62 protein-coding genes and 1 pseudogene (1 of these 63 only partly in view) are annotated in these 56,751 nt (G+C 42.8%); 50 read left to right on the plus strand and 13 right to left on the minus strand.

Annotation, left to right across the window (positions count from 1 at the left end):
• The 6 genes from KPL72_RS21375 to KPL72_RS10810 form a co-directional block, all read left to right on the plus strand.
• A partial coding sequence (locus KPL72_RS21375) for an RHS repeat domain-containing protein (RefSeq protein ID WP_283248001.1) occupies positions 1-1,341 on the plus strand: 1,341 nt, incomplete at its 5' end.
• An 8-nt stretch (positions 1,342-1,349) separates the two neighbouring features.
• Complete coding sequence (locus KPL72_RS10790; RefSeq protein ID WP_219702729.1) at positions 1,350-2,276, plus strand: hypothetical protein; 927 nt, start codon at positions 1,350-1,352, stop codon at positions 2,274-2,276.
• Between the two features lie 71 nt (positions 2,277-2,347).
• A complete protein-coding gene (locus tag KPL72_RS10795; protein WP_219702730.1) occupies positions 2,348-2,740 on the plus strand; it encodes a hypothetical protein in 393 nt (130 codons plus the stop codon).
• Between the two features lie 309 nt (positions 2,741-3,049).
• Entirely contained in the window at positions 3,050-3,316 is a 267-nt protein-coding gene (locus KPL72_RS10800; RefSeq protein WP_212915487.1) for a hypothetical protein, read from the plus strand.
• 316 nt (positions 3,317-3,632) lie between these two features.
• Complete coding sequence (locus tag KPL72_RS10805) at positions 3,633-4,397, plus strand: DUF1499 domain-containing protein (RefSeq protein WP_212915486.1); 765 nt, start codon at positions 3,633-3,635, stop codon at positions 4,395-4,397.
• 82 nt (positions 4,398-4,479) lie between these two features.
• Positions 4,480-5,067: a TetR/AcrR family transcriptional regulator gene (locus KPL72_RS10810; protein WP_212915485.1), complete on the plus strand. Its 588-nt coding sequence runs from the start codon at positions 4,480-4,482 to the stop codon at positions 5,065-5,067.
• A 5-nt stretch (positions 5,068-5,072) separates the two neighbouring features.
• Here KPL72_RS10810 and radD read toward each other — a convergent pair whose 3' ends face one another.
• The gene (gene radD, locus KPL72_RS10815) at positions 5,073-6,833 is read right to left on the minus strand and encodes a DNA repair helicase RadD (RefSeq protein ID WP_219702731.1); all 1,761 of its coding nucleotides are present in this window, start codon (positions 6,831-6,833) and stop codon (positions 5,073-5,075) included.
• A gap of 118 nt (positions 6,834-6,951) precedes the next feature.
• Between radD and KPL72_RS10820 the strand changes: the two genes are divergently transcribed.
• The 12 genes from KPL72_RS10820 (at position 6,952) to KPL72_RS10875 (ending at position 18,640) form a co-directional block, all read left to right on the plus strand.
• The gene (locus tag KPL72_RS10820) at positions 6,952-7,644 is read left to right on the plus strand and encodes a 2OG-Fe(II) oxygenase (RefSeq protein ID WP_219702732.1); all 693 of its coding nucleotides are present in this window, start codon (positions 6,952-6,954) and stop codon (positions 7,642-7,644) included.
• 126 nt (positions 7,645-7,770) lie between these two features.
• Positions 7,771-8,760, plus strand: coding sequence for an oxygen-dependent tRNA uridine(34) hydroxylase TrhO (gene trhO, locus KPL72_RS10825; RefSeq protein WP_219702733.1), 990 nt, complete (start codon positions 7,771-7,773; stop codon positions 8,758-8,760).
• A 163-nt stretch (positions 8,761-8,923) separates the two neighbouring features.
• Complete coding sequence (locus KPL72_RS10830) at positions 8,924-10,009, plus strand: hypothetical protein (RefSeq protein WP_219702734.1); 1,086 nt, start codon at positions 8,924-8,926, stop codon at positions 10,007-10,009.
• A 191-nt stretch (positions 10,010-10,200) separates the two neighbouring features.
• Positions 10,201-12,588 carry a DNA polymerase III subunit gamma/tau gene (dnaX, locus tag KPL72_RS10835; RefSeq protein ID WP_219702735.1) on the plus strand — a complete coding sequence of 796 codons (2,388 nt, stop codon included), beginning with the start codon at positions 10,201-10,203 and terminating at the stop codon, positions 12,586-12,588.
• 17 nt (positions 12,589-12,605) lie between these two features.
• Positions 12,606-12,932 (plus strand): YbaB/EbfC family nucleoid-associated protein, encoded by a 327-nt coding sequence (locus KPL72_RS10840; RefSeq protein WP_219702736.1) that lies wholly within the window; start codon positions 12,606-12,608, stop codon positions 12,930-12,932.
• A 9-nt stretch (positions 12,933-12,941) separates the two neighbouring features.
• Positions 12,942-13,535 (plus strand): recombination mediator RecR, encoded by a 594-nt coding sequence (gene recR / locus KPL72_RS10845; RefSeq protein ID WP_212915478.1) that lies wholly within the window; start codon positions 12,942-12,944, stop codon positions 13,533-13,535.
• A gap of 1 nt (position 13,536) precedes the next feature.
• A complete protein-coding gene (gene rnd, locus KPL72_RS10850; protein WP_212915477.1) occupies positions 13,537-14,676 on the plus strand; it encodes a ribonuclease D in 1,140 nt (379 codons plus the stop codon).
• Positions 14,677-14,724: 48 nt separating this feature from the next.
• The gene (locus tag KPL72_RS10855) at positions 14,725-15,018 is read left to right on the plus strand and encodes a YcgL domain-containing protein (RefSeq protein WP_219702737.1); all 294 of its coding nucleotides are present in this window, start codon (positions 14,725-14,727) and stop codon (positions 15,016-15,018) included.
• A gap of 17 nt (positions 15,019-15,035) precedes the next feature.
• A complete protein-coding gene (locus KPL72_RS10860) occupies positions 15,036-15,515 on the plus strand; it encodes a YcgN family cysteine cluster protein (RefSeq protein WP_212915475.1) in 480 nt (159 codons plus the stop codon).
• Between the two features lie 70 nt (positions 15,516-15,585).
• A complete protein-coding gene (locus KPL72_RS10865; protein WP_219702738.1) occupies positions 15,586-17,454 on the plus strand; it encodes a VWA domain-containing protein in 1,869 nt (622 codons plus the stop codon).
• Positions 17,447-18,229, plus strand: coding sequence for a class II glutamine amidotransferase (locus tag KPL72_RS10870; protein ID WP_219702739.1), 783 nt, complete (start codon positions 17,447-17,449; stop codon positions 18,227-18,229). The genes KPL72_RS10865 and KPL72_RS10870 overlap by 8 nt, the downstream gene beginning before the upstream one ends.
• Before the next feature lie 162 nt (positions 18,230-18,391).
• Positions 18,392-18,640, plus strand: a complete 249-nt coding sequence (locus KPL72_RS10875; protein ID WP_212915469.1) for a hypothetical protein — start codon at positions 18,392-18,394, stop codon at positions 18,638-18,640.
• Between the two features lie 97 nt (positions 18,641-18,737).
• On the opposite strand, the gene cysK is transcribed toward KPL72_RS10875, so the two are convergent.
• On the minus strand, positions 18,738-19,703 hold the full coding sequence (cysK, locus tag KPL72_RS10880) for a cysteine synthase A (protein ID WP_219702858.1): 966 nt from the start codon (positions 19,701-19,703) through the stop codon (positions 18,738-18,740).
• Positions 19,704-19,967: 264 nt separating this feature from the next.
• Between cysK and hrpA the strand changes: the two genes are divergently transcribed.
• The 3 genes from hrpA (at position 19,968) to KPL72_RS10895 (ending at position 25,839) form a co-directional block, all read left to right on the plus strand.
• Positions 19,968-23,843, plus strand: coding sequence for an ATP-dependent RNA helicase HrpA (gene hrpA / locus KPL72_RS10885; protein ID WP_219702740.1), 3,876 nt, complete (start codon positions 19,968-19,970; stop codon positions 23,841-23,843).
• A 65-nt stretch (positions 23,844-23,908) separates the two neighbouring features.
• Entirely contained in the window at positions 23,909-24,799 is an 891-nt protein-coding gene (locus KPL72_RS10890; RefSeq protein ID WP_219702741.1) for an MlaA family lipoprotein, read from the plus strand.
• Between the two features lie 14 nt (positions 24,800-24,813).
• Positions 24,814-25,839, plus strand: coding sequence for a GGDEF domain-containing protein (locus KPL72_RS10895; RefSeq protein ID WP_249422205.1), 1,026 nt, complete (start codon positions 24,814-24,816; stop codon positions 25,837-25,839).
• Between the two features lie 91 nt (positions 25,840-25,930).
• Here KPL72_RS10895 and KPL72_RS10900 read toward each other — a convergent pair whose 3' ends face one another.
• From KPL72_RS10900 to dusA, 4 genes are all read right to left on the minus strand, one after another.
• On the minus strand, positions 25,931-27,055 hold the full coding sequence (locus KPL72_RS10900) for a PQQ-dependent sugar dehydrogenase (RefSeq protein ID WP_219702742.1): 1,125 nt from the start codon (positions 27,053-27,055) through the stop codon (positions 25,931-25,933).
• Positions 27,056-27,263: 208 nt separating this feature from the next.
• Entirely contained in the window at positions 27,264-27,794 is a 531-nt protein-coding gene (locus KPL72_RS10905) for a sugar O-acetyltransferase (protein ID WP_219702743.1), read from the minus strand.
• Positions 27,795-27,862: 68 nt separating this feature from the next.
• On the minus strand, positions 27,863-28,813 hold the full coding sequence (tal, locus tag KPL72_RS10910; protein ID WP_219702744.1) for a transaldolase: 951 nt from the start codon (positions 28,811-28,813) through the stop codon (positions 27,863-27,865).
• Positions 28,814-28,818: 5 nt separating this feature from the next.
• Positions 28,819-29,844, minus strand: coding sequence for a tRNA dihydrouridine(20/20a) synthase DusA (gene dusA, locus KPL72_RS10915; RefSeq protein WP_219702745.1), 1,026 nt, complete (start codon positions 29,842-29,844; stop codon positions 28,819-28,821).
• Positions 29,845-30,019: 175 nt separating this feature from the next.
• Between dusA and KPL72_RS10920 the strand changes: the two genes are divergently transcribed.
• The 15 genes from KPL72_RS10920 to KPL72_RS21240 all read left to right on the plus strand — a co-directional run bounded on the left by KPL72_RS10920 (position 30,020) and on the right by KPL72_RS21240 (position 41,512).
• Positions 30,020-31,477, plus strand: a complete 1,458-nt coding sequence (locus KPL72_RS10920) for a phage tail tape measure protein (RefSeq protein ID WP_219702746.1) — start codon at positions 30,020-30,022, stop codon at positions 31,475-31,477.
• A 9-nt stretch (positions 31,478-31,486) separates the two neighbouring features.
• A complete protein-coding gene (locus tag KPL72_RS10925; RefSeq protein ID WP_219702747.1) occupies positions 31,487-31,750 on the plus strand; it encodes a hypothetical protein in 264 nt (87 codons plus the stop codon).
• 276 nt (positions 31,751-32,026) lie between these two features.
• A complete protein-coding gene (locus KPL72_RS10930; protein ID WP_219702748.1) occupies positions 32,027-32,740 on the plus strand; it encodes an FRG domain-containing protein in 714 nt (237 codons plus the stop codon).
• 11 nt (positions 32,741-32,751) lie between these two features.
• A complete protein-coding gene (locus tag KPL72_RS10935) occupies positions 32,752-33,255 on the plus strand; it encodes a YfbU family protein (RefSeq protein WP_219702749.1) in 504 nt (167 codons plus the stop codon).
• Between the two features lie 193 nt (positions 33,256-33,448).
• Positions 33,449-33,784: a hypothetical protein gene (locus KPL72_RS10940; protein WP_219702750.1), complete on the plus strand. Its 336-nt coding sequence runs from the start codon at positions 33,449-33,451 to the stop codon at positions 33,782-33,784.
• 159 nt (positions 33,785-33,943) lie between these two features.
• The gene (locus KPL72_RS10945) at positions 33,944-34,864 is read left to right on the plus strand and encodes an abortive infection family protein (protein WP_219702751.1); all 921 of its coding nucleotides are present in this window, start codon (positions 33,944-33,946) and stop codon (positions 34,862-34,864) included.
• A 461-nt stretch (positions 34,865-35,325) separates the two neighbouring features.
• Positions 35,326-35,784, plus strand: coding sequence for a Rha family transcriptional regulator (locus KPL72_RS10950; protein WP_346729513.1), 459 nt, complete (start codon positions 35,326-35,328; stop codon positions 35,782-35,784).
• 724 nt (positions 35,785-36,508) lie between these two features.
• Positions 36,509-36,934, plus strand: coding sequence for a hypothetical protein (locus KPL72_RS10955; protein WP_219702752.1), 426 nt, complete (start codon positions 36,509-36,511; stop codon positions 36,932-36,934).
• Positions 36,935-37,397: 463 nt separating this feature from the next.
• On the plus strand, positions 37,398-38,270 hold the full coding sequence (locus tag KPL72_RS10960) for a hypothetical protein (protein ID WP_219702753.1): 873 nt from the start codon (positions 37,398-37,400) through the stop codon (positions 38,268-38,270).
• Between the two features lie 221 nt (positions 38,271-38,491).
• A complete protein-coding gene (locus KPL72_RS10965; protein ID WP_249422206.1) occupies positions 38,492-38,662 on the plus strand; it encodes a hypothetical protein in 171 nt (56 codons plus the stop codon).
• A 68-nt stretch (positions 38,663-38,730) separates the two neighbouring features.
• Positions 38,731-39,399, plus strand: coding sequence for a GNAT family N-acetyltransferase (locus tag KPL72_RS10970; RefSeq protein ID WP_249422207.1), 669 nt, complete (start codon positions 38,731-38,733; stop codon positions 39,397-39,399).
• A gap of 48 nt (positions 39,400-39,447) precedes the next feature.
• Complete coding sequence (locus KPL72_RS10975; protein WP_219702754.1) at positions 39,448-40,386, plus strand: DUF4238 domain-containing protein; 939 nt, start codon at positions 39,448-39,450, stop codon at positions 40,384-40,386.
• A gap of 164 nt (positions 40,387-40,550) precedes the next feature.
• Positions 40,551-40,931 (plus strand): phage tail protein, encoded by a 381-nt coding sequence (locus tag KPL72_RS10980; protein ID WP_283248003.1) that lies wholly within the window; start codon positions 40,551-40,553, stop codon positions 40,929-40,931.
• Positions 40,915-41,124, plus strand: coding sequence for a tail protein X (locus KPL72_RS10985; RefSeq protein ID WP_219702755.1), 210 nt, complete (start codon positions 40,915-40,917; stop codon positions 41,122-41,124). Before KPL72_RS10980 ends, KPL72_RS10985 begins: the two co-directional genes overlap by 17 nt.
• A gap of 112 nt (positions 41,125-41,236) precedes the next feature.
• Positions 41,237-41,512, plus strand: a complete 276-nt coding sequence (locus KPL72_RS21240; protein WP_249422208.1) for a hypothetical protein — start codon at positions 41,237-41,239, stop codon at positions 41,510-41,512.
• A gap of 208 nt (positions 41,513-41,720) precedes the next feature.
• On the opposite strand, the gene KPL72_RS10995 is transcribed toward KPL72_RS21240, so the two are convergent.
• Positions 41,721-42,827 carry a quinone oxidoreductase family protein gene (locus tag KPL72_RS10995; RefSeq protein ID WP_012070195.1) on the minus strand — a complete coding sequence of 369 codons (1,107 nt, stop codon included), beginning with the start codon at positions 42,825-42,827 and terminating at the stop codon, positions 41,721-41,723.
• A 78-nt stretch (positions 42,828-42,905) separates the two neighbouring features.
• On the opposite strand from KPL72_RS10995, the gene KPL72_RS11000 reads away from it, so the two are divergent.
• From KPL72_RS11000 to KPL72_RS11025, 6 genes and pseudogenes are all read left to right on the plus strand, one after another.
• On the plus strand, positions 42,906-43,832 hold the full coding sequence (locus tag KPL72_RS11000; RefSeq protein ID WP_012070194.1) for an AraC family transcriptional regulator: 927 nt from the start codon (positions 42,906-42,908) through the stop codon (positions 43,830-43,832).
• A 456-nt stretch (positions 43,833-44,288) separates the two neighbouring features.
• Positions 44,289-44,594 carry a type II toxin-antitoxin system TacA family antitoxin gene (locus KPL72_RS11005; RefSeq protein WP_012070193.1) on the plus strand — a complete coding sequence of 102 codons (306 nt, stop codon included), beginning with the start codon at positions 44,289-44,291 and terminating at the stop codon, positions 44,592-44,594.
• A complete protein-coding gene (locus tag KPL72_RS11010; RefSeq protein WP_219702756.1) occupies positions 44,563-45,066 on the plus strand; it encodes a GNAT family N-acetyltransferase in 504 nt (167 codons plus the stop codon). The genes KPL72_RS11005 and KPL72_RS11010 overlap by 32 nt, the downstream gene beginning before the upstream one ends.
• Before the next feature lie 23 nt (positions 45,067-45,089).
• Positions 45,090-45,188 (plus strand): annotated as a pseudogene (locus tag KPL72_RS11015) (type II toxin-antitoxin system RelE/ParE family toxin); the annotation flags it as partial.
• Entirely contained in the window at positions 45,188-45,481 is a 294-nt protein-coding gene (locus KPL72_RS11020; RefSeq protein ID WP_219702861.1) for a HigA family addiction module antitoxin, read from the plus strand. The pseudogene KPL72_RS11015 and the gene KPL72_RS11020, both read left to right, overlap by 1 nt.
• A 681-nt stretch (positions 45,482-46,162) precedes the next feature.
• Positions 46,163-46,798, plus strand: coding sequence for an SDR family oxidoreductase (locus KPL72_RS11025; RefSeq protein WP_219702757.1), 636 nt, complete (start codon positions 46,163-46,165; stop codon positions 46,796-46,798).
• 119 nt (positions 46,799-46,917) lie between these two features.
• Here the strand turns inward: KPL72_RS11025 and csrA are convergent, their stop codons facing one another.
• Together csrA and KPL72_RS11035 are read right to left on the minus strand one after the other, a co-directional pair.
• The gene (gene csrA / locus KPL72_RS11030; RefSeq protein ID WP_219702758.1) at positions 46,918-47,130 is read right to left on the minus strand and encodes a carbon storage regulator CsrA; all 213 of its coding nucleotides are present in this window, start codon (positions 47,128-47,130) and stop codon (positions 46,918-46,920) included.
• 136 nt (positions 47,131-47,266) lie between these two features.
• Positions 47,267-47,914: a LexA family protein gene (locus KPL72_RS11035; RefSeq protein WP_212915441.1), complete on the minus strand. Its 648-nt coding sequence runs from the start codon at positions 47,912-47,914 to the stop codon at positions 47,267-47,269.
• A gap of 83 nt (positions 47,915-47,997) precedes the next feature.
• Between KPL72_RS11035 and KPL72_RS11040 the strand changes: the two genes are divergently transcribed.
• Both KPL72_RS11040 and KPL72_RS11045 read left to right on the plus strand, forming a co-directional pair.
• Positions 47,998-48,195 carry a helix-turn-helix domain-containing protein gene (locus tag KPL72_RS11040; RefSeq protein WP_212915440.1) on the plus strand — a complete coding sequence of 66 codons (198 nt, stop codon included), beginning with the start codon at positions 47,998-48,000 and terminating at the stop codon, positions 48,193-48,195.
• 107 nt (positions 48,196-48,302) lie between these two features.
• The gene (locus KPL72_RS11045) at positions 48,303-48,755 is read left to right on the plus strand and encodes a S24 family peptidase (RefSeq protein ID WP_219702759.1); all 453 of its coding nucleotides are present in this window, start codon (positions 48,303-48,305) and stop codon (positions 48,753-48,755) included.
• A gap of 129 nt (positions 48,756-48,884) precedes the next feature.
• On the opposite strand, the gene KPL72_RS11050 is transcribed toward KPL72_RS11045, so the two are convergent.
• Complete coding sequence (locus tag KPL72_RS11050) at positions 48,885-49,100, minus strand: DUF1127 domain-containing protein (protein WP_212915438.1); 216 nt, start codon at positions 49,098-49,100, stop codon at positions 48,885-48,887.
• Between the two features lie 466 nt (positions 49,101-49,566).
• On the opposite strand from KPL72_RS11050, the gene KPL72_RS11055 reads away from it, so the two are divergent.
• Positions 49,567-50,121 carry a YaeQ family protein gene (locus KPL72_RS11055; protein ID WP_205114515.1) on the plus strand — a complete coding sequence of 185 codons (555 nt, stop codon included), beginning with the start codon at positions 49,567-49,569 and terminating at the stop codon, positions 50,119-50,121.
• 37 nt (positions 50,122-50,158) lie between these two features.
• On the opposite strand, the gene KPL72_RS11060 is transcribed toward KPL72_RS11055, so the two are convergent.
• The gene (locus tag KPL72_RS11060) at positions 50,159-50,902 is read right to left on the minus strand and encodes a dienelactone hydrolase family protein (protein WP_219702760.1); all 744 of its coding nucleotides are present in this window, start codon (positions 50,900-50,902) and stop codon (positions 50,159-50,161) included.
• Between the two features lie 140 nt (positions 50,903-51,042).
• Here KPL72_RS11060 and KPL72_RS11065 point away from each other — a divergent pair, with 140 nt between their 5' ends.
• The 5 genes from KPL72_RS11065 to KPL72_RS11085 all read left to right on the plus strand — a co-directional run bounded on the left by KPL72_RS11065 (position 51,043) and on the right by KPL72_RS11085 (position 56,016).
• A complete protein-coding gene (locus KPL72_RS11065; protein WP_219702761.1) occupies positions 51,043-52,167 on the plus strand; it encodes a tRNA-queuosine alpha-mannosyltransferase domain-containing protein in 1,125 nt (374 codons plus the stop codon).
• Between the two features lie 280 nt (positions 52,168-52,447).
• The gene (locus tag KPL72_RS11070; RefSeq protein WP_219702762.1) at positions 52,448-53,767 is read left to right on the plus strand and encodes a YjiH family protein; all 1,320 of its coding nucleotides are present in this window, start codon (positions 52,448-52,450) and stop codon (positions 53,765-53,767) included.
• Positions 53,768-53,963: 196 nt separating this feature from the next.
• Positions 53,964-54,419 (plus strand): carboxymuconolactone decarboxylase family protein, encoded by a 456-nt coding sequence (locus KPL72_RS11075; protein ID WP_114413368.1) that lies wholly within the window; start codon positions 53,964-53,966, stop codon positions 54,417-54,419.
• A 42-nt stretch (positions 54,420-54,461) separates the two neighbouring features.
• The gene (locus KPL72_RS11080; RefSeq protein WP_219702763.1) at positions 54,462-55,232 is read left to right on the plus strand and encodes a helix-turn-helix domain-containing protein; all 771 of its coding nucleotides are present in this window, start codon (positions 54,462-54,464) and stop codon (positions 55,230-55,232) included.
• A 49-nt stretch (positions 55,233-55,281) separates the two neighbouring features.
• Entirely contained in the window at positions 55,282-56,016 is a 735-nt protein-coding gene (locus KPL72_RS11085; RefSeq protein WP_219702764.1) for a hypothetical protein, read from the plus strand.
• 82 nt (positions 56,017-56,098) lie between these two features.
• On the opposite strand, the gene KPL72_RS11090 is transcribed toward KPL72_RS11085, so the two are convergent.
• Positions 56,099-56,632: a glutathione peroxidase gene (locus tag KPL72_RS11090; protein WP_249411565.1), complete on the minus strand. Its 534-nt coding sequence runs from the start codon at positions 56,630-56,632 to the stop codon at positions 56,099-56,101.
• Between the two features lie 91 nt (positions 56,633-56,723).
• A protein-coding gene (locus KPL72_RS11095; protein ID WP_219702765.1) for an alpha/beta fold hydrolase crosses the window boundary here: on the minus strand, positions 56,724-56,751 show its 3' end. 1,310 nt of this gene lie beyond the right edge of the window; only the last 28 of its 1,338 coding nucleotides appear in the window; its start codon lies off the right edge, out of view — the gene reads right to left on this strand; its stop codon occupies positions 56,724-56,726.

Genomic DNA, 56,751 nt, shown 5'->3' on the forward strand with positions numbered 1-56,751 from the left:
GGCATCAAAACCCAACGCGAATTTAACGCCTTCAACCAGCTCACAAGTTTCTCAAAAGAGGGCGTACTTACCCAATATGACTACGACCCACTCGGCCGTCGTATTGCTAAACACACAGAACAAGGTCAAATTGATTTCATTTGGGATGGAAACCAACTGTTAGGCGAATGCCTAAACGGGCAGTACACTTGGTACATCAACCGCCCAAATGAATTTCATCCGGTTGCCTTGATCAAACAAGGTGAAGTGTATTACTACCACCTAGATCAACTCAATACACCGAGATTCGTCACCAATCAAGCAGCAGAAGTGGTGTGGGAAAACACCGCGAACGCCTATGGCTACGAAGACGGTACACAACAAACAAGAGCGATAGAAAGTACAAGCTTCTATCAGCCCATACGCTTTCAAGGGCAATGCTTCGACCAAGAAAGCGGCTTTCACTACAACCGATACCGCTACTACTGCCCAAAACAACAACGCTTTATCCACCAAGACCCAATTGGTATAGTGGGTGGCATTAACCATTATCAATACGCCCCCAATCCGGTTAACTGGGTGGATCCGATGGGATTGTTGTGTAAGGAAGGGCAAGCTAAGGTTGCCGCAGCATTGGAGGCAAACTCGGTTATCCCAGCAGAACTAAAAGAAAAAATAATTGCACTTACTAAGTTAAATGATTCAGGTTATACCGCTGATGAAATGGTTAGGCATATTGACTCAGGAAAAGCGATTGAAATACTGAATCAGAATAATGACCTAGATCTTACAAAAGAATCCGTCAGAAAGGCATTATATGAAAAGCATGGTGTGGTTGTTGGCCCTTATAAAAAATTACAAGGAATAACAAAGAAGGGCTACCAGCGCGAGCACTTTATTCCCCACTCTTGTTTTATGGAAAGATCTAAGTATGCAAATGAAAAACGGTCTAATGTACCAATAGGCAAAGACTTTGGTAATTACAATGAAGCCGATGCGATAACATATTTTGTATTCGATGATCAAAGTAAAGGTACTGAGCACCGGTACCTTACAGATGTTGAAAAAGACTATGCTAAATCGCTTGATCAAAAAGGCGAGTACGCCACAGTAAATGAGTGGCTAGATCATATGGAGAGTGAGACGGCAAAGTCGCTTAGTATGGAGACAATTGAAAGGGCGCCAGGCGTATACGAGGCGAGGATTCCAGAAGAGGAAGCTGCTTTAGTGGCCAAGGCGATTCGAATAGATGCTGAAAACTACTTAGATGAGGCTGGGGTTGATAAAGATGCCAAAATGTCTAATTTAGTTGGTGGCGGTGATGTACCTGATATTGAAGATACGGTTATAGAAGAGTTCTAAGGAATATAATGACAAATAATTACGATATTTCACATGTTATTGATTTATGTTACTCCAGTATGGGAGAACATGGACTGTATACGTTTTACGATGAAGCTAACCCAATGGCAGCAGTTGGAGCAGTAACATTAAGTCAAGGTTTAAAAAATCAAACTCTATTAGGCTCAAATTTCCAGCTTAACGCTATGTGGGCATCACAAAACGGTCATTTATGGGTTGTAGATGACCAAGGTGACGTATTTACTAATGCCAACATTAGTTTTAAGCAGCCGCCTTTTGAACGATTAAAATTTAATTCAGGTAGTTTTGATATTAAGTGGAATGTTACTGAAGTATTTAAAGGTCAGCTAAATGCTATTTGGGGAACAACAGACGAAGATGTTTGGGTTACCTCCTTTGCAGGTCCTGCGTTTCATTGGGATGGGAAGTTGTGGGCCGAATATAAACTCCCGAAAGCACCCAATGCCATCGATGGCTCAGCCTCTGATGACGTATATGTTGTTGGTTATGATGGAAACATACATCATTTCAATGGGAATGAGTGGACTAAAATAACCTTGCCCTCAGGCATCCCGCAGCAAGATGCGTTTACCGATGTAAAAGTGCTTTCACGAGACAAAGTTTTTATTACTGGCCGAAGTGGCTGTTTATTAGTAGGTAATGCAAAAGATGGTTTCACGGACATAGGGTCTGCTAAATATTCATGGTATGGAATTGGGGCACTAGCGGAAAGAATTTTCTTGGCAGGCGGAGAAGCGGGTATATTTGAATTAGTCGATGATCAATTTGTCTGCTTAAAAGATAAAGGTCAGCCAGTGGGCGTGTTTGAAACACCTGACTCCATTAATTTTATCCCAGCAGAGCAACAACCTAACCCATGGTTTGTAAGATATGAACCGGGAGCTAGCAGAGAATGGACAAAGGTTAATACTTAGGTGGTTAGCAAAACTTAATTCTCATAGAAATCTAATTTATAAGATCTATTTCACAAAGTTGGCTAGTATTTATGAAAATAAAAAGAGTGTTTAACAGAGAAGGTGGCTCACCTAACACCACGTTATCGTGGGTTTATGAAGACAGACTTATAGAAAAAAACTTCACATTTGATGCTAGCGCAGTATTTTCAGAGGTATTGAGTTTAGTTTTTGTAGAAGCATACAGGGATAGCGAAGTTCATCTTTTTAGATTAAATGGTGATTTTTTAAGAAAGTATAAAATAGCTACTTTAGAAAACTATGATTTTCGAGGGCTTAATAAAAACATACATTCAAAAACAGGTGTTTCTTTGTTGTATCATCCAAAGAGTAATGATGTTGGTAATGAATGGGGAGATACAGAGCAATATGAGTTTAGAATGGAAGAAGATACTCTTGGGGAGTTCCTTGATATATACCGTTAATCTAATTGATCTTTGTTTTCTATAGTGGAAGTTAGCTTCTCCAATTAAATTGTCAAATTAACTATGCCACTACACCTTGCTACGGCATTAAGTTTTTGGTCTGATTTTAGAAAAGATTATAATGAAGGTTAGTCTCATACTCTTTCACTAAATGAATTGCTTTATTATGATTTTTCTATTGGTGGGCACGCTAAAGATAATGGAAACCCTTTGGCCTTCTATAAGTGGTCTTTTGAGCAGATTAAACTTGCTGATGAGGCTGAAAACTCATAGGGTATGTGGTTTAGATAATCTTAAGGATAGCAAATTATGGAAGAGGTTAACTTTTCAGCTCTGATTGATTTGGTGCATGATGTGTATGAAGACCCATCTCTGATTGAAGAAAAGCAAGAGTCACTGGCTCCTATGCTGGATCGTTTGATCGCATCAGCGCCAGAGGGTTTTGAAGGTATGGCGGCGATGATCAATACGCATATTTCTAATGCACTCAAGTTTAAAAGTCCTAACGTTCAAAAGTTTGAGCTTGAGTCTGGCTTAATAAAACTCAATACCTATTGTCGTAAGCTTGGTGTTTGACTTTTGTTTGATGAGCCTTGTTCACTTGATGTTTATGTGAGAATGGTCATCTTTGTAGATGGCCATTTTTATATGTGTCGCATTTGAGTTTTTAGTGTTGGGAGGCAACGAGTAGAGTAGGCTGCTTCTTAATAATGTAGGCTATCTAGGTGGTAGGTTACTTGTGTTAATCTCTTGCTTTGTACTGTTTCTGTAGTTAACTTTACACAAAATATGCAAATACAGAGGAATACGTTGAATCAGGCTTGTTGCTTCTGTTCGTTGTCATCAAGTCGCGATATGGTGTGAGATATTATTTTTTCGTTATGAGTTGTCTATGAGTCGTTATATCTCTCCGGTTTTATACATTCTTCTCATGTTGGTTGGCTGTATTGCATTCATATCTATTGCTGGTGTTCGAGTTGGGGTTTTTGAGCCAATAACAGGTTTTTCTATGCTTCGTAAGAGCGTATTTGCCGCGTTGGTTTTGTCTTTGCTTGCTGCAGTTTCGCTAGGTGTTTGCCGGAAAGAAAAAAATATAGCGTGTCAGCGTTTCTTCTTTTTAGTGTTAATCGTTTCATTTGTTTATAGCGTTATGTGGATAGGGTTTTATTTACAGCGTTCTGGTTTGCCTGACATTAATGATATTACTACCGATACCGATGCTCCCCCTGCTTTTTTAAATGTTAACTTTATTCGTAAGTCTCAAGAAAATGACTTACGTTATAATAGTGAATGGGCACCTATTCAGCATGAGTTCTATCCTGATGTTCAGCCTCTATTTTCATCAAAAAATAAAACAGCTGTTTATTCTGCGGTAGTAAGGCTTGTTGAGGAACGTGGCTGGGATGTAGTTGCTACGTATTCTGGTGCAGGAATCGTTGAGGCGACTGCACGCACGCCAATTTTTGGTTTTAGAGATGATGTGATCATTCGTATTACTCAGATAGAGTCAGGTAAAGTTCGGGTGGATATGCGTTCCTGTTCAAGGGTTGGTTCTGGTGATTTTGGTGTCAATGCAGAACGCATCGTATCATTTATGTCCGATCTTTCAGAGTTGCTAGCTCGATCTGCGATGCCTAGTTTAAGTTCTTTGCGTTAATCTTCCATGTATTAAATTACTCTCGTCTTTGAAAATTAGACACGCTAGACTCTCCTAATATCTTACTTAGGGGAATGTTAAGGTGAGTCTTCGTCAGCAACAAAAAGCCAATACTCGATCTAAAATTAAAACCATCGCCAAGCAAGCCTTTTTAACACAAGGGATCGAAGCCACCAGTACTCGCTATTTAAGTGATAAAGCTGGTATTGCTGTGGGAACTTTGTTTGTTCACTTTCCCGATAAATTAGCGCTCGTAAAAGACATTTTCTTTGACGAAATGGATGTAGCACTTCGTGCTGCTGTCGCGTCTCAAAAAGCCAGCTCCTCTCCAATTGATTACCTTTTGCAAATGGCACAAGTGCTGTTTGAATTTTATGATGCGTACGCAGAGTTTACTCGCCAAGTGTTATTGGATAGCTTGGCAAAAGGTGGTTTTCACACTAACCAAATGGCCGTAATTTCAGAAGGTATTATCAAGCGCTTTAAGCAAGTCGGCGTAGACGATAAAACGGCCGGTATTTTTGCGGAAAATATGATTTCTAACTATTGGTTCGTTTTGCTAACGGGAGTGCCAAAAGGTGTTCTTGGGCAAGTTGCGATTGATCATTTGAAGCGTATGAATCTTCCGTTTGAGGTTTCTTATCGTAATGCGCTAAAAAATAAAGGTTGATGAGATTAACCAAGTTCGTTGGCTTTTCTATACGGACCTTGGTAATCGAACAAACGTTCTGTGACTTGCCAGTGTTGTTTTTGCTTTTTAGCGATGACGAAATCTGGTGTCGGAAGATAGGGTAAAAAGCGCTCGACTTCTTCGATTTTATCAAACTGAATTGATTGGCTGCCATTGGCTATTCTGCGAGCGAATAAGTCGTTAAAGGCTTGCCGTGATTTCTTGAAGTTAAAGCGGAATGTTTCTGCTAGCGTCAGCCCATCTTCATCGTGATACGTAATCTTGATGCTTTTCTCTTTGATGTTTAGCTCAGGTGTAATATCCGAGCAGCGCAATACCTTGTTGTTTTTTAGATTGAGTGCGCTTCTGAGTAAGTCGTCTGGATCGATAAGCTTTTCTGCGCAATGCTGGCATTGTCGCGCGGCGATATCATTTTCTTCATTGCAATAAGGGCAGCGTTTGAAGCGAAAGCGATAGCTGCATTGTTGTTCTTCACCTTGTTCGTTTTCGACTAGGCCGTGACAACGGCGCCCAAAATGCTCAAGAATATTGCCTTCAGCGTCTTTTCTTCCCCAAAAAGTATTAGCAAAATCGCAAGTTGGACAGTGAATCTGTACAGCGACAGAATCCTGTGTTGGGCGTTTTTCGCCAATTTCTGGCTGAAAGATATTGTAGCCGTTGTTGGTGTAATCCAAGACTAAGCAGTCTTTTTTGCCGGGGCTTAAACGCAAGCCACGACCGACGATTTGTTGAAATAAACTGATCGATTGAGTTGGGCGTAATATAGCGATCACATCCACGTGTGGGGCGTCAAACCCTGTGGTTAATACGGAGACATTAACGAGGTATTTAATCTCTTTGGATTTAAATGCTGCGATCAATGAATCTCGTTGTTTGAGTTTGGTTTTTCCAGTTATTAAGGCGGTTTTATCAACCGGCAGGTAGCTGGCAATTTCTTTTGCGTGATCGATGGTTGCTGCAAAGATCATCACGCCTTGGCGATCTTGGCTAAGTTGCAATATTTGCTCGGTAACGGCTTTAGTTACCCGAGGGTGTTTATGGATTAGTTCGTTTAGTGCGATGTCGTCTGTATTTTGCTCGCCATCTAAACTTTCGGTTAGTAAGCTGAAATCATAGTGAGCAATGGCTGCATCGTAATGAATTGGCGGCGTTAAATAGCCTTTTTTGACCATGTGTTGTAGAGGTAGCTCAAAAATACATTTCTTGAATAACGAATTTGTACATGACCGCGTGTAGCCATGATAATGGTTTTGATAGATCCAACCGCTGCCTAAGCGATAGGGCGTGGCGGTTAAGCCGAGAATTTTGACTTTTGGATTTAGGGCTCGAAAATGCTCGATGGTTTTGTTGTACTGGCCGCTTTCTTCCATGCCAACGCGATGGCATTCATCGATGATGATTAAGCTTGCGGGTTCGTTAAAATCAGCAAGGCTTGCGGAAAGCGATTGAATGCTGGCAAAGGTGGTTTTCTCTGTACTGTTTTTTTGGCTTAAGCCAGCAGAAAAAATCCCTGCAGAGGATCCTGTGGCTAGAAATTTAGCATGGTTTTGCTCGACCAATTCTTTCACGTGCGCCAGACAAACAACTCTACCTTTGGCAAGTCGACTGAGCTCTGCAATCACCAAGCTCTTTCCTGCTCCAGTGGGAAGTACTATGACAGCAGGGTCATCGCTATTACGAAAGTGTCCCAAAGACGCCTCAACGGCTTGAATTTGATAGTCTCGTAATTGAAAGGTTTGGGTCATCTTATTAAATCTATCTGGTGAAATCTTGATGTGTTGTCTGTTGGGCTACAGTATCATAGCTGCTGTAGTTATTTTGCCTTTTTACAAGTGATCTTTTTTATAAGTGACGAACCTATCTATGTCTACTGAAGTCCAGCCAGCTAAACGCCTGTATGTTGAAAATTCTATGCCTGCTTTCAGCCGAGAAGAACCGTTCTCTAATCTGTTAACGGATCTACAGACAAAAGGCTGGAGTGTTCAGGATAACTTTTTTTCAACAGATTTCACTCAAGCCTTGATGGATGAAGCAGAAAGCATACAAAACGCTTTTATGTTGCAGGCTGGTATCGGTCGAAAACAAGATCATCAAATCGTGCTAGACGCTCGTCGTGATTACATTCAGTGGATAGATCCGGATAAGCCAATTCGCATAGATTTCTTAAAAATGATGGCTGATTTACGCGTTGCTTTGAATCGTCGTTTGTTCCTTGGATTATTTGATTATGAGGCGCACTTTGCTCGTTACGAAGAAGGCGCGTTTTATGAAAAGCACATTGATGCTTTTAAAGGTGAGAGCAATCGTATTTTGTCCACTGTCTTGTATTTGAACGAAGACTGGCAAGATGGTGATGGTGGCGAACTGGTTATTTACGATGAAAATGATCCTTCTGTTGAAGTCGGACGTTTTTTTCCGAAAAAAGGGCGGTTGGCCGTGTTTTTGAGTGAATGTTTTTATCATGAAGTTATGGTGGCAAAACGTACGCGGCACAGTATTGCTGGCTGGTTCCGTGTAAATAACACCACAGGCTCTACACTTGATCCAGACCAATAAACTTACTCCCTTTTGTTTGTGTGGTTTTTTTAGGGTTTGGCCTCGAAAAATGGAATATAAATCTTTATAATACGCGCCTTATTTAATTGCTCTGGTTTTACGTTCCAGATCGCATAGGAGAATGTTATGTCTAAAGTCGTCGTGTGTGCCCTTTATAAATTTGTCGAACTGCCTCATTTTGAATCCCTTCGTGAACCGCTTCAGAAAACACTAGAAGATAACGGTATTCGTGGCACTTTGTTGCTTGCCAGTGAAGGTATTAACGGCACCGTTGCCGGTACTCGTGAAGGTATTGATGCCATGTTGGCTTGGTTAGATCAGCAACCAGGTTTGGATAAGATTGTATCCAAAGAGTCTTATGACGAAGACATGCCTTTCTATCGCACTAAAGTGAAGCTTAAAAAAGAAATTGTAACCATGGGTGTTGAAGGTATCGATCCTAAGCGTGTGGTTGGCACTTATGTTAAACCAAGCGAATGGAATGCGCTGATCTCTGATCCTGATGTGGTTTTGGTTGATACCCGTAACGATTACGAAGTGCAAATTGGTACGTTCAAAAACGCAGTAAACCCAAAAACGGATACCTTCCGTGAGTTTCCTGCTTATGTAAAAGAAAACATGGATCCTGCGAAACACAAAAAAGTTGCCATGTTCTGTACGGGCGGAATTCGCTGTGAAAAATCTACAGCTTACATGCTAGAACAAGGTTTCGAAGAGGTTTATCACCTTGAAGGTGGCATCTTGAAATACTTGGAAGAAGTACCAAAAGAAGAAACCCTGTGGGAAGGTGAGTGTTTTGTTTTTGATAATCGTGTTTCTGTAAATCACGATCTACAAAAAGGTGAATACGACCAATGCCATGCGTGTCGTATGCCAATTACCGAAGAAGAGAAACAAAGCGAGCATTACATTCAAGGCGTGAGTTGCGTGCATTGCGTTGATAAATTCACTGATGAGCAGCGTCAACGTTTTATTGAGCGTGAGCGCCAAGTTCAGCTGGCTCGCTCTCGTGGTGAAGAGCACATAGGTGCAGAAGTGTTAGATGCGGTTGAAAAGCATCGTTTGGAAAAAGCGCTAGAAAAAGAGCGTCAGCGCAAGGTGCGTGAACAAGCCTGATAATGTTGTTTTGATTGAGTATTTTATAAGGCCAGCATTGATGTTGGCCTTTTTTGTTGGTGTTGAAATTAGAAGGTGATAGATCTAGTATTCTTACTCGTTCAGGCTAAATGCAGTATTTCGGGTCTGTGGTTTATTGGATTATTAATAGAAGGATTTTTTCGTGAAATACTCGAAACCTTTATTTGCCCTTTCGGGCGTTGCGCTATTTTTAAGTGGTTGTGCTAGTCAAGTTGTTGATAATACTCCTATTGTTGATACAAGTGTTTTGCAATATAACACACGCATTGGTGGTTATATGATGCCAGATGCGAATGTGAAGGAGGTTCGTTACACCGTTGCAGATAAAAGTACAACGGAAGTGCAAACTGAATATGACTCTTGGGTAGTCGATGCCATTGCCATTGAAAAACATGTCGCTGATATTGCTCGTTTTGACAAGAATTTACTCTGGAGCGTTAATTATGAAACGGAAGAGTTTGCGGAATGTGGCTTGTCTGGCTGCACTGGCTCATTGAGTCCTTTGGAGAAACTTCGAGAGGAGCAGAAGGAAGGTAAAACGCAAGACGATGGAGGGGAAGAAGGTTACAACCCAAATGGAACCGAGAGCTGTGAGGTTAAGGTTAAAAAATACGATTTTCATGTAACGCCTGAGGCTCGTCAGCGAGAAATTAATGGCTTTGTTGCCGATCAATATGTAGCTAAATGGGAATTGGTGTCAGAAGATGATCAAGGCAATCTGGACCAGCATGTTGTGACGATGGATTTTTGGATGGCGAATGTGTCCTCAAATCAAGCTTTACAAGTGGCTCATAATTTTGATCGCAAATATTATAATGAAGTGATTGCTTCCGCTCCTTTGGATGCTTTCCTCGATCACAATGCAGCGACCGCGATGGAATTTCTGAGCGCTGGTAAGCCTGAAGAGATGAAAAAACTGACGTCAGTGGATGGCGAGCCAATTTCTGTGAAGATAGAATGGTATGTTGACGCAAATACTTGCCCAACGCCGAAGTCAGAAGAAGAAAGTACTAAATTTGATGTGAAAGATCCTGTGAATTCTTTGAAAAGCATGGCGGGAGATTTTTTATCCAATACAGCAGAAAAAGGTGCAAAAACTTGGATGGGAATGGAAGATGGCAAGCCTGCCCTTACTATTATCCGAGAAGTAAAAGCAGCCAAAATGTCTGGTGAGCACACGAGTCGTTTTGAAGTGCCGAAAGGTTTCAAATTAATAGATCGTAAATAAATTCGATATCCCGTTGAGTGGATTTGCTCAGCGGGATCTTCGTGCCTTATAGAATTCCCGCCAGCTCATTTCTTTTTAAGCTGAAAAAGCTTAAAATTCAGCAAATTATATAACCATATGCATTGATTGTAGTATGGTCACAAAATCAAACGCTGTGCTACGCAGCCTTAATAATCATTAGATTGGATTGCATGAGCTACCAAGTACTCGCACGAAAATGGCGCCCACAGACTTTCCTTGAAATGGCTGGGCAAGACCATGTACTTCAAGCGTTGGTGAATGCTTTACGCCAACAGCGTTTACATCACGCCTATTTATTTACCGGAACACGCGGTGTCGGTAAAACCACGATCGCGCGTATTTTTGCTAAATGCTTGAACTGTGAAACCAATGGCATTTCGCCTGAGCCTTGTGGAACTTGTGATAGTTGCCGAGAAATCGCTGAAGGTCGTTTTGTTGACTTGATCGAAGTGGATGCGGCATCTCGTACCAAAGTAGAAGATACCCGCGAATTACTAGAAAACGTGCAATATGCGCCAACTCGTGGACGTTTTAAAGTCTACCTCATAGACGAAGTACACATGCTGTCGACTCATTCCTTCAATGCGTTATTAAAAACCCTTGAAGAGCCGCCAGCGCACGTCAAATTTTTGTTAGCAACGACAGATCCACAGAAACTTCCTGTGACCATTTTGTCTCGTTGTTTGCAGTTCAATCTCAAAAATATGTCGCCACAGCGCGTGGTGGACTATTTGCAAACCGTGCTTACCACCGAAGAAGTCAACTTTGATCAGCCAGCTCTGTGGCAAATAGGCCAAGCGGCTAATGGCAGTATGCGTGATGCATTGAGTTTGACGGATCAGGCTATTGCCTTTGGTAACGGTACAATTTCGGAGTCCGGCGTGACCGCGATGCTGGGCTTAGTGAACCAAGCACAAGTATTGGATTTATTAGAAAGCGTTGCGTCTAAGAACGCAGCGCAAGTCTTGACTCGAATAGAGCAACTTGCTGATTATCAGCCAGATTTTTCCGCGATTTGTGGCAGCTTGTTGGATGTGTTGCACCGTGTGGCGATAGAGCAGCAAGTGCCGGGCGCATTAATGGATCAGCTGGGTGATTTGGCTCGGATTCAGGGTATTGCCACTAGTGTTAGCTCTGAAGAAATACAAATGATGTATCAGAGCTTATTAATTGGTCGCCGTGATTTGCATTTAGCACATTCTGCTCGTGCGGGTTTTGAAATGTTGATGTTAAGGTTGATTGCCTTCCGTCCAGCACCGCCAATGATGGTTAGTCATAATGCGCCGCCTGTGATGAATGCTCAAACAGAAACAGCGTCAGTAGCATTATCTGAAACACCACCTGAAGCAATGAATCAAACGGCAGAGTCTGACTATCCGTCGTCGCCGATGACAGAAAAAAAAACACCAGTCGTTGAACCAGAAGAGCCAGTAGTCATTAAGTCAGCTGAGCAAATAGTTGACTCAGAGCCTGATCAAGAGTCGGTTCAGTCAATGGTAACTGCCGAACATCCGCCTTGGGAAGATGCGCCGGAATCAGCTGCTATAGCAGATGTTCTTGTTCAAAATGATATTGTTGAAGATGTCGCTGTTGAAAGCAAAAGTGTTCAGAGTGAGGCTGTTCAGGATCATATTGAAGAAGATGTTGAGTCCATCACGTTAGATGATGTTGAGATCGTAACAGTAGAAAGTAGTGAACCAGTAGAATCTGTTGATGTAGTGCAGCAAGCAAACCGCACTGAGTTAGAGCCTGCAGCTCAGCAAGGGTCAGACATACAGCAAGAGTCAGACATACAGCAAGAGTCAGACATGCAGCAAGAGTCAGACATGCAGCAAGAGTCAGACATACAGCAAAAGGCAGGGACTGCTAGCAAGCCGGAGCATGAGTCTAAACCTTTTGTTGTTGCGGAAGATAGATTCACAGAAGTCTCGTTAGATGAAAGTGACGATGATGAAGACGAAGAAGAAGCGGAAGAGCGTGCTATTGCTGATATCGTCGATCCATTTAATCCTGCTGCAGATTTAGTTGATGCCTTAGCAGCGGAACCTATTGAATCGCCAATCGTCGAAGAAGAAAGCAAAGAGCCAGACACGCGTCTGTCCAAAGTGCCGAATACTATTGCTCAACCCGCATTAGGTATGCCATTGCCAGAGATGAGTCATTATAATGAGCTGACTATGAAGCTTTGGTGGCTGGTGGCGCCGCGTTTGCCTTTGACAGGCTTGGTGCAAAATATTTTAATGAATTCCAGCTTGGTGGATGCAAGTGATCAAGGTATTCGCCTCGAAGTGCCTTTAGAATACGGGCACATGCTAAACCAAGTACGTTACGAACAAATACAAGGTGCACTGAGCGATTTTTTTGCGATGGCGGTGCCTTTGATTATAGATACAGTGGAAGACACTACAGGTGTGACCGCAGAGGAATTTGCCGCAAGTAAGCGAGCAGAAGCCTTGCAAGTGGCAATCACACATTTGAATTCACACCCAGTTGTGCAAGCCTTGTCGGCAACGATGGGTGCGCAGCTGGTTTACGATACGGTTAAAGTTAAAGCCTAAATTGGAGAGCAAAAGTTATGTTTAAAGGTGGTATGGGTAACATGATGCGCCAAGCGCAGCAGATGCAAGAAAACATGCAGAAAGCGCAAGAAGAAATCGCCAACATGGAAGTCGAAGGTCAAGCGGGTGCAGGTCTTGTTAAAATCCTAATGACAGGTCGTCATGATGTGAAACGTGTTTCTATCGATGATTCTTTGTTTGGTGATGATAAAGAGATGCTAGAAGACCTGATTGCGGCTGCCGTGAATGATGCAGTGCGTAATATCGAAGTGACTCAAAAAGAAAAAATGGCCTCTGCAACAGCGGGTATGTCTTTGCCACCTGGCTTCAAGATGCCTTTCTAGGAGCGAGCTTTGTTTAGTCCCTTAATTAAAGAACTGATTGAATCATTACGTTGTTTGCCGGGTGTTGGGCCAAGATCGGCTCAAAAAATGGCCTTGTATTTATTGGAACGTGATCATCAAGGGGCAGATAGACTGGCAAATGCATTGCGCGAGGCGCTCGACAAAGTCGGGCGTTGTTCAAGTTGCCGTACTTTGACTGAAGAGTCAGAGTGCGGAATTTGTACAGACCCTGAGCGGGATGCAAAGCATTTGTGTATTGTAGAAACACCAGCGGATGTTATAGCAATCGAATCTGCAGGTAGTTTTTCTGGGCGTTATTTTGTTTTGCTGGGACATTTGTCACCGATTGATGGCATTGGTCCTGAAGAATTGGGCTTGGATCGTTTAGAAGCTTTGGTTCAGCATAATGAAGTGGAAGAAGCGATTATTGCCACTAACTCAACAGTAGAAGGCGAGGCGACTTGTCACTATATTGCTGAAAAATTAAAAACATTGAACATCAATGTCAGTCGTATTGCCCATGGAGTGCCTATGGGTGGTGAACTGGAATACGTTGATGGAAACACTCTGGCTTTAGCGCTAGAGGGACGGAAGAAGCTCTAGTATGAATGATCAAGATGATGCTCTAAATATTGTGTGGGTTGCGGACAATGAATCTCTGGCAAGTTGGTGTGATTACTGGGCAGATTTACCGGTAATCGCGGTCGACACAGAATTCATTCGTCGCACAACTTATTTTCCAATTACGGGGCTCATTCAAATTAGTGAAGGCGAGAAAGCCGTACTGATTGATCCGTTGAGCATCGATGAATGGGAGCCTCTGCGTAACCTGATGGTAAACCCTTCAGTAATGAAAGTGTTCCATGCATGTTCTGAAGATTTGGATGTCTTTGATCGTTTGTTAGGTGTTTTACCTGCGCCTTTTTACGATACTCAAATTGGTGAAGCCTATGCTAGTGCGCAATGGTCACTTAGCTATGTGAAGTTGATTCATGAGTATTTGCAAATTGAAGTAGCGAAAGACGAAACTCGTTCAGACTGGGTTCAGCGTCCTTTAACGGATGCTCAAAAGCGTTATGCAGCACTTGATGTGGTGTATTTGGCAAAAGTCTATCCAATGCAAATTGCCCGTTTAGAAGCGAAAAATATGCTTGAATGGGTGATGGAGGATTGTGATTCCTTGAAATGGCAATACCAGATGAACTCTGATCCAGAGCAAAACTGGGATGGCATTAAAACTGCGTGGCGTTTGACGCCAGCGGGTTTAACACTATTGCGTTTGCTATTCATTTGGCGCGATGAACAAGCTCGTAAAGAAGACGTTCCAAAAGGGCAGATTCTAAAAGATCGTACTCTTTGGTCGTTGGCGAAAACCTTGCCGACACATCATAAAGCGGTTTCTGAGGCGGAAGAGTTAACCGGTCGTCAGCATCGTTTGTATGGTGAAGTTATTTTGCAAAACGTCGCCATGGTGAATGAATTGTCACCGGATGAATATCAGTTGCCATTGGAAATACCTTTACCATCTCAGGCGGGTGATTTAACGAAAGCAATCAAAGCGTTTATTCGTGAAAAAGCCGAGGCGTTAAACATTGCACCAGAAGCTATGATGAAGCGTAAGCTGCTAGATCCACTAGTGCGTCATTTGTTCGATGGTACTGAGATCGATTTGCAGAACCCTGCAATGACAGGTTGGCGTCGTGATGTGATTGTTGATCCCATATTGAATACGTTTAAAAAATAGAAAAATTTAAAAAAGTCTTAATACGGTGCAGCGCGCCAAGAGAAAATTATGAAACAGCATTTAATCGTAGAAGTATTTCGTTCCAGCAAGCATGATGGAATGTACTTGTATGTAGAAAAAAGCAAAGGGCTGAAGGAAATTCCTGAAGAGCTTATGGTTCGTTTTGGCAAAGGCATCAGTGCGATGACTATGCTACTGACTAATGAAAGTAAGCTAGCTCGAGCGACACCAGAAAACGTCACTAAAGGCATTCGTGAAAAAGGCTTTTATTTGCAATTACCGCCAGTGAAGGAAGAGTATTTGTTGGATTTATACAAAACGCCGACGCAAGCGGTTTATTAATTACTTGGATTCATAGAATGATTGCAAAGCGTTACGAGCCTTTTTGGAAAACCACGCCACTGGAAAAAATGTCTCCAGTCGAATGGGAATCTATTTGTGATGGATGTGGCAAATGTTGCCTGCAAAAACTACAAGATGATGAAACCGAAGAAGTTTTTTATACCAATTTATCTTGTCATCAGCTCAATGTTGCTTCGTGCCAATGTAAAGTGTACGAAACTCGACAAGATAAAGTATCTACTTGCATTACGCTAACACCGGATCAGATTGATGAGTTTCACTGGTTGCCTGATACCTGTAGTTATCGTGTATTGTACGAAACCAAAGATTTGCCGAATTGGCATCCTTTGGTAGTTGGAAGCGATAAAGAAATGCTTCGTCAAGGACTTACCGTTCGCCATTACGCGGTGAACGAGAATACGGTAGACGAAGACGAATGGGAAACCCATGTCATAAAATGGGTACATGGTATGCCGGAACCGTATGATGTAACTTGAGACCTCTGTTTGATTACGACAAATGGTCGCTAAATTCAGCAAAGTAAAGCAGTTCAAGGAGTTCGCAAACGTGAAGTGGTTGAAAATAAATACTGTGTTGTTAGTGGCTGTTTTATCCTTTTGGATGCCGTTGAGTAAAGCGGATACTCAGTTTCGAGTCATTGTTGATGCCTCTGGTAGTATGTTGATCAGTGATCCTGATAAGCTAACATCTGAGGCGTTGCGTCTGATTTCTAATCTCGCGCCTGAAGAGAAAGCCACACTAGGGATTTGGTTATTTGGCGAAGAGCCTAGAGTGCTCCTACCAGAAGCCATCGTTAACAAAGCCAACAAAACGAAACTTGCCAGCTATGTCGATAGCTATGTGACACAAGATGTCAAAACCGATTTAGAAGCTATTATAAAGCTGTTGCTAGAAACACCCGATTCGGGAAACCTAAAGTCGGGATTTAATCGTCACTGGATTTTAGTCACTGATGGCATGGTGGATATCAGTTTAGATGAGGCGGTAAACAAAGCTTCCCGTGATCGTATTCTCAATGAATTAACCGCTAAATTAGAAGAACGTGGTATTCATCTTCACACTATTTCTATGACGGGTTATACCGACAAAGCCTTACTTGAATCCTTGTCATTGCGCACTGACGCAACACACACCGAAGTTGCTATTCCTGAAGATTTACTTGATACCTTTGACCGTATTTTTACCCAAGCTTCGCCTTCGGACGAGTTACCATTTGATGGCAATCGTTTTTCTGTAGACGACGCCATTAAAGAGCTTACATTGGTTGTGTTCCATGAAACGGGTATGCAGCCTCATATCGTCAAGCCTGATGGTAAGTCGCTCTCGCTAGTGAGTAGCGCCGAGGTGTCTGTTTCTAGTTCGGATCATTACACCCTAATAACAGTTCGCGATCCTGCATCTGGTACATGGCAGGTCAATAATGTGGATCTTGAACGAAGCAGCATTCGCGTCATCACAGATTTAAGTGCGCAAGCAACGCCTGTCGCGCCAGTGATATTTCAGAATGAGCCTATCTACTCAACCGTTGGCTTGTTTCAAAAAAATGAGCTAATTAAAGACGATAAAGTATTAGATTTATTGGACGTCAAACAAACATTAGTGCGTTTAAGTGGCGAACAAAAAGAGACGGTTTTTTCTCAGGATACGCTGAGAACGAATGAGCAATTTAAGCAACGTCTAGAAGGTATTACTGAACCAGGGAATTATGAACTTATCAGTTTAGTAGATGGTAAAACCTTCTCTCGTCAGATTAGCCAGTTTTTTGCTGTTCATCCTGCTATCGATTTTGAAGGAACGAGTCCTGGTGGTAATTTAGTCCAGTTCTCGGCTAAGCCGGTGAATTTGAGACTGAACATGTTGCGCTCTAATGTGAAGCTTGAATTTACCTACAATAGCGGTACAACTGAAACGGAAGATATGCCGCTGGCTGGGCAAGGTTATTGGGAAAAACTCATTCCAGTGTCTCCGGGCGATAATGTAAACGTCCGAGCTAAGTTGATTGGCATGACTCAAACTGGACAGCGTTTCGATTATTGGACACCAATGTGGCACTTTGATCGACAAGGAAATAGTGCGCCAACCGTTACCTTGCTGGATGGCGATGTGAATAATTCGTCTAATATGTCAGAAGCTTCATCTAACAATGATGTGGCTCCTGTATTTGTTCCACCATCTGTGTCTGTTGTCGATGATGTTGCCGAAACTTCTGATCCGGTGCCAGAAGAGAATACCAAAACGGATGAATCGGTAACCGATCAGATGTTAGATAAAGCGAACAATCTATCAACATCAGAATGGATTTTATATGTCGCGTTGAACCTAGGCGGTATTATCGTAATCGCTGGCGGTGTATTTTTGTATCGTCGTATAAAGAAAAATCAATCCCTTAGAAGAGAAGATCTAGACGATGTGTGAGTTATTGGGTATGAGCGCTAATGTGCCAACCGATATATGTTTTAGTTTTTCTGGTTTACGTGCTCGTGGCGGGCGCACAGGTCCTCATAAAGATGGTTGGGGAATGGCTATGTATCGTGATGGCTATGTTTGGGCGATCCATGATCCAAGACCAAGTGCAGATTCGGACATGGCAGAAGTCATCAGCAATACATCTTTAAAGTGTGACATTGTCATCAGTCATATCCGCCAAGCCAATGTTGGCGCGGTAAGTCTATTAAACACCCATCCGTTTAACCGTCTACTTTGGGGGAAGACTTGGACTTACGCTCATAATGGTCAGTTGGAGTCATCTGAATCCTTACCAATAAAATATTACCACCCATTAGGCAGTACCGATTCTGAACGTGCTTTTTGTTGGATCGTTGAGCAACTACAAACACGTTTTGGTGATCAAGAGCCAGCCTTGGCAGAAGTATCTGCAGCGCTATCAGCATTAGCTTTGCAGCTAAAAATGCGTGGCGTCTTCAATATGATGCTGTCCGATGGTGTGCGTTTATATTGCTTTTGCACTACTAAATTACACTGGATCACCCGCCGAGCGCCATTTAAAAAAGCTACCTTGTCGGACGAAGATGTCATTGTCGATTTCAAGGAAGTCACCACAGACAAAGACGTTGTTACCGTCATCGCCACACAACCATTAACCCACGATGAAACGTGGCAACAAATGGAAGAAGGCGAGTTATGCGTGTTTGAAGGCGGCGAAGTGGTTTGTCAAATCAAAGCGAACTAAAGTCTATTACCCTTGAAGAAAGGGGAATGCGCAAGATGGGTGTGTTTTCTAATCCGCAAAAGCCAAAGCAATTTCATTTGTTTAGAGTGAATATTCCCCATTTTTCTCTCGCTGCGATAACTGTTATTCTAGCGCCATTATTGGTGTAACAGAGTAGAACGAATGATTAATGATAATGATGTAATTGAAACCTTGGATGAGCTTGAGACGTTTTTGCGATTAGTTGAGGTGGGTGGTTTAGGCCTAAACAATGTATCTGGCGTGGCGTTGGCGACGAACAATTCCAATGGTCGTCCATTTGTGGCAGTGCTGGATGATAATCAGCAGTTGGTGTTAGGGCGTTATGTGACCACCGAAGTATTTGAAAATGGTAAAGACATGGTTCGCTACGGTACGAAAAAAACGCATTAATTAGATATTCTTTCTGAGACTATTTAATACGAAAAAAATCCCCGCTTGGATCAAAATCTAAGCGGGGATTTTGTTTTTTAGTAGGAGTGTTTAGTTCTTATTGAACCAATTCGTTGTCGGTAAATTCACCTTCAAACAAAGCGGTAGACAAGTAACGCTCGCCCGAATCTGGTAATACGACAACGATTTTCTTGTCTTTAAATTCATCTAGTTTGCTTAAGCGTTCTGTGGCAACAACAGCAGCGCCGCAAGAAATACCGCACAGAATGCCTTCTTCACGCATTAGGCGTTTTGCCATGGCAATGGCGTCTTCGTTAGACACTTGTTCAACGCGATCGACAATAGAAAGGTCTAGGTTTTTCGGAATGAAACCCGCACCAATGCCTTGAATTTTATGTGGTGATGGCGTTGGCTCTTCGCCATTGATTGTTTGAGTGATAACTGGCGAGCTGGTTGGCTCAACCGCGACACTGATAATGGCTTTGCCTTGCGTGTTTTTAATGTAGCGACTCACACCTGTGATGGTGCCGCCAGTACCAACGCCTGCAACGAAAACATCGATTTCACCATTGGTATCTTGCCAGATTTCAGGGCCAGTAGTTTTTTCGTGAATTTCTGGGTTAGCTGGGTTTTCGAATTGTTGAAGCAAAACGAAATTTTCGTCTTGGGCAATTTCTTCGGCTTTGGCAATGGCGCCTTTCATGCCCTTTGCAGGTTCAGTTAGAACGATGGTCGCCCCAAGGGCTTTCATGACTTGGCGACGTTCCACACTCATGCTGGATGGCATAGTGATGGTAATCGGGTAACCACGAGACGCAGCAACGAAACACAAGGCGATACCTGTGTTACCGCTGGAAGCTTCAACAATGGATTTACCTTTACTCAGAATACCTTTCTTTTCTGCATCCCACACCATGTTGGCGCCGATGCGGCATTTTACTGAGAAAGCAGGATTACGAGATTCAAGCTTTGCCCAAATATTTCCATTTCCTATGCGGTTTAAGCGTACAAGTGGCGTGTTGCCAATGGTAAGAGAGTTATCTTCAAATACTTGATGAGACATACCATTTCCTTTTTGTTGTTGATCTTTAGTTAGTTGGTCTTTAAAGAGTAATGGCAACATCGTATTAGATGTGCCGCGAATGTTGTTCACTATAACCCTTAGGTTGGGATTGATGTTAGAATTTACAACTATATAGATAGAGGTTTTCGTACAGCAACTTAGCTTCACTTGAAGCACTGTGCCAAGGCTTCTAATACAAACGGCGCGTTATTTATTGCCACTATTTTTCCAGCGCCAAGTAAAAAGGATACAAGTTTACCTATCATGCCGACAAATGCCGTAATGACGCGCGATCGTCATCTAATTGATCAAAAACAAGCGCAACTTAGTAAACGTCAAAAGGATGGTTTGCCTTTTGATCGTATGCAATCTGAAGTGAATGCGCTTATCGAAAAGTCAGAGACTCTGTACCAAGCTCGTTTGTCACGTATGCCAAAGATTACCTACGATGAAAGCTTGCCGGTTGCAGCCCGTGCCGATGAAATCATCAAGGCGATCCAAGAAAACCAAGTGGTGATTATTGCGGGTGAAACAGGCTCTGGTAAAACCACGCAATTGCCTAAAATGTGCTTGCAAGCAGGTCGCGGAATCGCGGGTCTGATTGGTCATACACAACCAAGACGAATTGCCGCGCGCAGCGTGGCAGAGCGTATTAGTGATGAGTTGCAAGTTAACCTTGGCGAACAAGTGGGTTTTCAGGTTCGTTTCAGTGACGAAAGCAACGAAGAAACCCTCATTAAGTTAATGACCGACGGTATTTTATTGGCCGAAATTCAGCAAGATAAGCGCCTGTATAAATACGACACCATTATCATTGACGAAGCCCATGAGCGCAGTTTGAATATCGATTTCTTGCTTGGGTATTTAAAGCAAGTCTTGGCGGTTCGACCGGATCTAAAAGTCATTGTCACCTCGGCGACCATCGACGTTGAACGTTTTTCTGAGCATTTTGAAAACGCGCCTATCATCGAAGTATCAGGTCGAACTTATCCTGTTGAAGTGCGTTATCAGCCATTGCTCAGTAAGTCTGACTCAGAAGAGCTAGACGAAGACCAAAGTATGGAGCAAGGCGTTTTAGACGCAGTAGAACTGCTGATCGCCGAAGAGCGACAATCCGGCTATCGCGGTGCGGGTGACATTCTAGTATTTTTGCCGGGTGAACGAGAAATTCGTGAAACCGCTGAGATTCTTCGTCGTGCCGAATTACGCAGCACGGAAGTCCTGCCCTTATATGCTCGATTGAGCGCTAGCGAGCAACAACGTATTTTTAAATCCCATTCTGGTCGTCGTATTGTGTTGTCGACCAACGTTGCTGAAACCTCGTTGACGGTACCGGGTATTCGTTACGTGATTGATCCGGGTTTGGCGCGAATTAGTCGCTACAGCGTGCGTTCCAAAGTCCAACAGTTGCCGATTGAAAAAATCAGCCAAGCCAGCGCCAACCAAAGGGCGGGGCGATGTGGTCGTGTAGCGGATGGTATTTGTATTCGCTTGTATGACGAGGAAGATTTTAACAATCGTGCAGAGTTTACCGATCCAGAAATTTTCCGTACCAACTTGGCATCGGTTATTTTGCAGATGGCCAATTTAAAACTTGGTGCGGTTGAGAAATTTCCTTTCGTTGAAATGCCAGAAAAACGCATGATCAACGATGGCTACCGAGCGTTAACCGAGCTTGGTGCCTTGGACAAAGAGCGACTGACGCCGATTGGACGTCAGCTTGCTAAGTTGCCAATCGATCCTAAATTAGGGCGAATTCTAATCGCAGCCGAGCAGCACAGTGTGCTCAAAGAAGTGGCGATTATTGTCAGTGCCTTGTCTATCCCTGATCCTCGTGAACGCCCTCAAGACAAAAAAGCTCAGTCCGACCAAGCTCATGCAGTCGATAAAGACGAAGACTCAGATTTCGCTGTGTTCTTGAATTTGTGGGAACGTTTTGAAGAGCAACGCCAAGCCTTATCACAAAATCAATTGCGCCAATATTGCCGTAAGCAATTTTTGAATTTCATGCGCATGCGTGAATGGCGAGATATTCATCGACAAATCATGATTGCTTGTAAGCAGCTTGGCTTTAAAGAAGTCCAGCATGAAGAACGTCATTACGAAGCGATTCACCGTTCTTTGTTGGCCGGTATGTTTACGCAAGTTGCTAATAAAATGGAAGACAGCAAAGAAATGCTTGGCTGTCGCTCGCGTAAATTGGCGATATTCCCTGGGTCCATGTTATTCAAAAAACCGCCACAATGGATTATGGCGGCTGAGTTAATTGAGACCAGTAAATTGTATGCGCGAGTCACGGCGCGAATTGATCCTGTTTGGATCGAAGAGTACGCGGCGCCGTTTGTGAAGCGTCAATACTTTGACCCACACTTTGAGCGTAACCAAGGTCGCATCATGGCCCATGAGCAAGTGTCGCTTTATGGTTTGGTGATTGTGGCGAAACGCAGTATTGATTATGGTCATGTGAATCCTGAAGAAGCACGCGAGATTTTTATTCGCTCTGGGCTAGTGGAAGGTGAACTTCGTACTAAACAGGCGTTTTATCGTAAGAACAAAGCGCTGATGGAATCGTTAGAGGCCCAAGAAGCTAAACTGCGCAAACGTGACATTCTGGTTGACGATGAAACGGTGTTTGCCTTCTACAATTCTCGATTACCTGATCATGTTCGCAATCTAAAAAGCTTAGAGCATTTCGTTAAAACTTCGCCTGATGCTTTGTTAATGACTCGTGAGGACTTGATTAATCAAGATGTCAGTGTCGACGATCTTGCCTTTCCTGATTCCTTTGGTTTGAACGGTGTCGCTTTACCGATTGATTATAAATTCGATCCGGGTCAAGCAGCCGATGGCGCGACCTTAAAAGTCCCAGTTGGTTTGTTACGTCAGCTGAGTTTAGAGGATTTAGGTTGGGCTGTGCCCGGCTTTATCAAAGAGCGCTGTGAAGCGTTATTGCGGGCTTTGCCTAAGGCTTTGCGTCGTCGCTTTGTGCCGATTCCGCAGTTTGTTGATCGTGTTTATCCCAACTTGTCGAAAGACAAAGGTGATTTGCTTGAACAGCTTAGTTTGCAGATTAAGCGCGAAACGCTGATTGATATTCCGCTTAATGAATGGAATGCCGATAAGCTAGATTCTCACTTAACGCTTAACTTAGAAGTAGTGGACGAGCGCGGTAAGGTGCTTGGTGTAGGTAAAAATCTTGCTCAGCTTCAAACTCAGTTTAGTGACCTAGTTGAAGAAAGTTTTGCAAAATTTGGTACCAAACAACATGAGCAAGAAGGTTTAACTTCTTGGCCTGAGCAGGGCATTCCTGAGCGTCAGGAGATTAAACAAGCTGGAATTAAGGTCACGGCGTTCCCCGCTTTGGTGGCACAAGGCGATCATGTGTCACTTAAAATGTTTGATGATCAGAACACCGCGTTGGAAACCCATCGAAAAGGGGTGGTCACTTTGCTTAAACTTACATTGAGCAAAGAAATGCGTTATCTGCAAAAGAACCTACCGCATCTTAAAGAATCTATGCTAATTTTTTCGCCATTAGGTCAAAAAGAAACCTTATTGGATGATTTGCTTAATGCGGTTTTAGACAAGGTTTTCTTGGATGGGCGTGCTTTGCCCCGCACAAAAGCAGAATTTGAAAGTTGCCTAGTGAAAAATAAACCGCAATTGGTGAGCGTGGCGAACGATATGGCGGGACAGCTTTATCGTGTGTTGTCATCTTATCAAGGTGTGGCAAAGAGGATGAAAGGCAGTATTCCTCTGCCTTGGACACGAATTTACGGTGATATTAAAGTCCAACTAGAGCAGCTTATTTACCCCGGTTTCATTGGTAATACACCCTTGTTTTGGTTAGGGCAATTGCCGCGTTATTTTAAAGGTATTGAAGTGCGTTTGGAGCGCTTTCAAAATCATCTGAACAAAGAAAACCAATATGTGTCTGAATTAGAAAGCTTTTGGCAAACTTATTCCAGACAGAAAAAAGCCCATGACGAAAAAGCTTTATATGATCCAGAGTTGATCAAATATCGTTGGATGTTAGAGGAATATCGTATTTCTTTGTTTGCTCAGTCGGTTGGCACGTTAGAGCCCATTTCAGAGAAGCGCTTAGATAAGCAATGGCAAGAAGTTAAAAAATTGGTTTGATTTTATAAATAAGGTTTTTTAGTCAGACTCTGTGCGTGAAGTCTTACAAGTTAAGGATAGTGAAAATGTTTAAAGCAATCGGCACTTTACTTTTTGGCTCTTTGTTGTTGCTTGTGCAATCCTGTGCACAGGTGCCAGTAGAAACCAAAGAAGATCCATGGGAAGGTTTCAACCGCTCTATGTTTACTTTCAATGATGCAATTGATGGTGCTGTTTTAAAGCCTGTTGCTGAGGGATATAAGGCTATTACGCCTAATCCCGTACAGAGAGGTGTGAGCAATTTTTTCTCTAACCTTGGAGAAATCGGCAATATAACCAACAATCTATTGCAAGGGAAATGGGATGCAACAGCGTCGTCAACATTCCGCTTTTTGATCAATAGTACCGCTGGCTGGTTGGGTCTTTTTGATGTGGCTAGCGAAATGGGGCTAAAAAAATACGATGAAGACTTTGGCCAAACGCTTGGGTATTGGGGCGTGTCATCTGGCCCTTATTTGGTATTGCCATTCTTTGGTCCTTCTACTGTGCGTGATGGTTCAGGTTTGGCCATTAAATATACGTACCTTGATGAAACAAGCATTCTCGACTTAAATGATGATGAGGAGCTTGGTTTATTAGCCTTAGACGTTGTTGAAACAAGAGCACGTTACCTCAATGCGGAAGGCATGATTGTTGGGGACAGGTACAGCTTTATCCGAGATGTGTATTTACAAAATAGAGCATATGAAGTTTACGATGGAAATCCACCAAAGAAACAAGCTATCAAAAATACTGATTCAGCAGACGATAGTTGGGGTGATGAAACTGAAAACGATAGCTGGGGTGATGATTCTGCGAGTGATAGCTGGGGGGATGAAGCTGAAGTCGATAGTTGGGGCGATGACTCTGCCGCAACGACGGATGGCAATATTTCGTCAGAGAGTGATGTCACCGCGGACAGTAGTTGGTCCGAATAACAGAATCTATTTTAATGAATAAGCGGCTGTCGACATCCCATTGGTTTAATGAAAGCCTTTTTAATGAAGCGCTAGTAAAAGGTTTTTTGCTCGTGATAGGCAGTTCTTGCCTTGTACTGATAGTGCTTAATGTAATGGCGGCAAAGTATCAAGTCGCATTGGCAGAAGCTATTCTGCTAATGCTGACCATTTGTGTATGGTTTTGCCCTATACAGTGGCGTCATTACAAGTGGTTTGTTTCGCTTTATGTAGCGTTTATCTTTGCCTGTATTTTAATCGGAATCAGCTTTTCTCCTCTGTATTCTGGTCGACAGGTTTGGGTGCTTATTTTCCCTATGACCTCCTATCTTATGTTGGGTAAACGCACAGGTTTTTGGTTGAGCGCTGTTTGCCTTTGTTTGGTTAGTACTATTCTATTTCTGCGCTTTTATGATGATTTTAAAGACGGTCTAATTAGTATTGTCGTGAACTTGTTTCTAGCCTATGTCTTCTTATGGGGGCTAACTCACGGTGCCGAGCGAGTTCACAAGAAAATGTTATATGCTTTAAAGAAAATAGCATCTACCGACCCTCTTACAGGTCTTGCCAATCGCCGTAATGTTAGTCAAAACTCGCTATATCAGCTTCAACAAGTTACTGGGATGGGCGATGAATTAGCACTTGTTTTGATAGATCTAGATAATTTCAAAAAAATAAATGATATACATGGGCATGAAGTTGGTGACGCGGTGCTGGTGGACTTTGCTGAGCGATTAAGGGCGCATGTTGATGATAACGAGCAGCTATTTCGCTTAGGTGGAGAAGAGTTTTGTGTTTTTATGCCAGCTGCGCAAAGCAAGGACTGGTCAGTCGCATTTTGCCAGTATGTAGATGACTCTCTATTTTATTTTGATGAGCTGGAAATTCATTATACTGTGAGTATTGGCGTGTCTTGTAGTCAGAAAGGGCGTGGTGATTTTAAGCATTTATATAGAATTGCCGACCAGCGGTTATACAAAGCAAAAAGCCTTGGTCGGAATTGTGTTGTTTTAATGGATTAAGAGTTTAGGTGTTTTTGATGAGTTCATTTAATGAATCATTAGACGCTAGTAATAGATTGAGCCCAAAATGAAGGAGCATTGTTAATGCTCCTTAGCTTGCTTTCTTGAGACCACTATCTATTGCAAGTGTAATCTTTAATACCTTTCCAGAGTCTGTACCAATGTACAGCACACCAGCTGAATCCTGAGCAATTGAACGAAGACGTTCATCCAAATGTTCTAGGTAACGAGTTTCTGTTGTCTTGCCATTCTTATCAATTTTGATCTTGTTTAAATGTCTCAAAGCGAGCGCGGTAGATAGAAAATCACCGTTCCAGTTCGAAAACAACATACCTTTATAACGTATCAAACTGCTTGGTGCGATAGAAGGAATAAACACCTTAGCAGGGTTGTCTATGCCATCTTTTGTGTTCCCTTCACCGACGCTGATTGGTCCCCAGTATTCTTTGCCATAAGACACAATTGGCCAGCCGTAATTCGCACCTGGGCGTATTAGATTTATTTCATCTCCGCCTCTTGGACCATGTTCATTTGACCATAGCGTATGGGTATCTGTGTCGTAAAAAAGGCCTTGAGGATTGCGATGTCCGTAACTCCATATCTCATTACGAATGTTGGCATGAGTCACAAAAGGGTTGTCCCTTGGTACACTTCCATCTAAATTTAAACGAATAACGCTGCCCGCATGGTTTGTTAAATCCTGAGCATTCTCACGAACACCACGATCACCAACCGAGAAAAAGACATGCTGTTGGCCATCAAAGGCAATACGTCCACCATAGTGCTTAGTTTCGCTTGCCGCTGAGTCTGTGACCAATAAATCATGCCATTCAGTTAGTTTGTTGCCTGCTAATTTAGCTCTGGCTAACGTAGTTTTTGAGCCATCATCGGTTGGTTTTGAATAGGTGAAATATAACCAACCTTGTTCTTTAAACTGCGGGGATTTTGCCACGTCTAGCAGGCCGCCTTGGCCTCGGTTATCCACTTCTGGAAGTCCTGTAAGGGCCTGCTTTTTACCCGTAGTTAAATCGACTTTATATGCGGAACCTTTTTTGATTGTGACAATAGCTTCTTGATCATTGATTATGGCAATACCCCAAGGTATGCCATCAAATTGAGTGATCTGATCAATGTTTAGTGAATCGTCAACGATAGCATCCGAGGCGCTAACATTTAGCGCCATCAGGCCTGCTAAAAATAGAATCCAAGTTTTCATAAAGGCGACCTCTTACCGCGAATTTCAGTGAAGTATATAGAAAATAGTCGCAAGATGAGGGTTTTGGAAGGCATTTCCTTAACAATTGCCGATTGCTTGCCTAGTTGGATAAAGTATTCAGCGAAGCGTTAATTAAGGTCTTAAAGCATGTTTTTTGATGGGATCATGCAAATAGTAGCTACTTAAACTCGCTTTCTAAATTGAAAATTTAAAGTGATGGCCCGAAGTAGCGTTCGTTTTCAGCAACATGTCGAGTCACCACTGCATTAGCGGCAATAATGGCGTTATTGCCAATTTCAATACCGGGTAGGATTTTGGCACCGCCGCCAATCCAGACTTTATTGCCAATAGTAATAGGACGAGCAAAGCATTCGCCAGAGGCCCGTAAGTCAGCATCCCTAGGATGATCAACCGTATAAAAGTGAACGCCGGGACCGATTAATACATCGTCACCGATATGAATTTTAGCGCTGTCTAAAAAAATACATTGGAAATTAATGAATACTCGTTCACCAAGATGAATTTGCGAACCATAATCACATTGAAAGCCCGATTCAATCACCACACTACCAAATTCTGCAAACAAACGCGTAACATGACGAAGATTGCCCTTACTTGGGTGCGCATTGAATTTAGCACAGGCAAGACGAGCCGTTTCTCTGCGTAGTCGAAGATCTAGGTCGATAGCATTAAACGCTTCGCTATTAACCATTTTTTCAAATTCTGTTGTTTCGGTCATCTTTCGTTCTTCTTGTGAAAAATAAAAAACGCGACCTAGGCCGCGTTTTTAACTTACTTGTTTCTATTTTATAGCATAGACGCTAGAGTAATTTCTAATTTACGTTGATCTGCAGCGAAGTTACGAATGCCTTCAGACAATTTCTCAGTCGCCATCGCATCTTCGTTCATAGCCCAACGGAATGCTGCTTCTGTGATAGAGGCTGGAGCAGGTTTCACGTCAGTGGTTGGAACCAATTTACGCTCAAGTTTGCCCTCGTCTTTTTTCAACTCTTCAAGCAGGTTAGGGCTGATAGTCAAACGGTCACAACCAGCAAGTTGCTCGATTTCACCGATGTTACGGAAGCTCGCACCCATTACTACAGTTTGGTAGCCGTGCTGCTTGTAGTAGTTGTAGATTTCAGTCACAGATACAACACCTGGATCAGTCTCAGCTGTGTACTCTTGGCCAGTCGATTTTTTGTACCAATCAAGGATACGACCAACGAATGGAGAAATCAGGTAAACGCCAGCTTCAGCACAGGCTTGCGCTTGAGCAAAAGAGAAAAGCAAAGTCAGGTTACAGTTGATGCCTTCTTTTTCTAGCTCTTCTGCGGCTTTGATGCCTTCCCAAGTAGACGCTGCTTTAATCAGAACGCGGTCACGAGACACGCCAGCTTCTTCATAAAGCGCAATCAATTTGCGTGCTTTCGCTAGTGTCGCTTCTTTGTCAAAAGACAAACGTGCATCTACTTCTGTAGAAATACGGCCAGGAACGTATTTTAGAATTTCAGTACCAACAATAACCGCAAGTTTGTCACCTGCGTCTAGAACTTGTTGATCTTTATCGTTGCTTTGTGTTTTTGCCCAAGCAACCGCTTGATCTAGGAAAGGGGCATACTCTGGAATTTGTGCAGCTTTAAGCATCAAAGACGGATTTGTTGTCGCATCTTGTGGTAAAAAATCTTTGATTGCCGTGATATCACCGGTGTCGGCCACAATGGTCGTGAACTCTTTTAACTGAGATAACTTATTGCTCATTGCTCTTATCCTTTGCGTTGATGATTTTTGACCAATTCAATGGCCTCTAATAATACATTTACCTGTGCGTCAGCTTTATGACCATTTTCAGATAAGTAGCGACGGAACTGTTTGCCGCCGGCTTCACCCTGAAAAATACCCAAAATGTGTCGGGTTAGGTGCATCAAGCGTTCGCCTTCTTGCAGCTTGCGTTCAACATAAGGAACGAAAGCCTCTAGTGCCTTGTAGCGATCATTAACCAAAGCTTGACCGCCAAATAATACTTCGTCGACCTGACTTAAAATCCATGGATTATGGTATGCCTCACGGCCAACCATAACGCCATCTACGTGCGCTAACTGTTCTTTGCATTCATCTAATGTTTTTATGCCACCGTTTATAATGATTTCAAGGTCAGGGAAATCTTTCTTTAACTGATGCACATAATGATATTTGAGCGGCGGTACTTCGCGGTTTTCTTTTGGGCTCAAGCCTTCCAGAATCGCATTACGGGCATGGACAATAAAGGTCGTCACGCCAGTCGTTGCCACATCACCGACAAAATCTCGTACTACGCTGTAATCTTCTTGGTCATCTAAACCAATGCGGTGTTTGATCGTCACCGGAATATCGCAGTTATCCTGCATCGCACGCATGGCATCTTTCACCTTATCAGGGTAAGCCATTAAACACGCACCGATTAAACTGTTTTGTACTCTGTCACTTGGGCAACCGACATTAAGATTAACCTCATCAAAGCCAGCTTGCTGCGCCATTTTTGCGCATTTACCCAACGCAACAGCGTCAGATCCACCTAACTGCAACGCAATAGGGTGCTCACACTCATCATAACGTAAGAATCTTTCAGGATGATTGCCTTGAAGCAGCGCGCCAGTGGTCACCATCTCGGTATAAAGCAGCGTATTCTTTGTCAATTTTCTAGCGAATACTCGGTAATCGCTGGTCGTCCAATCCATCATCGGGGCAATTGAAAATCGACGATCAAGCTTAGCGCTTGAATTTACTGGGGCAGCCCCATTATCTAGTGACATTTTTCTACTATCGAATAAGTTCAAAAAAGCGTCGCGACATAAGGAAATGACTCCCTGCGACATAGTACAGACATTATGTCATAAAATTACAAGATATCTAAGAGACAAGGCCATCTAGTTTTGAGCTTATAGAAAAAGAACAGAAAAAATTTCGTAATGCGAAATTACCGCCGTCATGGTGCGCCAAGGTTCCACCGCCATCGGCGCAGGGCTTAGCTACAACCAAACCGCCGCACTGTCTGCGAGCCTAATAGCAGGCGGTGCCACGGAAGAGGTGGCTTCTACCGCGCTGAAAAACATCACAGGCCGACTCACCGCAGGCTTTGCCGCCACAAAAAGCCAACAAAGCGCCATGGGGCGACTAGGCTTCGATGCAGAAGAACTCGCGGCCATGATGCAGCAAGACGCCCAAGGCACCCTTGTGGAAGTCATGCGCGGCCTACAAAACGTCAACGCCACAGACCGAGGCGCGGTGATTTCCCAACTCTTTGGGGAAGAAGTAAAAGGCGCCGTCGCCAAACTCGTCACCACACTGGACGACGACAAAAACGGTCTTGTTTCTGCCTTTGGCAAAGTCGCCAACCAAGCCGACCGAGCCAACAGCGTCAACAACGAATACGCCAACCGCGCCGCCACCCGTGGACACATGCTTGGTCAACTCGGGGCCAAATTCGACCGCATGACCATCATCCTTGGTGATAGGCTCTTGCCCGTGCTCGATGCCGTCTTGCCGCCGCTCATGTCCGTGGTCGATGGTGTGGCCGACTTTGCCGAAGCCAACCCAGAACTGGCCACAGGCTTAATGGGCGTCGCCGCGGCCATTGCTGCCGTAAAAGCCGGAGCCATCGACTTCAAACTCGCCAAGCTCACCCTTGGCAACGGACGCGACCGCTTCAACCTTGGCAAAACCAAACTCACCAACTCCACTGACCAAACCACCCAAAGCGCCAACCGAGCATCCCGCTCCCTAGACCGACTCAACCGCAAGCTAAACAACCTAGGCGTAGGCGGTGGCTATGGAAGAGACAGAAGTGGAAGAGGGGGAAGAACAAGGGGAAGAACAAGGGGAAGCAGTAGAGGCCGTAACCGATTAGCAGGACTAAGAGACTACGAAGACAATCTATCAAGCCGAGCTAGACCCACAAGACCATCCCGACTAAGCGGGCGCTTTCGTCTTGGTAAATACGGTCGCCTTGCTGGCTTACTTGGCAGTGGCGCCGCCTTGGGCATGTTCTCAGGCGCAGCCAATGCGGGTGTTTCCAATATTGGAGAGTTGGCCATGACAGGGGCAGACCTAGCGGGAGCCGCTGGCGGATTATCTTCTATGTTGCCAATGGGTGGCATGGCTGGCGGCGTACTAAAAGGCGCGGGCAAACTGTTCAGACCATTAGACATCGCCCTACAAGGCGCAGGCCTTGCCTCCGCCATATCCCAAGGCAACAGCACCCAAATAGGCGCGACCGCAGGCGACATGGCAGGGGGCTTGGGAGGCGCGGCGGCAGGCGGCTTAGCTGGCGCGGCCATAGGTTCCGTCGTGCCCATTATCGGCACTGCCATTGGGGGCATCGTCGGTTCCATCGCAGGCGGCATGGGCGGTGGCTCTTTGGGTGAATGGATAGGCGGCGCTCTCTAGCTTGAATGAATGGGCGGTTGGTTTGAAGATGACAAAACCGACCAACCCGCACCAGACGCCATCGCCAAGCAAAGCCAACAGCTACAAAACAACAAAAGCATGACCTTTGCCCCAACCATCCACCTAACACCGACAGGCAACCCAAGTTACGACCAACAAGTCAGCGACCAAGTGATAGAAAGACTCAAAGCCGAATTTGCACAGGGAATGATGGGCAACATGGACGTGGCCGCAAGGGCGGATGGGAGCTTGACGGATAAGAGGGGGAGTTAGGCATAAAAATGTCAGGGATTTGTAAGGTTTTTCTGGTGCATAAAGAAAAAGGCGACTAGGATCAATCAGTAAGAATTCATGGCATCGAAAACGCGTATGCTTGTTTTTTCAGTTTTTTGATTTGTTAATATCTTTATTTAAGTTTTTAAAGTCAACAACTTACGGGAATATTAAGACGGTTTTAAAATTGTTTAAACGCACATGCGCACTTTTAAGTCGTTAGCTTGAAGTTTTCCGTCCCCGATAGTTAGGAATAAAAGTAAGGGCTAAATATAAATGAGTGCATGGAACGATTTTTTAGAGGAAGTTCGGCAAGCAGAGAACGACCTAGGGCATCCCAGAGAAGTTTGGTACCGAGGTCATTCGGATGAATCTTGGAGCCTCACGCCTAGCTTGCTGAGATATGATGATTGGGGTAACAAGGAGAAAAACCTTTTCCTTGAATTCACAAAAACTGCATCAGTACTGTTTGACAAAAGGGGAACTGATTGGGAGACCTTGTTTGATATGCAACACTACTGGGTTCCAACAAGATTGCTTGATTGGACATCCGTGATGGGAGTTGCAATTGCATTTATCCTCCACAATGACTATAGCGACTCCGAAAACAGTGCACTATTCGTGCTCGATCCAACTGCACTAAATAGACTAAGTGGTAGAGAAGAAGTAATAAACATACCGGAAGATAAGACCTTTGATTATAAAACAATCTACTGGGATAACAGACCAATTAAATTAGAAAAACCAATAGCCATACGTCCTCCTCATCAAAGTGATCGCTTGCGAGCACAGAAAGGTGTTTTCACGGTTCATGGTGCAATTGAAGGAAGCTTTGAGGAGCTGGCGCAAGATTGCTTTCGCAAGATAATACTTTCTTCAGATGCAAAGGAAGAAGCTAAAGATTTTCTAAAATGGGCTAATTTGGATGAATATACTATTTATCCAGATATTGTCGGAATGGCGCAGCACATCAAAAGAAAGATTTTATAAGGAGTTATATTGTGGAAATTAGTAAAAAAGACAGAGTTATGCTTATCAATCAATATCGAATTCTTGCTTTATTAGATGAGAATGAAGCGAGTCATTATAACGAGCTTATACAAATATTGGAGAATGGATATTCAAAATTCTATTCATTAATTGATCAATGGGTAAGTGATGACATGCCAGAGGAGGAAGGTGAGCTTGTTTTAAATATTCTCACTTTATATCGAGCTATTGATAGTGTGAAGAGCAAATTTAAAAGCGAAGAGGTCACACAAAATCCTTACTCAATATTCCCTGGTTTTGATGGAAATAATGAAACTGAATATATGTCCTTTGCAAGGTTTCTGGTTAAAGAACAAGGGAAGTTTCGAGAGCAAGAAAGATACTTAAAAGATAATGATGACATGAATAGTCATAGTCCAATGGTTAATAAGTATAAAAGAATGATTGAAAAGTCTAAAAATATAGATATATGGGAAATGGGTGTTAAAGAGGCCTTATCAATATTGAATGCATAAGCTAACAATGGACAGTAACAGACAAAAAATAGGCCCCGTTCCGCCGTTCGAGAATTTGGGGTTATGAGAGTTTAGAGCCAGATAAAACATATATGAGTTTTGAAGATTCGGGGGCGAAAATTCGGGGTCAGATGAAAAATAGATTACGGACGTGTACTATTAAATTGTTAAGTTTATATGGAAACTAATTTCTATGGGTGAGATTGAAGTTAAAACAAAAGACAAGGAACTGGCTAAGGAATTACAGTCATTGAAGATAGATGATCTTAAAATTGGACGCAGGATTAAGAATTTTGATTGTGCCGACCCAACAGTTATGGCAACAGCTAATCAAGTTGCAACCTTTATAGTTACTGCAGGTAGCTCTGTTGCACTAAGCTTATTTTCTAATTGGTTATATGATCGACTGAAGAGCAAAAAGAAGGACGAAGGTACCAAAATTAACGGTATAGATATATCGGGCGACAGCAATAACTTAAAAGTAGAAATTCATAACCATATCCATTTGTCAGATTCAAAGAGTAAATGAACTTAGCAATCAGCGACAGGCATCCATTTTTCACACCTTCACCCATCCAACAGTATGTTTAAAGTTTGGTGGCGGACAGAAATCTGATTGGTTTTCTATATGACCCAAAATGTCGCATCAGATGGTGACAGTTAGCTGTTATAGAGTACAGAGGTAAATATGGCAATATTTGAATTGTTTTCAAAAAGACAGAAAAAGCTGAGGGGGGAAGTCCCTGATGTATATCAATATGAAAATATTGACCAAAATTTCCGTGTACGGGTTATTCATATTATACGAGATACTATAGGTTGTGAGGGGCTTTACTCCAACAAAGTCTACGAAGAAATTCATAAGATACTTTGTAAAGAGTACGGAGTCTTTACTTTGAAAGAATATGCAGAATCCGATTTCTCAGCAGTATTTGACTACTTCTTAAACGAGAAAAATTATGAGATATGCCTAGACATCATTGAACTTGCCTTCAGCGTGATTGATGGCCATGTAAGGGAGAATGAGTGGGATTTTGATAATGCAACCGGTACTATTCAAAAACCAGATGACGCGATTTCTGAGTTAAATTTAAGGTTTAAAGAATCAGGAATTGGCTACCAGTTTGAATCAGGAGAACTAATCAGAGTTGACTCTCAATATGTTCATTCAGAAGTTGTTAAACCTGTTCTTCATCTTCTTGGTAAAAACAAGGAATATGCTGGTGCCAATGACGAGTTCTTATCAGCCCATGAGCACTATCGTCATAAACGTTATAAAGAATGCCTAAATGATTGTCTCAAATCCTTTGAAAGTCTGATGAAAGCAATCCATGAAAAACACGCATGGGCTTATAATCAAAATGACACAGCAAAAAAATTGATTAATAGCTGTCTTACTAACGGGTTAGTACCAGAATACCTACAGAATCAATTTTCATCTGTTCGAATTTTGCTTGAAAGTGGTATTCCTACAGTAAGAAATAAAGAAGGTGGCCATGGGCAAGGTACAGAAATCACAGTAGTTCCAGAGCACTTGGCAAGTTACACCTTGCATCTTACAGCAACTAATCTTCTGTTTTTGGTTAACTGTGAAGAAAAATATAGCTAACAAGACGCTGCTGTAAGATGAAAACCTGTAATGTTTCATCTGATTCTTTGATACTGAATTTGATTTGTGAACATTGACCCCACCCGAATCTTGATCTAACTCTTCTTGCACTGGCAAAATCCAGTGCTGGGAATCTCACCCTGCTTTACCAAAATGGCCTAAAAACACGCTCCGCGTGTTTTTTTGTGGCCGGAGTCCACCTGTTATGGTGAGTCTTTGTTGGGCTATCTTCGGCTAGGCCGTTCCTGTGGCGGTTGTACTAACCTGATTTTGATCCACTACCTTATCGAGATTCGAACCTTATTTGGTGGTTAATGACAGAATCAAAGGAATCCAGAAATTGCTATGGACATTATCTCAAGCATTGACGCACCCGTTGTACAAATCACTAACGATCAAATCACCACCACTTCAGCAAATTCTTTGGTAAACATCACAGAAACGTTTTACGCAAAATAGAAATCCTTGAATGCAGTGCTGAATTTAGAGCGCTCAATTTTGAGCTGGCTGAATACAAAGATGAACAAGACAAGACTCGCCCTATGTATCGCATCACCCGCGACGGCTTCGTCTTCTTGGGCATGGGCTTCACTGGCACCAAAGCCGCCCAGTTCAAAGAAGCCTACATCAGCGCCTTCAACCAAATGGAAAAACAGCTCCACGAGCAAAAACAGCTTCCCGCCACCACAGACAACCTAGCCATAGCGGAAACCGACAAGTACCAACTGCTCAACAACATCGTCAAATCCATGCAGATACAAAGCGACCCCGTTGTCCTACCATCTAAAGAAGTCGTCGAAATGGTACAAGCCATCCGCATGTACCAACAGCAAATCGCCCAACTGCAAACGCCAGACTGGGTAAACGACAACATCACCCGCGTCAAAGACTACGCCCAACGCAACTTTGTAGACTTTTAAGTGGCAAGCAACTAAAGCCTGCGAAAGTGGGCTTTAGTTGTTGTTTTTATTGGAGTAAAGGGATAGTTTTAACAATAAGTTAGATGGAGTTAGTGATTTTATGGGCATTTTTAGGGAGTAAAATGTGTCTCGTATATTTACCTTTATGCCAGCTTTGATCATTTATGCTTTCTTTGCTCACAAGATTTTTTCTGATGGATTTTATTTCGAATTTTGGATGTTGTTGCTCATCCCATTTTTTTACATTCTAAATATTTTTTTGATCATGACTTTTTTAAGAATGATATTAATAGCTCGTATTGTGTATGGAGAAGTAAGAAGTCGAAGGTATTTTTCTCTCTTCTGTTATCTTATATGTATTTGGGGGCCAATTTTTTATTTGTTTTTTTTATTAGGGATAAATACACCTTAATCTTCATCGCCTCGTCGTTGTTCCATCAAAAGAACTCATCTACCTAATCCAAGCCGTGCCATGTACCATACCAAATCGTAGAACTAGTTTTTTAATTCAGGTAAGCAGACTGGGTAAACGACAACATCACCCGCGTCAAAGACTACACACAACGCAACTTTGTAGACTTCTAAGCGACAAGCAACTAAAGCCTGCGAAAGTGGGCTTTAGTTGCTGTTTAGGCTGGTAGGAAACGAGAAAGTCTTTTAGTATCAATAAATGTCAAAACGCGCATGCCTATTATTAAGCTGTAAGAAACCTACCGGAAGCCTCATGGAAAAGTTTGATAAATTGGCTATTGCCGATGAATTATTAGAAAGCGCAATTCAATCATATTTAGATGATGAAAAATATTTTTCAGCATTGCATTTAGCTGGAGCCGCACAAGAAATATATGGAAAATGGTTAAGAATAAAAGGGGGGCAAGACTTATCCACTATGATACTAGATAAAGCAGCTAAAGTTTTCCATGAGCCAATTGATAAAAAAGCTATTAAAAAAGAAGATAAGCGTCCAAAAAATTCAATTAAACACATGGATAGTGAAGCTGACCGTTATACTTATTTAAGAATAAAATTTGATACTTTTTGTGTTATCTGCGAGGCTGTCGCTGAACACAAGCTGCTTAAACGAAATGAAACAGCCAATATTGTCAGATTTAAAAAATATTTAATAAGCACACGTACAAACGGTTTATAACAAGTCGTTTAAAAGGGCAAAATACATTATTCTTAATAGGATAATCACCTTACAACACCAACCATGCCAAGGGCTTTGGTGGCTTCTCTGCTATTTCCCGTCGTAGTTCCATCAAAAGAACTCATCGACCTAATCCAAGCCGTCCGCACTTTCCTAACAAAGAAAGCAACAGCAAATAGCACGACTAGCTTTTTAATTCAAGCAAGCAGACTGGGTAAACGACAACATCACCCGCGTCAAAGATTTCGCCCAACGCAACTTTGTAGACTTCTAAGCGACAGACAACTAAAGCCTGCAAAAGTGGGCTTTAGTTGTTGTTTAGGCTGGTAGGAAACGAGAAAGTCTTTTAGTATCAATAAATAGAAATTTTCAGTTTAGAAATAACGCGCAGTGGATTGGATAAACTCGTATGAGGATTAATAAAATGTTAGACAGCAAATCAAAATTTTAACAAGATGTATTAATGATTATGTCAAAAAACTCTGGTGGACAGTTAGCGCGAAACTTTAGGAGTGGTCAAATAGCTGAAAGTTTAGCAGTTATTTTGTGTAGACCATTTATGTCTATGGCTCAAATTGAACAGGAAGAAGACTTTGGTATCGATTTAATAGGAACGCTTTTAAAAGAATCAAAGCTTACTTACAGTGCAGAAGAGTCATGTATGATTCAGGTGAAAATTTCCTCTTCAGCCAGATTTAAAATAGAAGGACTTGGTGTTACATGGCTAAAGCAGCTTTTTTTACCATACTTCCCTTTAGTAATTGATAGAACTAAATCTATGGCTTTTCTTTATACGTTAAATGATTGGCATGAAGTTATTCATTTAAGTGTAGTGGATGAGTATATTTTTGTACTAGATGATGATCTAGAGAATGATCCCTGTGATAGTTTTTTTTCTCTGGGTGATCCGATTATGTCATGGGATATTAATGATTCTAGTGATCCCAGTTTTTGTAAATGGGCTTACTCAATTATGAAGCCAGTAATGGAAATCGAAACTCGTAATCAACGATACGCACCAATGGGAAGATTTGAAAAAATTGAGTGCAGGAATTTTAAGTTTTCAGATAGGGGTGAAGATAATTTGGCAATAAATCCTCCGGAAACTGGAATAGTAAAATATCAGTATTCGGGAAAACATAAACTTATCAAATCTAATGTAAAACACATTTTGATCCCATTATTGCAAACTGTCTATAATACATTAAATAGTGAAGATATATCCTATAAAGATTTTGATAATCTTATTAAGATAATGGATAAATTTGGTATAGAAAGTGACAAGCCAGAACAAGTAAAATATATTCTCGATGAGATACGTGATGGAAATGTCTAACAAGAAAAATTAATTGACAAAATATATGTCACGAATTTTTCTTCGCAAAATGTAGTGCCAAATATTTTGTAGGTTTGGGGTCAGATGAAAAAGAGCACCTAGTTTTCATCTGATCCCAAACAGCTCCACGAGCAAAACCAACCACAGACAACCTAGTGCTAGCGGAAAAAGACAGCTATTCCCTCCAAGGAAGGCAACAGCTCAACAACATCGTTAAATCCATGCTGATACAAAGCGACCCCGTCGTCGTTCCATCAAAAGAACTCATCGACCTAATCCAAGCCGTCCGCATGTACCAACAGCAAATAGCACGACTACAAACACCCGACTGGGTAAACGACAACATCACCCGCGTCAAAGACTTCGCCCAACGCAACTTTGTAGACTTCTAAGTAGCAAGCAACTAAAGCCTACTTAAGTGGGCTTTGGTTGTTGTTTTTATTGGGGGAAGCGTTTTAGTATGAATGAACAGAGTTTTAAGTCAGATGAAAAACAGATTGGTTTTTTATCTGATCCGAATTTCAATATTTCCTCAAGAACGGAGTCCCGCATGGAATACGGCACTGATTATTTTCTAAATGAAATATATGCTCTTGAGTCTGAGGGGATGCTCTCAGACTTAGCTGTAAGTCCAAGTCTTATTACACATTTTATTTTTTTTGGTGAGGATTACCGTGAAAATGCATTGGCCTATATAGCTTCGGTGTTGGATGAATGCTACAAAGCTGGCCATTTGAGAATTGCAATTTCACACAATGATCAAGAGTTATGTGGGTATGCTATGCTCTTCGTGCATCCAGATCCTAAATTCCCAAAGTATCTCCATAAAATATACGTAAAAGAAGAGTTCCGTGGGCATGGTTTAGGTGGGCAAATACTAACATCTCTTGCAGAAAATGAACCCATGATCTGTTTGCTCTGTCCTTCGGACAAAGTATCCTTCTATGAGAAGTACGGTTTTCACTTCACGCACCCCTTTGAGGTTCCAGAAGGTGATAATTTTATCTTGTCTAAAGGGCTATATTCTGAGTTGTGCGTCATGAAAAACTACAATGAATCAAATGAACCACTTGGCGCTCCGATATTTTTTCTCAATGATAGAGATATTAAAAATATTATTGGTATATAAAAGATTGGTTTTTCATCTGACCCAATTGTCCTTACTTCGGGAGTTTGAATGAGCACATCACGACACCATCATTATTTGTCTCAATGTTATTTGAAAGGATTTACTCAGGGAAATGCGAAAAAGTCTAAACTGACGGTAGTAGATCTAAAAGAATCAAAAGCGTTTGAAACGATTCCTAGAAATGTTGGCGGAATGCGGGATTTCAATCGAGTAGAAATTGAGGGGGTAGACCCTGAAGTAATTGAAAAGATACAGTCTGAATTCGAGGCTAAAGTAGCTAAAGCATTACAAGGTCTACCCGAAACCTTAGACTTCTCAGGTGAAACTAAAGATTTAATTCTTGAATTTATTGGTATGCTTGCTATTAAGTCACCTGAAATGCGTGAACATTTATCTAAACCATTTATTCAAATTGCTAAAATGACGATGGCAATGACCATGGATACTAAAGAAAGGTGGGAATCACAAATCGCAAAAATTAAAGCAGAAACAGGTGAGGATATCTCCAATGGTAAAACTTATGAAGAACTAAAGGAGTTTATTGAACGTCAAGAGTACGAAATAACTGTTACGAAAGAACACCAAATTCATATGGAGTTTGTCGGAATTCAAAAGATCACCGAATTGCTTCATATGAGAAACTGGACACTAGTTAAAGCTGGGGGGGACTCTGGAGAGTTTATTACTACTGATAACCCAGTAAGCTTAACTTGGCATAACCCTGACCAAGTTCCAACTTTTATGTCTCCTGGCTTTGGTTTAAGAGATACTATGGTATATTTTCCTATCTCAAAAAAATTAGCGCTCGTTGGTGAATTTGATCGCGAGGATGCTGTTACGGAGGCCAATAAATTCTTAGTAGCCTTTTTAAATAGTAAAATTATTGCTAACTGCTACCAAAGAGTATTTGCTGCAAAGATTAATTTCAATTATGTAGCAAAAAATGGAAAATTTAATAAAGGAAATGCTCTGCTAAAGAAAGCCTAATACTTCGATTTAGCAGAGCAAAAACATTTGAACTTGAGCTCAGTTAAAAAACACCCTTTAATTTCTTAAAAAATAAAACCAAACACTCCCAAGCCCATCCCTCTGATGGGCTTTTTCGTTTCTGTTCTTCCGTTTTTATCTAAGGAGTAATCATGCGTCAGATGATGTCGCTCGGTGGTTTTGTGTTTTCGCTTAGCGAAGGCACGCCATACGAGGGTTTGCAGCGCACTAGCGACGGCGGTTGGGTCGCGGTGGCGCGTTACGGTCAAAAGCCCATGAGCCAAAACACGGGCCAACAGTTGGAAAACATCACGGTCACAGGCACGTGGTTTCAAGGCGATGGCATGGCGAATCTCAACGCCTTACGCGCCTTACAAAACCAGCGAGCGCCCTTGGTGCTGGCCGATGGCTACGGCAACAACTTAGGCCAATGGACCATCAAACGCTTGCAAGAGAAGCAAGACAAGATCATCGATGACGGCACCGCTTTCGTCCTCGCCTTCACCCTAGAGCTAGAAGAGTACGCCAATGACAACCATCCGTAGCCGCGACGGCGACACTATATCCAACATTCTGTGGATCGCCCTAAAACGCAACGACGACCAAGCGGAAGAAGCCTTGTTCGAACTCAACCCCGGCTTAGAAGCCTACGGGCCAGTGCTTCCCGCTGGCGTCATGATCGAGATCCCCACCTTGCCAGACAAAGCAGCCGAGACGGTAACCAACATATGGGACTAAACAACCAATCCAACTACTTGCCAAGCGTGCGCGTGAGCGGAGCAGGGGAAAACACCATCAACGCGCGTCTCACCGCATCGACGCCGCAGGCACCCAAAGCGACCAACTCACCTTGCACATCGACACCACAGGGCAAACAGGCTTGCCGGAAGAGGGCGCGGTGCTCACGTGGCAAGAAGGCTACGGCGACAACTTAATCGACAAAGGCCAGTTCAAAATCACTCGCATCGTGCCGAAACTGTTTCCGCCCAGCGTCACCATCGTCGGCACCGCACCGTACAAAAAACTCCGCCAAAGCTACGACACCCCAACCACCGCCCAACAAGACGACCTCATCAAAAGCCAACGCCAAGGCACCAGCGTCACCCTCGACGCTCTTGTTGACTAGATACGGGCAACCCAATTCGTCGCAGAAGGCATCCTCCCCCTAAACGACACCTTCCCACCCGAAATGAAAGGCAACTGGTCCATTGAAGTGGTTTGAGTTTAATTTAACTCTGACCCTAATTATTCCAGTGTTGTTACTTTTAAAAAGCGAAAATGCTGACGCGCACAGGTCTGCATTTTCACTTTGTGTAACTCTGGAGGATTGGTGCTCAGGGAATCAGCAACAGTTTGCCTGTGGTGGCGCGACTTTCCATGTCAGAATGGGCTTTGGAGGCATCCGCTAAGCTATATTCATTGCCAATAGTTATTGTTAGCTTTCCCTTTCTGAACCACTCGAACAGTCGGGCAGAGCGAGCGCGTAACAATTCTGGCGTATGAATGTGGTCAAAGAAAACAGCGTAGCCTAGCTTAATGCTTTTCGGTAAACTCATAATGTCTAGTTGCCCTGGTCCACCGAGCACTGGACCATACCAGCAGAATGTTCCCGAGCGGCGCAGTACGTCTAACGACCCTTGAAATGTACTTGGGCCGGATCCATCGAACACCACATGCACACCTTCACCGCCACTCAAACGTAATGCTTCTTCGGCGAATTTACCTTCGGTATCGACGATCACATGATCAGCACCGGCAGCTTTAGCGGTTGCCACCTTACTTGCCGAAGACACGCGTCCTATCACTTTTCCTCCATGTAGCTTGATTATCTGTGTTAATAATAAGCCGACACCGCCGGATGCTGCATGAACAAAGGCGATATCACCAGTTTGGATAGGGTAGAAATCTGTGGCAAAATGGCTGGCGGTCAACCCCTGCATCATCAATGACGCAGCAGTTTTATCATCTATATCGTCGGGGATATGTACTAGGGAAGAGGCAGGAATTGAGATTTTTTCTGCATAGCTGCCCGGTGCGTACACCCAAGCTACACGTTGGCCAATATCGAAGTTTTTAACTTCGTCTCCTACTGCTAGTACGCGCCCCGCACCTTCTACACCTAGAATTTTTGGGTCAGATATTTCGTTCCAGGCTGTCCCCTGGCGCACGCCGATGTCCATGAAATTGACGCCCGCTACGGTGACTTCTACCAATACTTGCCCGGCAGTAGTCTCAGGCTCCTGTCGCTCAACATACGCTAGCACGTTGCTATTACCTGCTTGATTCATTACAACCGCTTTCATAATTAGCTTCTCATATAGGTTTTTATTCCAAGAATGTTGTAAGGCAGTACCATATCTGTTTTTAGCCATGACCAGTCCATCTAGTTCAGGTTTTGTGGTAGGGCTTGTCACAGATGCCTTTACAACATTAGACGTCATCTATAATATCCATTGAGTAAGGATGAATAATTCCTAAATGTCCATTTTTATTGCTCATTCGTCCAAATATGGAGGGTTATGGATCCACTAACTGACATTATTACTGGTCTGCATATTCGCGAAGCCAATTTCACCCGAATGGATGCCAGTGCGCCATGGGGTGTTAAATCGAACGGTGAACACGGTATTAATTTTGTGTTACTGGTTCGCGGTTCTGCAATCTTGACTACGCCTAGCAGTTCGGAAGCAATCGCACTCAGTAGCGGTGATGTGTTTCTCTTGATGGGCGATGCGCCTTACCAGCTTTTTGACCATGAGAAGTCGACTCTTATTGACTGTGTAGAGGTGGAGAGGTTACGAAGAGGTAACTCGATAGAGATCGGTGGTGGTGGTTCAGTCACGAGTTTTATCAGTGCCTCATTTGACCTGCATGCCATAGAAGCTCAGCCATTGTTACATGTGTTGCCAGAACTCTTGCACTTAAAACTCGACCAGCGCCGAAGTTTGGCCTTCCAATCCGTAATTGAAATGCTGGCGCTCGAAACCGAGTCGCCAGGCTTGGGTTCAGAGGCTTTAGTGAGTCGCTTGTTCGAATTGCTATTTGTGCACGCGATTCGCGCTTATTCGATGCAACCCGGCGGTCCAACACAGGGTTGGCTAAGTGCCTTCGCCAATCGCAATTTGAGGCAGGCACTGGAAGCTATGCATCGTGCCCCGGAGCAGGTCTGGACTGTAGAATCGCTGGCGCACACAGCTGGTATGTCACGCTCCAGTTTTGCGGCGTGCTTCAAAGCTGTGGTTGGCCAGTCGCCATTAGATTATTTGACTCGGTGGCGTATCTACTGTGCAACCCGTTTGTTGCAGCATGGTAATCTTACCTTGTCTGAAATATCTAGTCAGGTTGGCTACGAATCTGTATCTGCGTTCAGTCGTGTGTTTGTGCGCATAACAGCGAAGACCCCCGGCGCCTTTCGCAAATCAATTGTAGAAGCTAAACAGAATTAAAAAATAGGGGAGTCCTTTATAAAAGAGATTATCTCTTTTGGGAAATGGCGAAGCTCTAGTCACAATTAGGGGCAGATTGCGGTACCCTAATAACTAATCAGCGCTTGAGTACAAAAGCCAACGCCAAGGCACCAGCGTCACCCTCGACGCTCTTGTTGACTAGATACGGGCAACCCAATTCGTCGCAGAAGGTATCCTCACCCTCATCGACACCTTCCCACCCGAAATGAAAGGCAACTGGTCCATCGACAAAGTCACCGCACGCGGCGACAGCAAAGCAGGGTATCGGTGTACCGTTGTCGCGAGTGAGATTGTTTAAGTGTTTATGGTGCCATTATGGCAACACATTGACATTGAACTATGGGTGACATCATAATGGCACCAAGCAGCATTTTTCTGCTTTATAGGGAAAATACAAAAATTTGACTGAATTATATGTTGGTCAAGGAGAAAGCGATGACTATATCTCATGTACAAGAAAATGTGCGGCTCGTTGCCAGAGCGCCAAAAGAGGTTCAAGAGATCATTACTAATGCGGCGGAGCTATCCGGTGCTTCAATGTCTCAGTTTATGATTGACGCCGCCTTAGATAAGGCGAGACAAGTGGTAGAGCGCAATAGACTATTAAAATTGTCGATGGAAGGAGCGGATCGATTTTTTGATGCATTAGACAATCCGCCAGAGATTCAACATCTTGATGATGCTTACAAAGCGCTAAAGGATTATGAAAATGGCTCTGTCACCTTTGAAAGAAAGCCATAATCGAAAACGCTTTGATTGTGGCAATGAGCGAATTAACAAATTTCTAAAAGAGTCTGCGAACAGTGCGGCAAAACGAAACCTATCTAGGACGTTTGTTCTGGAGGGGAGCGATGAAACAGACATAGCGGGCTTCTACTCGCTCAGTAATATTGAGGTCAAAGTTCCTGTTCCTCATAAACTGTACAAGAAATACCCTAACCCATTGCCAGGCGTGACGTTAGCCAGGATGGGCGTGGATGAAGGTTACCAAGGGCAGGGCATCGCCAAAATCATGGTAATCGATGCAATGCGGCGAACCTTGCTGATAAACGAGAACATGGGGGTTGTTGGATTATTTGTAGACGCCAAAGATGATGATCTCGTTACATTTTATCAGAATCGCGGCTTCATCTTCCTTCAGAAGGAAGAACACACCTCCAAACTTTGGATGCCGATCGACTCCATTGTGACATTCTTCAAAGATCGAGAATAACCTAATTTGGGGAAGGCAATCGAGATGGGATTTGGTCTATTATTGTGAACGGGAATTGGTGTATTACTTTCGAGTTTGTTGATGGTAATACTTACATTCTCAACTATGAAGATTATCACTAATTAATATGCACAACCCTCCACACTCAGGCGAATTTATTTACGATGTTTATCTTGAACCAGCGGGTTTGAGCTGCCGCTTTTTGGCTAAGCAATTGGATGTCGCCTCGTCCACATTAAGTCGTGTACTGAAAGGGCAGAGCGCTGTCTCGCCTGAAATGGCATTGCGTTTATCTAAAGCGCTTGGCAGAACACCAGAGTGCTGGTTGGCCATGCAAGATGCCTACGATCTTTGGCAAGCCAAACAACATTTAAATTTAGCGAATGTTCATTCCGTTAATTTTGCATCGGCCTAGACCAAGCCGTCCGCATGTACCAAACAGCCTAACCTAGCTTCACAGATTTCTAAACAATATACATAAAAAAACCCACCACCTGGTGGGTTTTAGTTCGTTTACCTAGGTTAGTTTTACGCTGGAAGAATTCCTGACGAGTACAGTACCCATAGTCCTATTAGTGCGATTATTGCAATTACATTTTCAGGTAATGCCATTGTTTTGCTCTCAAATTGATACTGCCGTTATTGGCAGTATCAATTTTATCGAATACGCAAAAATACTTTTTCACGTTTGATATGAAAAAAACGCTGTTAAGTGTAGTTAACGGTGTTTTTTTCTAAAACGGCTTTAAGCGCTTCTAAACGCTCTGCTAAGACGTGCTGGCTTGCTGAGATATCAGCAAGGGAGATACATTCTAGATCGGTGATAGTTTCCTGTAAGGGCTTCGTGGTAGCCTCGGAATACATTATCTTGATGGCAAGATCATTTTTAAAAATAAGTTCACATTTGTGTCGGTATATCTTTCCTCCTGCTCTATTTTTCCCCAAGAATAAACATCTAATATCCAGTAAATATGCAAGCCGTTCGTTTGGGGTTTTATCCCAGAGTTACGTCCTTATAGTGATTAGTAACACGTTATGAGGTGATCGCTGTTTAGCATTGTGGTCATTTTCCTTAAGGCTTAAAAGGAGACAAGTTATGAGTAAGACGCTAATTATTGGTGCCAGTGGTCAAATTGGCCAATTGATAACCAAGACACTTGTTGAGACGGAAGAAGATGCCCGTGCTCTGGTGCGATATAAATCTAAGTTGGATGATTTAAAAGACAGTGATTTAGAAATTGTCGAAGCGGATTTAGAGGGCGATTTTAGCCTGGCTTTTGATGGCATTGATAATGTTGTTTTTGTAGCTGGTTCTGGCGGTTCAACGGGTGTAGATAAAACCTTGTTGATCGATCTATGGGCGGCTAAAAAAGCTGTAGATTATGCAAAAGAAGCTAATGTTAAGCAGTTTATTATGGTGAGCAGTATTGGTGCTGATGATCCTGAGGCAATAGAGTCTGACATCAAGCCTTATTTGGTTGCTAAGCATATGGCAGATCAATATTTGATGGCGTCAGGTGTGCCTTTTACTATTGTCCGTCCTGGCCCATTAACGAATGATAAAGGCCAAGGGAAAATCACCATTAAACGGCCGAATAGTCGAGAAGAGATGGCGATTCCGCGAGCGGATGTTGCTAAATCGGTTTTATTTATCCTAAGCAAGGATAATTTGAATGGTAAAATATTCGAGTTGTTTGGTGGTACGTATGATGTCGATAATGTTCTCGTTTAAATAATTGTTAGCGTGTCAGTAATGAAAGGAGCCCTAATGTTTTCTCAAGCATTAGGGTTCTTTTACATCTGCCGCTTTTATCTATTAAATCGCTATTCAAATTTCGCCGTCAAGAAGGGCTACGCAGGTGCCGCTTCTTTGGTCTGCTCGCTTTGAGTTTCCTGTAATTTTTCAGCTTGAATACGTTTGTAAATTTCTTCTCGATGAACGCTTATTTTTTGCGGGGCTTTAATGCCGATGCGAACTTGAGTGCCTTGCACTCCTAATACCGTGACTTCCGTATCATCGCCGATATTAATTGTTTCACCGGGGTGTCGAGTAATGACTAGCATAATTCCTATCCTTTGGTTGTTGTCGACATTTTTAAAATACAACTTATATTGTTAGTCTGTCAACAGCTTAGGGTGTTTTTTATTGTCTAATAGGTCAAGTGTTACGGTAGTATGAAGAAGAGAAGTTGTAAATAGTTCAAAATAAAATTCGGGCTTGAGTGACAACGCCTATAATTGCTAAATCGCTGGGAACTTCAATGGGTCTATAGTTTGGGTTGAGTGGAGTTAGGTAAGTTCGCCCAGCGTCGATGACCAATTTTTTAAATGTTACATCTTTACTGTCTACTACTTTTGCGATGATCAAATCACCGCTCTTGGCCGTTAAGCTAGGTTCAACAAGAATTAGGTAACCTTCGGGAACGCTTAAGCCAGAAGGCGACATCATGCTATCTCCCACGACATTTAGCCAAAATGCTGATTTCGACGTAGATGCTGGTGTTTCTATCCAGTCAAATTTTTCTTTGTCTAATTCAGTATTCGGCCATTGAGCAGCTTGTGGTGTTGTAATGACAGGTCTTAGATGGGTTTCTAAGGGTTGTGAAGTGCTGCTGCTATTGGTGTAGCTGGAAGTATTTTCTCTAACTTCGCTTGCCGCTCCTAAAAGTAACCATTCTGCATCGCATTGCAACGCTTTGGCTAAATTGAGTAGCTTGCGCGGATTTTGTGTCCGGCCGTCTTCAATCTTTTGCAACGATTGTTGGGAGATGCCAATACGTTTGGCTAACTCTGCTTGAGTCAGTCTTAGGTCGGTTCTTTTTTGTTTAACGCGTTCTGCAATAGTCATAAGTGAATAATTACAACTTTATCTGTATTTGACAAACAATAAAAACTGTAATCAAATACAGCAAAGGTTGTTAAGGAGGTTATATGTCAGCCATTGCAAAAGCAGTCGAAATTGTAGGAAGCCAAACTGCACTCGCGCAAATATTAGGGGTTAAGCAAGCTCACGTTTGGAACTGGTTACATATCCATAAACGTTCGCCAGCAAAATACATACGGCGTATCTCTTTGGCGACGGAGGGGGAGGTCAGTGAAAGCGATTTGCTTAAAGATCATGAGCTCTAGCTTTATGTTTGGCAGAGGTGGTTAATCTCTCGTCTTTACAAAAATTCGCTAGTTTATTTGCGTGCTTTAAAACATACTGTACGAATATACAGTTTGGATGTTTATTTATGCGCGTTTCTTATCTTGGTACCTCTGAGTCTGCGGCTTTTATTGCAGCAAACAGTGTTCGAATTCCACTTTATTCTGAGTCAGTACAGCTTTCTGATCTTAGTAAGCAGCCTAAAGACAATTCTTTGGATCTGAATGCCTTGTGCATTCCTAATCCTGCGGCGACTTTTTTTGTTCGTGCTCAAGGTGAGCCGATGGAAAGAGAAGATATTCACTCGGGCGATGTGCTGGTAGTTGATCGATCGTTAACGGCGCGTCATGGGGACATTGTTATTGCATTTGAGCATGGAAAGATGGCGGTAATGACATTGGAATTAAAGCCTGATGTTTTGCTTCGTCCCAAGAATAAAGCCTATGCAGCGACAGTAACGCCTGTTATTAAAAAAGATGCATCTAGTTTAGAAGTATTTGGTGTGGTTACCAGCGTAGTTCGTCAGTTAGAGCGTGGCTAATCGTCTCCATTTTACTTTTTTATCTGAGCCAATAAAAAACGCCTTCCATTACCTAATAATGAAAGGCGTCGTGGCCATCCGGCCTAGTGTTTTACCGTCACCTCAGAGTCTTCTGAGGTGACAATCTGGTCATCCGTCGCTCGGTTGTTCTCCTGGTGGTATTTGAGCTTTTCCTTTCAGATCACTTTCTAAATCGTTGTTGCCAGCCAAAGGACGAATTTGTCCATTGTCGCGGTAGAAGCCAATATCTTTTAAGTAATGGTCATCAAGCTGACGAAAAGCTTGATTGGTGCGACGAGCTTCGAAGTATTCTTTAGCGGCGTTGAATAGGGCAATGATACTCATAAGTTTTCTCCAAAATATAACATTTAATAGTGTGTTTTGGCGGAACTTACGGGGTGATTTCTTACAGAGGTGACCGCGTAAATTCCGCGGTCAATGGTGTATTACACAGGCATTGAACGCGTAGACAAAGTTTTGCGTACTCGATTATTGCAGCGAGTAGCCATGGAGGAAGTAGAATGATTTAGCGTATAGGTAGTCATTTTGCTTCTCCTTAACTTTGGGTTTTATTGATTGCGTAATGCATAGTGTAAAAATTGCTCGTTTGAGCTTCTTAATTGGGCCTTATTTCGTGACTTATGTCAATCACTTATATTGAAATTACTTTTCTTTTTTTAAGTTGCATAAATACTTTCTTAATGTCAAAAAAACAGTCTGCATGTAGCGATATTGTGGGTGTGTTTTGCTGTACAATTCGTCGCGATTTTCCTGTCCTCTTTTATAGTTAACAAATGTAGTAAGTGACCTCATGGCGACGAAAGCAACAATTTATAAAGCATCGGTTCAAGTATCTGATATGGATCGAAACCATTACCAAAGTTATGAATTGACCTTGGCATTACACCCTTCTGAAACCGAAGAGCGCATGATGGTGCGTTTAGCTGCGTTTGCTTTATTGGCTGATGAGAAAGAAGGCGGCGAGCAATTAAGTTTCAGCAAAGGCATTAGTACTGAAGACGAGCCCGATCTTTGGCAGAAGAATTACTCAGACGAAATTTTGCTTTGGGTAGAGCTAGGACAGCCAGACGAGAAACGGTTACGCAAAGCCTGCGGTCGCGCTCAAAACGTCGTTGTAGTGAATTACAACGATAAGTCCGATATTTGGTGGGAACAAAACAAAGGCAAGAACAGCCGTTTTGATAACATGCGAGTGTTGCGTTTCCCAGAGGCTCAAGTTGAAGCGTTAGCGAAGATCTGTACTCGCTCTATGCAATTGAATGTAACCATTCAAGACAGCGAAATGTGGATCTCTGGTGAGCTAGGCGAATGCCAGATGACACCTATGTGGCGAGGCGAGCAATAAGCTCACCTTCATCCACAAAGCGCGTATTGATGTGGTGTTATGCTTTATGCAAAGTGCGTTGGAACAGCGCAACGGCTTTGTTGTAACACTCTAAGGCGAGGGCTGGATCGTAACGATCGCCTTCGTCGCGCATAAATGCATGCTGGCCGTTGAATTCATGCCAAGTGAATAAGCGGTTAGTATCGATCAATTGCTGGTAAATTTTCTGGCGTCCTTCCGTAGAAACATGCGGGTCTTGTTTGCCCCACACCATAGTGACTTCGCCTTGGATTTCTTTTGTGCGAGTGAAAGAGTCATTACCTTCATCGCAAGGAATGGTATTCGAATGAATGTCTGTTGCGTACAAGCAAAAAGCCGCTTGGATGCGAGGGTTTAACGCCGCACGATACGCCAAATGCCCACCCAAACAAACGCCCATGGTGCCAAATTGCCCCGTGCAATAATCTTGCTGTTCGAAATATTCCAGCATAGCCACGGTGTCGCTGTCGTGCGCTTCTAGGGTTTTGGTGAATTTGTCAGCGTTGCCTTTGTCTTTGCCTTCATCGTCATAGCCCAAGACTGTGCCGATTGGGTTAAGTTCATGAAACACTTCTGGCACAATCACCACAAAACCATGGCCAGCCATAATCGCAGCAGAGCGGGCAATTGGTGCGGTTTGTTGGAAAATCTCAGAGTAGAAAAAGATACAAGGAAAGCGACCTTCTGCTTGAGGGCGATAAACCGTGCAGCGCATGGTGCCGGTTGGCGTGTTAATATCTTGATCGTGACGTTGAATGATCATGGTAATCCTTAAAGCGATTTGTCATTTTCCTACATGATATTCGACCCAACTGGGATGAGCCAGTCGCAAAGCTTCCAAACAGACATAAAAGTGCTCAAATCGAGACAAAAGCCAATTTAACCAATGAGTAGAAAGAACCCGTGCGAATTTTATTGATCAGCGCCTACGAAGCCAGCAGCCATAAGGCCTGGGCAAATACCTTGATGAGTGGCTTGGGTCAGCATGAATGGAGTTACTTGTCTCTGCCTGCTCGGCATTTTGCGTGGCGGATTCGCGGTAACGCCATGAGTTTTGCGTTTGATCCACAATTTAAACCTCAGATAGAGCAAGAGTACGATTTGGTCATTGCGACGTCGATGACAGACTGTGTTGGTTTAAAAGCCTTTTGCCCAAACTTACAGAGCATTCCTTGGCTGCTGTATTTTCATGAAAATCAATTTGCTTACCCTGCCAGTGATAAACAGCAAGGCTTGGTGGAAATGCAGATGGTCACCTTGTACAGCGCCTTGGCTGCTGACCTGTGCGTGTTTAATAGCGCATTCAATAAAGACTCTTTCTTTGGTGGGGCGCGGGCTTTACTAAAGAAACTGCCTGATTATGTCTCGCCAGATTGGTTAAATGACACAGAAGCCAAAGCTCAAGTGCTTGCTGTGCCTTTGGATATGCCTACTTCAATCGAGTCTTTAGTAGAGACGAGTTTAGCGTCAGAAATAGAGGAGAGTGGAAAACTCCCTGAGCCAATCAAATTGGTTTGGTCGGCGCGTTGGGAATTTGACAAAGGGCCAGATCGATTACTGGCTATGTTAGAAGAACTAGAGCGCCGCAAGCTAGACTATGAAATAGCTATTCTTGGCGAACAGTTTCGTTCTATTCCAAAAGAATTTGATCAGATCCAAGCCAATTTTTCACATCGAATCACACAGTTTGGTTTTGCACCAAGTCGGGCGGATTATCTAGGTTTTCTTGCGTCATCAGACATTGTGCTTTCTACCGCATTGCATGAATTCCAAGGTCTTGCTGTGCTGGAAGCGGTCGCGCTGGGTTGTGTGCCAGTGCTGCCAGACAGACAGGTTTATCCGGAGCTATTTGGTAATCAGTTCCTTTATCCAAGCGATTTGAAGGATATTCAAAGCGAAGCCGAGCGAGCAGTGGACTTGATTCTGCGTGTTGTTAGGGAGGATGTGAAAGCGCCAGATGTTAGCCATTACCAAGTTCAGGTGTTGCTTGGCCACTATGAAAAGCTAATAGATACATACCAACACTAGTTTCTATTATGTATAGACAAGCTGTTCTCTTTCTATTCGGTTAACGACTTGAAATGACCTCAAATCTACAAATGTCGTTTGAATCAAAATAGCGCACAACTCTTTAAGTTGCGCCTATTTTGTGCGATATTCCTATCGTTGTTGCCTTAAAAAATAAAAACAAATTCATTTAATCGTAAGAAATAAGAGCCAATTTACGTCATTTTGATATGTATATACATGTTGGTGCGTATGTTGCTTTTTAGCTTATGATTAATAACCTTCTATAGGAAGTCTTCATATGAACGCTACAGATCCAAAGTCAGGAGCAGTGTCTCCACTGTCTCTTCTTAAACTCATTGCCTATAGCTGCATCGGTCTTTTTGTCTTTTTCATTCCGATCAATATCGGTGGGAAAGAGACCATCCCGCTCGATCATATTGTGTCTTGGCTCCGTAATGATTACGGTCAAATGGCTGAGATTTACGCCATTTTAGTGGTGTTGGCCGGTGGTGCTTATCCTTTTATCTCGGGTAACTGGAAAGCCAGTAAAACGCAAACTGTCTTGTCTATTTTCAAAGTCTTGGGCGTAGTGACGGCAGTAATGGCGTTTTTTTCCGTTGGGCCTGCTTTCTTGTTTGAAAAAGACATGTTGCCTTTCTTGTTTAGTAAATTGGTGGTGCCGGTTGGTTTGATTGTACCTATTGGTGCAGTGTTTCTGGCATTTCTGATTGGCTACGGTTTGCTTGAATTTGCTGGTGTGCTTTTACAACCGATTATGAAGCCTCTGTTTAAGACGCCGGGGAAATCAGCGATTGATGCGGTTGCGTCCTTTGTAGGCAGTTATTCTATTGGCCTGTTGATCACCAATCGTGTTTATAAGTCTGGCCAGTATTCCGCGAAAGAAGCGGCAATTATTGCCACCGGCTTTTCTACTGTATCGGCTACTTTTATGGTGATCGTGGCGAAAACATTGGGTTTGATGGATGTTTGGAATGTTTTTTTCTGGGCAACTTTGTTGATTACCTTTGTGGTGACGGCCATCACCGTACGACTTTTTCCGCTGAGTAAAATGGACGATACAGCAGAAAGCCGTGAAGTGGAAAAATTCGAGCATTCGCGTTTTAAACAAGCGGCATTGGAAGGATTGGATGTGGCGAAAAATGCCGCGCCCATCGGTCGTAATATCCTGCAAAACATCAAAGAAGGCATGCTGATGGCGATGAGTATTTTGCCTTCTATTATGTCTGTGGGGTTGTGTGGTTTGCTATTGGCGAAATACACGCCTGTGTTTGAGTGGATTGGTTACTTGTTTTACCCATTCGCGTGGATCGCCCAATTGCCAGATCCAATGATGGTTGCTACCGCGTCGGCGACAGGCTTGGCGGAGATGTTTTTGCCTGCTTTGGTTGCAGCGAAAAGCGTGTTTGTTGTGAAGTTTGTCGTTGGCGTGGTGTCTATCTCATCCATACTTTTCTTCTCTGCATCGATTCCTTGTATCTTATCGACCGAGATCCCATTGAATATTAAACAAATGTTGATGGTTTGGTATCAGCGTGTGGCCTTGACGATCTTAATCGCCTCGCCTGTGGCATTTTGGGCTGAGCAGTTTGTTCAGTAGTCAGTAAACTGTCGCTCTACTATTGTTAAATTATTGGTAATAGAGAGCTATAGAAAAATAAAGCAAAACACACCGAATTGACGTTTTTACATTAATTTGGTGTGTTTTATATTTCCCAAATGTCGAATTTCTTCAATTAATGCTGATCAGCTATCGCTAGGATTGAGCTTCAAACTTATTCTTTGGAGAACTCACTATGTTAAAACGCATCAATTATTTTGCCGCAGCACCACAAGCGTTAGAGCTTTTGTTCAAGCAAGAAGAAATTATAGGTAAACAATTCGCAGAGATACCAAACTTAAGTAAAACTATTTGGGAGCTAGTGAAGCTTCGTGTCTCACAAGTAAACCAATGTGCTTTTTGTTTGGATATGCACAGTACGCAAGCATTTGAAATGGGTGAGACGTACGAACGAATGATTGCATTGAATGCTTGGAAAGACTCACCTTTATTTTCTGAGCAAGAGCGTCTAGCTTTGGGTTTTGCGGAACATCTTGTCTCTGGATATTCTGTTGATGATGCTTATTATGAAGAAATGTTGGCTAATTTCGGTGAATCTGGACTAACTTATTTAACCATTGCAATAAATGCTATTTCGAGTTGGAATCGAATTGTAAAAGTCTTTAAGCCTGAGGTTGGTAGTTTACGCTGAATAAAGCACTTTCGCTCACCAGTAAGTAAGAGGGTTAATCTGTTGTCGTCCTTGTTGTTTGATATTCACTTTCCGCAAGGGCCACTTTCTCTGTGGGTACAGGCTATTTGGTCGGCGCAAATCCCAATGGATCAAAAGGGCGTTACCCGTCGATTGGTTGCTGATGCAGGTAGTGGCATATTGTTCAATCTTGGAGAGCCGATACTGGTTGATCAAGAAGTTTGGAATGAACCAGTGATATTTCAATCAACCAATCGGCAGGCGCATATTATTCATTTGCCTACTGGTGCCAATTTAGTTGGTGTACGTTTTCAGCCCGGAATGGGGGGCTTGTTGCAGACGGAGTTAGCTGCGCTGGAAGGCAATATTGGCTCATGGCAATCGTCTGAATTTATCCAATGTTTATTGGTTCAGTTAAAAAGTATTTTAAGTGTAGAAGAACGTATTAATTTATTGGATAAGGCTTTCGATCACGTTACTTCAGGATCGGCATATGATCATGACCCAGTAGTGAAAGCCGTAGAATTATTACAACAATCTTCCCGAGTTGATTTGTTAGACGTGCTTCCTCTTAGTCAGCGGCAAATAGAGCGTCAGTTTCAAGCTCGTTTGAGTATGTCTCCAAAATACTTCCAGCGCTTGAGAAGAGTTCGAGCGGTTTTGTTGGCTCTAAAAATGGAAGAAAATCATGTCAAACTGGCTGAAATCGCTGTTGAATACGGTTTTTCTGATCAAGCCCACATGACACGTGAATGTCAGTTAATCGCCGGTATTACGCCAAAGCGTTTTATGAAAAGCAGGTTATTACGCTAACTGGTTTATTTTTGATGGTGCCCATTATCAAGTTTGCTATGATTCCAGCATGAAATCAAAACTGCAATTTACCGCTATTTATCTGCCTGTTTTCCTTGTGTTGTGGCTGGGGCTTTTCCTCGATAGCAAAGCATTGGCGGAGCACATTCCGTTTAATCAATGGATCACTAATTTCTTGGTCTTGATCTGTTTTGTCTGGGTTTATTCTCGTGTCACGGCAAGAATCAAAAAGCTGATGCTGTATGGCATTGCGTTGGCGTTACTTGGTGAGGTGGTGTTTTCCCTTCTTTTGGGAATGTATGAATATCGGCTTGAGAATGTCCCTATTTATGTGCCTCTTGGTCACAGTCTTATTTATGCCGCTGTGTTTTATATCCAAAAAGAAAAAATTATCCAGCGTAATAAGGCACGTATTATTTCGATTTTGTATTGGGCAATGATCGCCTATTCGAGCCTTTGGCTGCTGTTCGACCAGGATGTGTTTGGCTTCCTTTGTATGTTGGTGATTGTGCTGTTGCTAAGAAAGAAAACGGGCAATGAGCTGTTTTTTCTTATCATGTTTTTCATGGTGGTGTATTTGGAATTGCTGGGGACCTATTACCAGTGCTGGGTTTGGCCAGATACATGGTTCGGTAAAGTGCCTTTCATTGCGAGTAGTAATCCGCCGAGTGGTATTAGTGTGTTTTATTTTGGTTTCGATATTGGGTGTTTGTGGATCTACAAAAAACTGAATCGCCAAAAGTGGAGTCGTATGAAATCGCTTAGACTGCTTAGAAACTCTTAGATAAAAGCTTATAAAAAAACAAAACGAGCTACTATTTTCATAGTAGCTCGTTTTGTTTATAGATCTGTTTAGTCTGAAAGACTTATAAATCGGCTTCAATTGATGCAACAAGTGCGTCGTCTTTTGGTGTCACATCTGGCGAGAAGCGCTCAACCTTGCCATCTTTGGTGATCAAAAACTTCTCAAAGTTCCAAACCACTTCTGGTGCTTTTGTCGCTTCGATTTTATGGCCTGCCAACATAGTTACCATGGCGTCGCGATTTGGCGTAACTGGTGCTGCTTCGATCAAACCTTTGTATAAAGGATGTTTGTCTTCGCCAGTGACCGCAATTTTGCTGAACATTGGGAAAGTGACGTCGTAGGTAAGGCTGCAAAACTGTTGAATTTCTTCATCGCTGCCTGGCTCTTGACCTGCAAAATCGTTTGCAGGGAAGCCTAGGATCTCTAAACCTTGTTCGTGGTATTTTTTGTACAAGGCTTCAAGGCCTTCGTATTGTGGTGTTAGCCCACATTTAGACGCAACGTTAACCACCAAAACGGTTTTGCCTTGGTAGGTCGATAGATCAACGCTTTCGCCTTGGATATTTTTAACGGTTAGGTTCAATGGATGACTCATAAAAATTCCTTATCAATTTATGTTCGATGCAAGGATCTTAGCGGTTTGTCGCCTAAACAATGCGGAAAAATTGCATAACATTGTGATTGTCTTAGTTTGAGCTTTTTAACGGGCCGCCT

The organism is Marinomonas lutimaris, assembly GCF_019426345.1.
GTDB lineage: Bacteria > Pseudomonadota > Gammaproteobacteria > Pseudomonadales > Marinomonadaceae > Marinomonas > Marinomonas lutimaris.

Excerpts from the sequence above, each read along its gene's own strand:
- KPL72_RS10790 (WP_219702729.1), top strand. The coding sequence starts at position 1,350 with ATGACAAATAATTACGATATTTCACATGTTATTGATTTATGTTACTCC.
- KPL72_RS10795 (WP_219702730.1), top strand. The coding sequence starts at position 2,348 with ATGAAAATAAAAAGAGTGTTTAACAGAGAAGGTGGCTCACCTAACACC.
- KPL72_RS10800 (WP_212915487.1), top strand. The coding sequence starts at position 3,050 with ATGGAAGAGGTTAACTTTTCAGCTCTGATTGATTTGGTGCATGATGTG.
- KPL72_RS10805 (WP_212915486.1), top strand. The coding sequence starts at position 3,633 with ATGAGTCGTTATATCTCTCCGGTTTTATACATTCTTCTCATGTTGGTT.
- radD (WP_219702731.1), bottom strand. The coding sequence starts at position 6,833 with ATGACCCAAACCTTTCAATTACGAGACTATCAAATTCAAGCCGTTGAG.
- KPL72_RS10820 (WP_219702732.1), top strand. The coding sequence starts at position 6,952 with ATGTCTACTGAAGTCCAGCCAGCTAAACGCCTGTATGTTGAAAATTCT.
- trhO (WP_219702733.1), top strand. The coding sequence starts at position 7,771 with ATGTCTAAAGTCGTCGTGTGTGCCCTTTATAAATTTGTCGAACTGCCT.
- dnaX (WP_219702735.1), top strand. The coding sequence starts at position 10,201 with ATGAGCTACCAAGTACTCGCACGAAAATGGCGCCCACAGACTTTCCTT.
- KPL72_RS10840 (WP_219702736.1), top strand. The coding sequence starts at position 12,606 with ATGTTTAAAGGTGGTATGGGTAACATGATGCGCCAAGCGCAGCAGATG.
- rnd (WP_212915477.1), top strand. The coding sequence starts at position 13,537 with ATGAATGATCAAGATGATGCTCTAAATATTGTGTGGGTTGCGGACAAT.
- KPL72_RS10855 (WP_219702737.1), top strand. The coding sequence starts at position 14,725 with ATGAAACAGCATTTAATCGTAGAAGTATTTCGTTCCAGCAAGCATGAT.
- KPL72_RS10860 (WP_212915475.1), top strand. The coding sequence starts at position 15,036 with ATGATTGCAAAGCGTTACGAGCCTTTTTGGAAAACCACGCCACTGGAA.
- KPL72_RS10870 (WP_219702739.1), top strand. The coding sequence starts at position 17,447 with ATGTGTGAGTTATTGGGTATGAGCGCTAATGTGCCAACCGATATATGT.
- KPL72_RS10875 (WP_212915469.1), top strand. The coding sequence starts at position 18,392 with ATGATTAATGATAATGATGTAATTGAAACCTTGGATGAGCTTGAGACG.
- cysK (WP_219702858.1), bottom strand. The coding sequence starts at position 19,703 with ATGTCTCATCAAGTATTTGAAGATAACTCTCTTACCATTGGCAACACG.
- hrpA (WP_219702740.1), top strand. The coding sequence starts at position 19,968 with ATGCCGACAAATGCCGTAATGACGCGCGATCGTCATCTAATTGATCAA.
- KPL72_RS10890 (WP_219702741.1), top strand. The coding sequence starts at position 23,909 with ATGTTTAAAGCAATCGGCACTTTACTTTTTGGCTCTTTGTTGTTGCTT.
- KPL72_RS10895 (WP_249422205.1), top strand. The coding sequence starts at position 24,814 with ATGAATAAGCGGCTGTCGACATCCCATTGGTTTAATGAAAGCCTTTTT.
- KPL72_RS10900 (WP_219702742.1), bottom strand. The coding sequence starts at position 27,055 with ATGAAAACTTGGATTCTATTTTTAGCAGGCCTGATGGCGCTAAATGTT.
- KPL72_RS10905 (WP_219702743.1), bottom strand. The coding sequence starts at position 27,794 with ATGACCGAAACAACAGAATTTGAAAAAATGGTTAATAGCGAAGCGTTT.
- tal (WP_219702744.1), bottom strand. The coding sequence starts at position 28,813 with ATGAGCAATAAGTTATCTCAGTTAAAAGAGTTCACGACCATTGTGGCC.
- dusA (WP_219702745.1), bottom strand. The coding sequence starts at position 29,844 with ATGTCACTAGATAATGGGGCTGCCCCAGTAAATTCAAGCGCTAAGCTT.
- KPL72_RS10920 (WP_219702746.1), top strand. The coding sequence starts at position 30,020 with ATGGTGCGCCAAGGTTCCACCGCCATCGGCGCAGGGCTTAGCTACAAC.
- KPL72_RS10925 (WP_219702747.1), top strand. The coding sequence starts at position 31,487 with ATGGGCGGTTGGTTTGAAGATGACAAAACCGACCAACCCGCACCAGAC.
- KPL72_RS10930 (WP_219702748.1), top strand. The coding sequence starts at position 32,027 with ATGAGTGCATGGAACGATTTTTTAGAGGAAGTTCGGCAAGCAGAGAAC.
- KPL72_RS10940 (WP_219702750.1), top strand. The coding sequence starts at position 33,449 with ATGGGTGAGATTGAAGTTAAAACAAAAGACAAGGAACTGGCTAAGGAA.
- KPL72_RS10945 (WP_219702751.1), top strand. The coding sequence starts at position 33,944 with ATGGCAATATTTGAATTGTTTTCAAAAAGACAGAAAAAGCTGAGGGGG.
- KPL72_RS10955 (WP_219702752.1), top strand. The coding sequence starts at position 36,509 with ATGGAAAAGTTTGATAAATTGGCTATTGCCGATGAATTATTAGAAAGC.
- KPL72_RS10960 (WP_219702753.1), top strand. The coding sequence starts at position 37,398 with ATGATTATGTCAAAAAACTCTGGTGGACAGTTAGCGCGAAACTTTAGG.
- KPL72_RS10965 (WP_249422206.1), top strand. The coding sequence starts at position 38,492 with ATGCTGATACAAAGCGACCCCGTCGTCGTTCCATCAAAAGAACTCATC.
- KPL72_RS10970 (WP_249422207.1), top strand. The coding sequence starts at position 38,731 with ATGAATGAACAGAGTTTTAAGTCAGATGAAAAACAGATTGGTTTTTTA.
- KPL72_RS10975 (WP_219702754.1), top strand. The coding sequence starts at position 39,448 with ATGAGCACATCACGACACCATCATTATTTGTCTCAATGTTATTTGAAA.
- KPL72_RS10980 (WP_283248003.1), top strand. The coding sequence starts at position 40,551 with ATGTCGCTCGGTGGTTTTGTGTTTTCGCTTAGCGAAGGCACGCCATAC.
- KPL72_RS10985 (WP_219702755.1), top strand. The coding sequence starts at position 40,915 with ATGACAACCATCCGTAGCCGCGACGGCGACACTATATCCAACATTCTG.
- KPL72_RS10995 (WP_012070195.1), bottom strand. The coding sequence starts at position 42,827 with ATGACGTCTAATGTTGTAAAGGCATCTGTGACAAGCCCTACCACAAAA.
- KPL72_RS11000 (WP_012070194.1), top strand. The coding sequence starts at position 42,906 with ATGGATCCACTAACTGACATTATTACTGGTCTGCATATTCGCGAAGCC.
- KPL72_RS11005 (WP_012070193.1), top strand. The coding sequence starts at position 44,289 with ATGACTATATCTCATGTACAAGAAAATGTGCGGCTCGTTGCCAGAGCG.
- KPL72_RS11010 (WP_219702756.1), top strand. The coding sequence starts at position 44,563 with ATGGCTCTGTCACCTTTGAAAGAAAGCCATAATCGAAAACGCTTTGAT.
- KPL72_RS11025 (WP_219702757.1), top strand. The coding sequence starts at position 46,163 with ATGAGTAAGACGCTAATTATTGGTGCCAGTGGTCAAATTGGCCAATTG.
- csrA (WP_219702758.1), bottom strand. The coding sequence starts at position 47,130 with ATGCTAGTCATTACTCGACACCCCGGTGAAACAATTAATATCGGCGAT.
- KPL72_RS11035 (WP_212915441.1), bottom strand. The coding sequence starts at position 47,914 with ATGACTATTGCAGAACGCGTTAAACAAAAAAGAACCGACCTAAGACTG.
- KPL72_RS11040 (WP_212915440.1), top strand. The coding sequence starts at position 47,998 with ATGTCAGCCATTGCAAAAGCAGTCGAAATTGTAGGAAGCCAAACTGCA.
- KPL72_RS11045 (WP_219702759.1), top strand. The coding sequence starts at position 48,303 with ATGCGCGTTTCTTATCTTGGTACCTCTGAGTCTGCGGCTTTTATTGCA.
- KPL72_RS11050 (WP_212915438.1), bottom strand. The coding sequence starts at position 49,100 with ATGAGTATCATTGCCCTATTCAACGCCGCTAAAGAATACTTCGAAGCT.
- KPL72_RS11055 (WP_205114515.1), top strand. The coding sequence starts at position 49,567 with ATGGCGACGAAAGCAACAATTTATAAAGCATCGGTTCAAGTATCTGAT.
- KPL72_RS11060 (WP_219702760.1), bottom strand. The coding sequence starts at position 50,902 with ATGATCATTCAACGTCACGATCAAGATATTAACACGCCAACCGGCACC.
- KPL72_RS11070 (WP_219702762.1), top strand. The coding sequence starts at position 52,448 with ATGAACGCTACAGATCCAAAGTCAGGAGCAGTGTCTCCACTGTCTCTT.
- KPL72_RS11075 (WP_114413368.1), top strand. The coding sequence starts at position 53,964 with ATGTTAAAACGCATCAATTATTTTGCCGCAGCACCACAAGCGTTAGAG.
- KPL72_RS11085 (WP_219702764.1), top strand. The coding sequence starts at position 55,282 with ATGAAATCAAAACTGCAATTTACCGCTATTTATCTGCCTGTTTTCCTT.
- KPL72_RS11090 (WP_249411565.1), bottom strand. The coding sequence starts at position 56,632 with ATGAGTCATCCATTGAACCTAACCGTTAAAAATATCCAAGGCGAAAGC.